We start from the raw sequence: 56,702 nt of genomic DNA, 5'->3' as shown, positions 1-56,702 counted from the left end.
TGGTCTCGGCGGCGTCCCACTGGTTCTTGTGCACGGATTCGAGCCCGGCGCGGATGTTCTCGGCCGAGAAGGCAGAGGCCGAGAGCGCCACGGTCGTTGCCGCGACCGCGAACATGCTGGCGTCGAAACCGGCGAGCTGGAAGGCGAAGAACACCACCATCAGCTTCACCAGGAAGGGGATGCGCCGGAAGATCTCGACATAAACAGTGGCGAACCAGCGCAGCGGCGCGAAGCCGACGATCCGGTCGTTGCGCAGCACCGCCAGCACGAAACCGATCAGGAATCCCAACCCGCAGCCGACGAGCGACAGCAGCGCGGTATAGGCGAAGGCCTGCCCGAGGAAGATCAGGTTGTAATAGCTGAAGAAGCGCGGGGCCTCCTCGAGGAGCGAAGCCATCAGAACACCCTGCCCATCAAAAGACTCGCCCCTTGATGCGGAAGAAGTAGCGGCCCACCGCATAGAGCGCCGCGCTCGCGACCAGGGTGAGCGCGATGTAGTAGAGCGCCGCGATCGAGAAGATCTCGAAGGAGCGGAAGGTCTGGGCGTTGATGTTGTAGGTCCGCCCGGTCAGTTCCTCGACGCCGAAGATCGCCGCGATCGAGGTCGTCATCGTCAGGATGATGTACTGGTTCGACAGGGGCGGAAACAGAACCTTGGCGATATGCGGCAGGACAACGTAGCGGATGATCTGGATGCGCGAGAAGCCCAGCGTCTCCGCCGCCTCGACCTCGGCCTTGCGGATCGACCGGAAACCGGCCCGCTGGATCTCGGTGAGATAGGCGCCCGCATTGATCGCCATGCCCAGCAGCACGGCCTGGTAGGAACCCAGCACGATGCCCCAGTCCGGCAGGGCGAAATACAGGAAGAAGATCTGCACCAGCAGCGGCGTGTTGAGGAAGAAGATCACATAGGCCTTGACCAGCCAGCGCAGCGGCCGAGGGCCGTATTCGAGAACCGAGGCGCAGACGAGCCCGATCACCCAGCCGATCACGAAGGCGATCGCCGCCAGCTGCAGCGCCAGCCACGCGCCACCGGCGAGATAGCCGAGATAGGGCGTCACCTGCCCGTATTGGAGGGTGTAGGCCATTAGGAAAGCGACCGGCTACATTGCAACACCCGCTCCGTCATTCCGGGCGAAGCGCAGCGTAGACCCGGAATCCATCGTAGAGCGTCAGCGCCCTTCGATGGATTCCGGATCGGCGCGGCTACGCCGCTTGTCCGGAATGACGGGGGTTGGGTCCCGAGGACCATCGGCTTTGGACGGCTCAGAGGCATCAGAAATACGGCGTGACGGGCACTTTCGTGTCCATCGGCTTGAGGAACCATTTCTCCCAGATCGCCTCGACCGTGCCGGCGGTGTGCAACTCGTAGAGCGCGATGTTGAGCCAGTCGCGCAGGCCATGATTGCCCTTGGCGACGCCGAAGCTCGAATAGGTGACGCCGTATTCGGGCGTCGCGACGACCTTCCACTTGATCGCCGGGAAGATCTTCAGCCGGTAGGCGACCGCATCGATGCCGTCGAAGGAGGCATCGCCCCGTCCCTGCGCCAGCGCCCGGTCGCGATCGTTGTAGTTATCGAGCAGGACGAGCTTGGCCTTGGGGAGGTTCTTTTGGATGAAGGGGATCGCGGTCGTGCCGCGCACCTGGATCAGCGTGACGCTCTCGCTGTTCAGATCGGCGAGCTTCGTGAACGGCTTCGCGTCCGTGGTGACGATCCCGTAATTCTCCGAATGGATCGGCGCGGTGAAGTCGATCACCTTGGCGCGCTCGGAGGTGCGGCTCATCGCGCCCATGACGAGGTCGACCTTGTCGGCCACGACGAAGGGAATGCGGTCGGGCGAACCGACCTGGACCAGCGTGAGCTTCACGCCGAGCTTGTCGGCCACCGCCTTGGCCAGTTCCGGCTCGAAGCCGTCGATCTCGTTCTTCTCGTTGAACAGGGCGCGCGGCGGCAGCGTCGGGTTGACGCCGACGCGAAGCTCGCCCGCCCTCAGGATCTCGTCGAGCGAGCGGGCCGAGGCCGGCGCGGTTGCGCCCATTCCGAGGCAGGCAGCGAGCAGGCAGGCGAAGCGCGACATCGTCATTCAAGCCTCCTCAGAAAGTGCGGCAGCGTTGGCATTGTATACGTTTGGCATGCAATCAGGCCACCGGCCGTCTCGCTTGTCAACGCCCGGCGCCCGCTTTCTCGACATGGGCGAGCGCCTTTTCGAGCCGGTGGTACTCCTCCGGCGGCAGCGGCGCGAAGGGCGGGCGGACGGCATCGCAGGCGAGCCGTCCCAGGATCTTCAGACAGGCCTTGAGCCGAGTCGTGGCGCGCCCGCCCGGCGCCTCGCGATAGACCGCGCAGGCCAGCGGATAGATCGCGTCATGCCAGTGTCGCGCCGCATCCCAATCGCCGGCCTGCGCCGCGCGCCAGAGCCCGACCAGCGGCGCCGGCGTCACCGCCGCGAGGCTGACCTGGCTGCCCTCGGAGCCGATCAGATAGCTTGTCAGCAGATGCTCGTCGCCGGAGCCCAGCACCGCGAGATCGGGTCGCAATCCCTTGGCGAGCCGCCGATTGGCGTCGTAGGTCGCAACCTCCCAGCTGCCCTCCTTGATGCCGCAGACGCGCGGCAGCGCGACCAGCCCGGCCAGCGTTGCGGGGTCATAGGGCATGGCCCCTGCCCCGACGGGGGCCTGGTAAAGCAGGAAGGGCAGGCTGCAACCGGCCATGGCGTGCCGGTGGTGCAGCAGCGCCGAGTCGCGGTCGCGGAACAGACCCCAGGCATTGGGCGGAAACAGCAGGATCGCGTCGGCGCCGGCCTCCTCCGCATCACCAGCATGCAGCGCAGCCTCAAGGCTGGATTCGGCGTTGACGCCGCTGGTGAGGAAGACGCCCGGCCCCAGCACCTCCCGGCAGATCGCGACGACGCGGCGCTTCTCCTCGCGGTTCAGCAGGAAGTTCTCGCCGGCATGGCCGTTGATCAGCAAGCCCTCGATGCCGTCATGCCCCGCCACCATCGCGACGTGATCGGCCAGGGCCTGCTCGTCGACGCGGAAATCCGGCGTCATCGGGCAGATCGTCGCCGCATGGATGCCGGTCAGGCGCGCGATGGCGGCGGCGACACCACTGTCAGATGCGATGACGGGGTCAGACATGCTGTGGCTGTTCATCGGTGGCTCGGCCTTCGGCGGCGGAAGGGGTGGTCTCGGCGGCGGGCGGGGCCAGCAGCCGGTCGATCGGGAAAAGCGGATCGGCGGGCTGCTGCCCGAGGATGCGCTGGGCCAGCAGCCGCGCGATGTAGGGGCCGCTGGTGTAGCCGGAATGGACGCTGCCGCAGATATAGGCGTCGGGGATGCCCGGGATGGGCCCGGCCGCAGGCAGCGCGTCGCGGGTTTCAGCCTCCAGCCCCGCCCAGGCGCGCGCCAGCCTGGCGCTGCGCAGCGCGGGGATCGCGTGGCAGGCGAGGCGCATATTGCCGACGAGGCTTTCAGGCACGATTTCCGCGCCACCGCGCGCACGGTTGCCCCTGCCCTGCCAGCCGCCGCCGATCACCACCGTGCCGTGCGGATACTGCTTGAGCGACAGCAGCCCGCTGGCGATGCCGACGACGGTGCGCATGACCGGCGCCACACGCTCGGTGACCGCGAGCTGATTCACCAGCACCTTGATGGGCAAGTCGATGCCGAGCCAGGCCGCCATCTCCTCGAGCCAGACGCCACCGGCCAGCACGATCCGCTTCGACCGAACGGGGCCCGACGCAATCTGCACCGCGAAGCCTCCGTCCTCGCGATCCACACCCGACACCGGCGTCTGCTCGCGCAGATCGACCCCGGCCTCGATCAGTGCGGCGCGATAGGCCTGGCCCGTCAGATAGGCGTTGGCGTAGCCATCGACCTTGCAATGCCCGGCGAGCAACACGCCTTCGCCGAGCCCCGGCTCGACCGCGTGCGCGGCCTGCGCCGAGATCAGCTCGATCGGCGCGCCCGCCTCGCGGCGCTTGCCGGCACGGAAGCTGAGCAGTTCGGCCTCGCGCTGCGTGAAGGCGAGCGAGAGCCCGTCGCAGACGACGACGCCGACATCATGCCCCAGCCACTCGCGCGCCGAGGCCCACATCGCATGCGCCTGAAGCGCGTAAGGGATCAGCGCCACCCGCGTCATCTGCATGGTCAGGGTGCCTGCATTCACGCCCGACGCCTCGCGGCAGAGGCTGCCGCGCTCGAACAGCACGGTCCTCATGCCGGCGCGGGCGCAAAACAGCGCCACCGTCGCGCCATGGATGCCGCCGCCGACGATGGCGAGATCGTAGGGCGCGCTCATAGCGGGGCCGGCGTCGGCACGGGGATGTCGGCATAGTCGAACTGGCCGAGCAGATCGGCCAGCGGCACCGGCCGAAGCGGCGGCCGCCCGGTCCAGTAGCCCACCGCCTCGCGCGAACCGACATGGCGGGCGAGCAGCGTCGCCGCCGTCTCGCCGCACATCCGGCCCTGGCAGGGGCCCATGCCGCAGCGGGTGAAATGCTTGAGCTGGTTGATCTCGCGCGCGCCGGCCGCGATGGCGGCCTCGATCTCGCCGCGGCGGACATCCTCGCAACGGCAGATGACGGTCTCCGGAGCGAGCGCCTCGACCATCGCCGGCCGCGCCCGCATCAGCCGGTTGATCGCTCCAGCGAAGACGAGCATCCGGTCGCGCTCGGCTTGAACAGAGGCGGCCTCGCGCTCGAAGGCGGCGGGCGTCAGCCGCCCGGCGTCATGCGCCACCGCGAGGCCCGCGAGATGGCCCGAGAGCCGCGCCGGCTCGGCGCCCGCGACGGCCGCTCCGTCACCGACCGCATAGAGCCCCGCGACAGAGCAGCGCCCGAACGCATCGCGCTCCGGCGCCCAACCGCCCGCCTCCGGCGCGTAGCGATGCGCCGCCCGCAGCAGCTTCGGTATCTCGCTGCCCGGCACCAGCCCATGGCCGATGGCGAGCGCATCCGCTTCAAAGACGCGCGAGCGGCCGCCCGTCAGCCGCCCCTCCGCATCAACAGGCGCGACCGTCACCGCCTCGCAGCCTTCCTCGCCGGACACGGAAGTGACCGTATGGCGAAACAGCACCGGCACGCGTGCGGCGCCCAGCTTCAGCGCCCATCCGAGCCCCTGCCGAAGCAGATCCGGCCGGCTCGCCATTCGGGGCAGCGCCTTCAGCCAATCGCCGGGGCCCGCGAGATCGACAACCGCGGCAACGATGCCGCCGCCGGCGACGATCTTGGCTGCGACAGCGGCGAGCAGCGGCCCGCAGCCGGCGACGACCGTGCGCCGGCCCGGCACCATACCCTGCGATTTCAGCAGGATCGTCGCGGCTGCGAGCCCGATCACGCCCGGCATCGTCCAGCCTGGAAAGGGCACCAGCCGCTCATGGGCGCCGGTCGCCGCGACCAGCCGAGGTGCGGTGAAACTCTCGTTCCCAGACGCCATCACCGCATCGACCCGAAAAGCATCCGAGATCGACCAGACGCGCGCGCCGCCACGCCACATCACGGCGGACGCCGCGACCTGGTCGCGCAGTGCATCACCCAACCGCTCGTCGGCGCCCTGGCGCTCGGGCGCGACCGAGAGGCCCGGTGGCGGGGCGCGATAGACCTGTCCACCGGGCGCCGCTGCTTCGTCGAGCAGCACGACGGACAGGCCGGACCGGCAGGCGGCCAGCGCCGCCGCAGCGCCGGCCGGGCCGGCGCCGATGACGATGAGATCGGCGTCCCGCGCCATCGACGCCGCCATCTCAGACCGAACCCCTCAGTTCGATGCGAAGTCCGTCCTCGACACCGACCTGGCATGATTGCCGCAGCACGCCATCGACCCGCACGACGCATTCCTGGCAGACGCCCATGAAGCAATAGGCACCCCGCGCCACGCCATCACGGGGGCTGTGGCGCAACCGGACGATCCCCGCTGCCATCAGCGCTGCTGCCAGCGTCTCGCCGCGATGGGCCCGCACAGGACTGCCATCGACCTCGAAGGTCACGGCCGCGCCGCGCTGGAACCCGTCCGCAATTCGCAGAGCCGTCATCTAAAAGCACACATTCCTGGTCCGCCGCCGCTTTACATGGACAGCCTAGTGTATACACTCCGTAGACAATCGGTGCAATGTGGCCGGCCGTCAAGAGCCTGGCATGGCGCAACCGAGGCGTTTCAACCGACATGTCTGAGGGGACTCATGCTCAATAAATTCGCGCTCGGCCTGGCCGCGCTGCTCGGCCTCGCCACCGCCGCCCTGCCGATGACCGCAGGCGCCCGCTCGCTCGACGAGATCCTGAAATCGGGCACGCTCAAGGTCGGCGTCAATCCGACGCTGCCGCCACTGGCCAAATTCGACGACAAGAACCAGATCGTCGGCTTCGACGTCGATTTCGCCACCGAGATCGCCAAGATGCTCGGCGTCAAGCTCGAGATCGTGCAGACGGGTTCGCCCGACCGCATTCCCTTCGTCGCCTCGGGCAAGATCGATCTCGTCATGGGCGCGATGACGCGCAATCCCGAGCGCGCCAAGGTCATCGACTTCACCGTGCCCGTGCATACCGAGGTCTTCGGCGTGCTGACGACCGAGGCCAAGCCCTACAAGGACTGGAAGGAACTCGACAATCCCAACGTCACCCTGATCCAGGTGCGCGGCACGACGCCGGTCAAGTTCATCGAGGACAACCTCAAGCAGGCCAAGGTCACGCTGCTCGACAATTATCCCGACGCGGTGCGCGCACTGGCGCAAGGGCGCGGCGATGCGATGATCGACGTGATCGACTTCGTCGGCGAGCAGATGAACCGCTTCAAGGACGTCAAGTGGAAGGTCGTCGAGACGCCGGTCGACGTTTACTACTGCAGCTTCGGCCTGGCCAAGAACGCGACCGGCCTGAAGGACTGGCTCAACGTCGCGATCTTCGAGATGCACCGCCGCGGCAAGACCGACGAATTGTGGATGAAGTGGTTCGGCATCAAGATGCTCAACCCGACCGGCTTCACGCCGTATTTCTGAGCCCGTCCTACACAAAAACGAGTCGTCATCCCGGACAAGCCGCGTCAGCGGCGCTGCTCCGGGATCCATCGTAGAGCGCAGTTCCCTACCATGGATCCCGGCGCTCCGCTTCGCTACGGCCGGGATGACGAAGCTGTTGAACCAACATGAGCCAATCGCAGACCGCCCGGGCTTAAATCGATATGCCGCCTGACCGCCCCGCCGCCCCCGGCGAGATCCAGACCGTCTGCGGCCCGCTCGCGCCCGCCGACCTCGGCCCGACACTGATGCACGAGCATCTGCTCTGCGACGTCACGCCGCCGGAGCTCGCCGCACTGGGCCTTCCCGAGGTCGAGATCACGCCCTGGAACGCAGCCGAAATCCGCTACCACTGGTGCCGGCATTACGGGAACCACATCCTCTCGGACGTGGCTGAGATGACGGAAGAAGTGCGGCTCTTCCGCGAGAGCGGCGGCCGCGCCATCGTCGAGCTGACCATCGAAGGCATCAAGCCCGACCCGCTCGGCCTGAGGGCGATCTCTCAGGCGACCGGCGTTGCGATCGTCGCCGGCTGCGGCGTCTATATCGAGAGCTTCGCCGGCTGGGCCCTGACCACCCGCTCGACCGACGACCTCGCCGCGCTGATGATCGCCAGCGTCCGCGATGGTCTTCGCGGCACCGATGTGCGCGCCGGCATCATCGGCGAGATCGGCATCAGCGACCCGCCCACTCCGGGGGAGTTGCGCGCCCTCACCGCCGCGGCCATCGCGCAGCGCGAGACCGGCGCCAGCATCAACGTCCATCCGGGCCGCGACCCGGCCTCGCCGCTGCAGGTCGTCGCGCATGTCGCAGCGGCGGGGGGCGACGTCACGCGCCTGATCATCAGCCATCTCGACCGCACCTTCGCGACGCTCGACCAGGCGCTGGCGCTGGTCGAGACGGGCGCGGTGGCGGAGTGGGATTTCTTCGGCATCGAATCCTCGCACTACCCCTTCGCGCCGATCGACCTGCCCAATGACGGCATGCGGTTGAACCTCATCGCCGGGCTTTTCGCGCGCGGGCACGGCGCGCAGGTGACGCTCTCGCAGGACATCTGCACCAAGACCCGGCTCAAGCGTCATGGCGGCCATGGCTATGGCCATCTCATCGAGAATGTGGTGCCGATGATGCGCCGCAAGGGATTCGACGAGGCGATGATCGACCAGCTTCTGACCGAGACGCCGCGCCGGCTGCTCACCCTTGTCTGAGGCCGGCGCCGAGGCCCCGCGGCGCGGCCGGCGCGACATCGTCATCGGCGCGCTGCTGATGGTCGTGGCGACCTTCTGCTTCGTCAGCCTCGATTCGATCCTCAAGGCACTGGCCGCGCGACACGACGTGCTGTTCCTGGCCTGGGGACGCAACCTGTTCCAGGTCGTCTACCTCATCGCCGCCATGCCGTTTCTCGGCGCGCGGCGCATGCTCGTGACGCGACACCCCTTCATTCAGCTCTGTCGCGGCGCGGCGCTGGTGGGCACCACCGTCTTCATCGTGCTGGCGCTGAAGACGATGCCGCTGGCGCAGACCTATGCGATCACCTTCTCGGCGCCGCTGATCGCGACCATCCTGGCGATGATCTTCCTGAAGGAGCAGCCTTCGCTGCGGCGCTGGGCCTGCATTCTGGCCGGTTTCGCCGGCGTCATGGTCGCCTTGCAGCCGACAGCGCCCGGCGCCGGCGGCTTTCTCGTCTTTCCGCTCGCCATGGCGCTGGCCAATGCCGGCTATCATGTGCTGACCCGCGCCATCGCCGGTGACGAGGCCCCGCTGGCGATGCTCTTCCATGTCGGCTTCTTCGCGCTGCTGATCACCTCGCTCGCTCTGCCCTGGTCCTGGTCGCTGATGGCGCCGTGGGAATGGGGTTTGCTGGCGGTGGGCGGCGCCTTCGGCACGCTGGCGCATCTCCTGCTGATCGAGGCCTTCCGGCGCGCACCGACCGCCGTGATCTCGCCGATGATCTATTCGCAGATCATCGCGGCCTGTCTGATCGGCTATCTCGTCTTCGGCGAGGTGCCGACGCTGGCGACGCTTCTGGGCGCAGCCATTGTCATCGCCAGCGGCGTGGCGCTGATCCGCTCGCGTGGCTGAGACGGGCGGAAACTGCCTGCCTCTTCAGGAAATATTGTCCAACGAGAAGCGCGACAGGCTCTTGATATGCGCCTGGGCGGCCTTCCGGGCGCGCTTGGCATCCTCGGCTTCGAGCGCGACGACGATCTCGAGATGCTCGACCGCGTCCTGCCCGACCCGGTCGGCGAGCCGCGCGATCTCGAACAACCGCGTGGTGACGCGCAGCGAGCGGATCATCTGGCCCATCACGGCATTGCCGCAGCCGTCGATATAAAGCCCGTGGACATTGTCGTCCGAGCGCCAATGGGCGTCGGTGTGGTAGGTCGTCGCCGCCATTAGTTCGTCGATCTCGCGATGGACCATGCCGAGCTTGGCCTGCGACAGCCGCCCGGCTGCCAGGAACGCCGCCTCGCCTTCGAGCAGTTCGCGCACCTTCAGGCTCTGCAGATATTCGCCGAGATCGACATTGCGGACCATGAAGGAGCGGTTGGCCGCCTTGACCACCAGGCCTTCGCCTTCGAGGCGCTGCAGCGCCTCGCGCAGCGGCGTCCGCGAAATGCCGAGGATCTCGGCGAGCTTGGCCTCGACGATGACCTCCCCACCCCTGAGACGACGAGCGCGCACCATATCCGACACCGCCTTGTAGGCGAGGTTGGAGAGGTTGTAGCCGCCCGTCTGCTCGGGAGCGTCGCTCGGCTCGGTCAGGGTCATGCTGTCGTCTTCGTGCTCAGGTTGCAGGACCGCTTTTGGACGAAGCGGCGCCGGCCATCAAGACCGGGCACCGCGATCATCCTCATCTGTATCGCCCCGCCGGCTCGAACCCGGTCGGCAGCTGTCCTACTGGGGCGGCCAGCGCCGATCGCTCGCGCGCGACATGGCCTCCCTGCCCCGGCTTGCCCACCAACTCGCCATCGCGCACCACGACCTGCCCGCGCAGGATCGTGGTCACCGGCCAGCCCGTCACCTCAATGCCCTCATAGGGCGTGTAGTCGCTGCCGTGATGCAGCAGGGACTGGCTGATCGTGACTTCGCGTTTGGGGTCCCAGATCGCGATGTCGGCATCCATGCCGATCGCGATCGAGCCCTTCTTCGTCAGTCCGTAGGTCTTGGCGTGGTTGGTCGAGGATAGCGCGACGAACTGGTTCAGCGTGATGCGCCCCTTGCCGACGCCTTCCGAGAACAGGATCGGCAGTCGCGTCTCGATGCCGGGAATGCCGTTGGGCACCCAGCGGAAGGAGGTCTTGCCCTTCGGGATCAACTTGCCGGCCGGGTCGTCATAGCGGAACGGGCAATGGTCTGAGGAGAAGACGTTGAAGATGCCGTTTGAAAGCCCCTCCCAGCAGGCCTGCTGGCTGGCGGTGTCGCGCGGCGGCGGCGAGCAGACATATTTCGCGCCCTCCATGTTGAGGCCGTCCATGTCTTTCTCTGTCAGCACGAGATATTGCGGGCAGGTTTCGCCATAGACCTTCAAGCCCCGCGAGCGCGCCCGCGCGATCTCCTCCATCGCCTCGCGATTCGAGACATGGACGATCATCACGGGGACATCGACGAGTTCCGCAAGCGAGATCGCGCGATGCGTCGCCTCACGCTCGACGGGAATCGGCCGCGAGGTGCCGTGGAATTTCGGCGCGATATGCCCGCCCCGTTCCAGCCGGTCGGTCAGAAAGCGGATCGCGTCGTAATTCTCGGCATGGACCATGACGAGCGCGCCGGTCTCGCGCGCCACCGACATCACCTCGAGCATTTCGCGGTCGTTCAGCGCCAGCCCGTCATAGGTCATGAAGACCTTGAAGGAGGTGTAGCCGTCCTCGATCAGCGCCGGCAGTTCCTGCCCCAGCACCTGCTCGGTCGGCTCGGAAATCACGAGATGGAAGGAGACGTCGGTAAAGCACTTGCCCTCCGCCAGCTTGTGATAATCCTTCACCGTCTCGCGCAGCGACGTGCCCTTCTCCTGCATGCAGAACGGCATCACCGTGGTGTTGCCGCCAAACGCCGCCGAGAGCGTGCCCGAGGCGAAGTCGTCGGCCATGACGATGCCGTCGCCGCTGGGCTGGGCGATATGGACATGGCTGTCGATGCCGCCCGGCAGGACGAGGTGGCCGCTGGCGTCGATCACATGCGTCGCCGCCCCGAGATCATGCCCAAGCGCGACGATGACGCCGTCGCGGATGCCGACATCGCAGGAAAACACGTCCGATGCGGTGGCGATGGTGCCATTGGTGATGATCAGGTCGTACGCCATGTCCCGTCTCCAGATTGTCGTGACGCCGCGCGGACGGCCCTGTGCAGCAATAATGTCAGGCCAGCCCGCGCACCCGCGCTGCAACCTCCAGGCCGCGATCGATCAGGAGGTTGATGTCGTTGGTCGCGATGATCATTTTCGCACCGAGATCATAGGCATGGCTGCGCAGCAGCGCCTCCCCGACCCCGATGACGCCGAAGGCCTTGCCATGCGCGGCAGCCGCGCCCGCGATTCGCGCAAACGCAGCCAGCACGGCGGGATGCTCGACGGCGCCGACATGGCCCATGTCGGCAGCGAGGTCGTTGGCCCCGATCATCAGCATGTCCACGCCCGGCACCGCGGCAATCGCCTCGGCATTGGCGACCCCGAGCGCGCTCTCGATCATCAGGACGACGACGGTGTCGGTCTCGATCTCGGCCATCATCTGCGCGGCGGGCGGCACGCGAAAGCCCAGCCGCGCCAGCGGGCTCGGCAAGGAGCGTTTGCCGGCGGGCAGGAAGCGGCATTTCTCGACGACAAGCCGGGCTTCATCCGCCGTTTCGACATGCGGCACGACCACCCCTTCGGCGCCGCAGTCCAACACGCGGGCGAGATCGGGCGCATGGGGACCACCGACCCGCACCAGACAGGGCAGCCCGGCCTCGCAGGCGGTGACGCTGATCGAGGCCGCGTCGCCGATCGCGATCGGGCCATGCTCCATATCGACGAGCAGCAGATCGAAGCCGCAGCTGCGCGCCACCGTGACGATCTCGACCGTGCGCACCACGCAGGCTGCCAGACCGACCGAGACAGCACCGGCTTCGAGGCGTTTGCGCAACGTTTCCCGCATGTTGGTCCACCCCGAAAGCCACGCCTTTCAACTCGGCTATCACATGCATGTTGCGTGCACAATGTGCACAATGCAAACGACCAGAGGGCCTAGCATGGGTTGCCGGCGCTTGGCATTTCCGAGGGCCGGAGTCCGCTGACCGAGTGCGGGCTGGACACCAGAACGATGGGTATGGTGGCTGAAGGAATGGTTCGACCGGCGCTTCATGTCACGATTCAAGGCGTAGATGACCGGGCCAAAAAACGACATGAGGTGATCGGTGTCGGCTTTAAGCAGTGACAGCCTGCATGCGATATGGGACGCAAGCAGGGCACTGCGGCCATCCCGACGGATGGTTGTGGCCAACCCCACGGCAGCCAGCAAAACCGGGCCCTGAACCCGTCGACCACTTACCGCAAGCAGAAACGACCGCGACCATGACTGTACTTGTTTCGGGCGGAGCAGGCTATATCGGCAGCCATATGGTGCTCGAACTGCTTGATCGCGGTGAGCGGGTCGTCGTGCTGGACGACCTCTCGACCGGGTTCTGGTGGGCTGTGCCGAAGGAGGCGATGCTCGTTCGAGGCGATGTTTCCGATCAGGATCTGGTCGCGCGCATCATCGCCGAGCAGGGCATCGCCGAGATCGCCCATTTCGCCGCCCGGATCGTGGTTCCGGACTCCGTCGCCGATCCCCTGGGCTATTATCTCGCCAACACGGTGAAGACACGCAGCCTGCTGGAGAGCGCGGTTCGCGGCGGCGTCTCGAAGATCATCTTTTCCTCGACGGCGGCGGTCTATGGCGAGCCCGCCATCAGCCCGGTGCCCGAAGAGATCGAGCTTGATCCGATCAACCCCTATGGCCGCTCGAAGCTGATGAGCGAATGGATGCTGGCCGATGCCGCCCGCGCCCATGGGCTGGCCTTCGTCGTGCTGCGCTATTTCAACGTTGCAGGCGCCGATCCGAAAGGCCGCTCCGGCCAGTCCTCGCCCAACGCCACCCATCTGATCAAGGTCGCGGGCCAGGCGGCGCTCGGCCAACGTCCAGGGCTCGAAGTCTTCGGAACCGACTATCCGACACCCGACGGCACCTGCATCCGCGATTATATCCACGTCACCGATCTCGCCCGCGCCCATCTGGCGGCGCTCGATCATCTGCGCGGCGGCGGCGCGAGCCTGACGCTCAACTGCGGATACGGCCGCGGGTACTCGGTCGACGAGGTCGTCGCGGTGGTGAAGCAGGTCTCGGGTGTCGATTTCCCGGTCAAGCGCTCGGGCCGCCGCGCCGGCGATCCGGCCTCGCTCGTCGCCAAAGCCGACCGCATCCGCAGCGAACTGGGCTGGACGCCGGAGCATGCCGATCTCGAGGAGATCGTCCGCCATGCCTTGGCCTGGGAAGACAGGCTGAAGACGCGAAACGCGGTGTGACGGAAGCCCGCGTCGCCGGACATGCAGTCAATGGAGCATCCGCAAGCGACATCGCCAAGCGGGCAGCCGTCTCAATATCAAAGGATCGAGAAGAAGGCTGTTGTCTCCGCCCGACCGATGCGAGGGGAGACGACCGGCCGCAGTGGCGCGCCCACGGGGAATCGAACCCCGGTTTTCGCCGTGAGAGGGCGACGTCCTAACCGCTAGACGATGGGCGCAGCGCGGCAAGGGCTGCTGTTTAGTCGGGCTTGGAGCAGCCTGCAACTGTTTTTGCGTCTGGCCGTCAAAATTCGGAAGGGTGCGCTGGCGGCGCACCCTTTCGGTCCAGAAGAGTCCGGCGCCCGAAGGCGCCGGAACGGGCCTCAAGCCGCAGCGCCGCTCAGCGCCGGGTAATCGGTGTAGCCCTTGGCGTCGCCGCCATAAAAAGTCTCGACCACCGGCGTGTTCAGCGGCGCATTCACCCGCAGCCGCTCGACCAGGTCGGGATTGGCGATGAACAGGCGCCCGAAGGCGATCGCATCGGCGCCGTCGTTCTCGATCGTCTCGATCGCCAACTCGCGGGTGAAGCCGTTATTGGCGATATAGGCGCCCTTGAAGGCCTTGCGCAGCGCCGCATAATCGAAGGGCAGATAGTCGCGCGCCTCGCGCGTCGCGCCTTCGACGACATGGATGAAGGCGATACCGGCCTCGCTCAGCTTCGCGACGAGATGGCCAAACAGCGCCTGCGGATCGGAATCGCGCGCATCATTGGCCGGGCTGACCGGCGAAATCCGGATGCCGACGCGGCCCTTGCCGAACACCTTCGACACGGCCTCGACCACCTCCAGCGCGAAGCGCACGCGGTTCTCGATCGAGCCGCCATAGGCGTCGCTGCGCGTGTTGGAATCGTCGCGCAGGAACTGGTCGATCAGATAGCCATGGGCGCCGTGCAGCTCGACACCGTCGAAGCCGGCGGCCTTGGCATTTTCGGCGGCCGTGACGAACTCGCCGATGATCGCGGGAATCTCATCGAGCGCCAGTTCGCGCGGCGGCGAGACGGCGGCAAAGCCGCTTTCGATATAGGTCTTGGTGTCGGCAACGCGTGCCGAGGGCGCCACCGGCGCCTGTCCGCCCGGCTGCAGCGAGACATGGCTGACGCGGCCGACATGCCAAAGCTGGGCGATGATGGCGCCGCCTTCAGCATGGACGGCATCGGTGATCGCCTTCCAGCCGGCGACCTGCTCATTGGTGTACATGCCCGGCGTCCAGACATAGCCCTGGCCCTGCTGCGACACCTGCGTGCCTTCGGTGATGATCAGGCCGGCACTGGCGCGCTGGCGATAATACTCGACATTCAGCGCATTGGGCGCATCATTGCCATGGGTGGCGCGGTTGCGCGTCAGCGGCGCCATGACGATGCGGTTCTTCAGGGCGATATCGCCGATCTGGATCGGCGTGAACAGGGCCGGGACGGGCGTGGCTGCATGGCTCATGGGGTGACCTTCATGGACGCGAGAGCAGAATGATGAGGGACGGCCGCCGCATCCGACGCAGACGAAAACGTTGCGCAGGACGGTGCCGTCGGTCCTTAGATAGGCGCTGCAGTGCAATATGACAGGGCCAGGGAGCCAGTGCTCCTCCATCAAGACCGGTTCATCTCTGACGCGGACGCTTTGGAGACGAAAGATCGCCACGGGCCGGCCATCGATAGGCCGATCATCTCCCAAAGCCTGCTGCAAAGGCCCTGGCAGCACGCGGCGGCGCTAGTGCGGACAAGCCTGCGCGGCGTCATCGACATCGTCTACCCGCCTTCCTGCATCGCCTGCCAGGCCGCCACCGGACAGGCCCAGGCGCTGTGTTCCCAGTGCTGGGGCGCCTTGAGCTTCATCGAGCGCCCCTATTGCGAACGGCTGGGAACGCCTTTCGCCGTCGATCTCGGCGAGGGGCTGATCTCTCCCGCCGCGATCGCCGATCCGCCGGTTTTCGCCCGGGCGCGCGCGGTCTGCCGCTTCGACGGGACGGCGCGCGAACTGGTCCATCGCCTGAAATACGGCGACCGCACCGACCTCGCCTTGGCGATGGGCCGCATGATGGCACAGGCCGGCCGCGATCTTTTGCCCGATGCCGATCTGATCGTGCCGGTGCCCCTGCACCGGACGCGTCTGTGGAGCCGCCGCTTCAACCAGGCGGGGGTGCTGGCTCAGATCCTCACGCGGCAATCGGGCGTTGCGCTGGCGCCGCTCGCGCTGTCCCGCATCAAACGGACGCGCCAGCAGGTCGGCCTGACCCGGGCGCAGCGCGCCGACAATCTCCAGGGCGCGTTCAAGGTTCATCCCGCCGCGAGGCCCGACGTCGAAGGACGTCGCATCCTGTTGGTCGACGATGTGCTCACCACCGGCTCGACCGCCAATGCCGCTGCCCGTGCCTTGCTGCGCGCGGGCGCGAGCGCCATCGACGTCCTCACCTTCGCGCGGGTGGTCACCGACGGATCGTGACGGTCGCGGCTCATCACGCGTGTGGACCGTGACGAATGGGTGACGAGACACTACATTGGTGGCACCGCAACATGATGGATGCCGCCATGACTGCTGAAACAAAGACTGCTGAGACAAAGCCTGCTGAAACGAAGAGTGCTGAAAAGGCGCCTGCCGTCACGATCTACACCACCGCCTGGTGCCCCTATTGCAAGGCGGCGAAATCGCTGCTGACCCGGAAGGGCGTCGCCTTCGACGAGATCGACGTGGACGGCAAGCCCGAACTGCGCCACGCCATGACGGCGCGCGCGGGCGGCAAAACCTCGGTGCCTCAGATCTTCATCGGCGAGAAGCATGTCGGCGGCTCCGACGACATCCATGCGCTCGATGCCCGCGGCGAACTCGACAAGCTCCTGGCCGCATGAACGACGGCCCGCCCCATGATCAGCCGCCGGGTGGGAGCCGCCCGCGGCGAACTGGAACGACATGATCAAATACGCGCTCATCTGCGACGCCGCCCACGATTTTGAAAGCTGGTTTGCGACCTCGGCCAGCTTCGACGAGCAGGCCAGGCGCGGCTTTGTGTCCTGCCCTGTCTGCAACAGCATCCGCGTCGAGCGGGCCATCATGGCCCCCAATGTCGCACGCAGCGACAGGGGGGCGCGGCTGGTCAATCGAGAGGCTGCACCGGCTGAGCCCGTCGCGACCGCGCCCGAGACTGCACCGGTCGCGCTCATGGGCGAAAAGGAGATCGCCTTCCGTGAAATGGTCGCGGCGCTGCACGCCCATGTCACGGCCAATGCCGAGCATGTCGGCAAGCGCTTCGCCGACGAGGCGCTGAAGATCCATCACGGCGAAAGCGATAGCCGCCCGATCTATGGTGAGGCCTCGCGCGATGATGCCCGGATGCTGCATGAGGAGGGCGTGGACTTCCTGCCGCTGCCGCGCCTGCCGGGCACGGGAAACTAGGAGCCGCCATGATCCAATTGAGCAGCGGACCCCTCACCATCACGGTCGCCCAACTGGGCGCCGAACTGCAGTCTGTCACAGATGCACAGGGCCGCGACTGGCTCTGGAACGGCGATCCGGCGATCTGGGCCGGGCGCTCGCCCCTGCTTTTCCCGGTCATCGGCAAGCATCCGGGCGGCCAGGTGCTGATCGATGGCGAACGTTATCCGATCAAGAGCCACGGTGTCGCCCGCACCAGCCCGTTCCAGCTCACCGCGCAGGACGACATCTCCTGCACGCTGCGGCTGAGCGACAATGACGAGACGCGGCAGGCCTATCCCTTCGCCTTCGCGCTCGACATGACCTATCGGCTGGAGGGCGCGGCCCTCACCCTGACCGCCCGTATCGCCAATACCGGCGACACGCCCATGCCTTTCTGCTTCGGCTACCACCCGGCCTTCCTCTGGCCGCTGCCCGAGGGCGATGGCCTGCCGCATCGCATCCGCCTCCGCAATGGCGCAAGCCCGTCGCATCTGCGGCTCGGCGCGGACGGGCAGCGCGCGCCCGACATCCACCCCTCCGCCTTCGTCGATGGCGTGCTGACGCTCGACCACACCTTGTTTGTCGACGATGCCCTGATCATCGCTGAAGGCGCCGGCCACCACATCTGGTATGGCGCCGACGGTCTGCCGGGGATCGCGGTGGATTTCCCCGACATGCCGCATCTCGGCATCTGGACCAAACCGAACGGGCCCTTCATCTGCATCGAGCCCTGGCACGGCCTACCCTCGCCGCCGGATCCCGATGAACCGCTCGACCGGCGAACGGGCGTGATCCTGCTCGCACCGGGAGCCGCCACGGAACTGCTGATGACGCTGACCTTCGGCGTGCCCTGGCGCGGCTGAGCCCCCCGCGCGCTCATCCCAAGGTCGCAAGCGACTTCAGCCACCCTCTGGCGTTATCCTCGACGCAGTGCAACATTGAGATTGCTCTGAAAAGAGGGTGGAACGGCATGAACGCGATCGACCCCGCCGGCAGCACATCCGCGCCCCGCGACAAGCCTGCGCCGCGCGACAAGCCCTGGATTTTCAGGACCTATGCGGGCCATTCCGACGCCTCGGAATCCAACAAGCTCTACCGCAACAACCTCGCCAAGGGGCAGACCGGCCTGTCGGTCGCCTTCGACCTGCCCACGCAGACCGGCTACGACCCCGACCATGTCCTGGCGCGCGGCGAGGTCGGCAAGGTCGGCGTGCCCGTGAGCCATCTCGGCGACATGCGGGCGCTCTTCGCCGACATCCCGCTCGCGCAGATGAACACCTCGATGACGATCAACGCGACGGCGGCCTGGCTGCTCTCGCTCTACATCGCGGTCGCCGACGAGCAGGGCGCCGATCGCAAGGCGCTGCAGGGCACGACCCAGAACGACCTCGTCAAGGAATACCTCTCGCGAGGGACTTACGTCTTCCCGCCGCGCCCCTCGATGGCGCTGACCACCGACATCGTCGTGTTCACCGCGCGCGAACTGCCGAAATGGAACCCGACCAATGTCTGTTCCTACCATCTGCAGGAGGCGGGCGCCTCGCCGGTCCAGGAACTCTCCTTTGCGCTGGCAACCGCCATCGCCCTGCTGGATTCGATCCGGGCGCGGCCCGAGGTCTCGGCGGAACAGTTTCCCGAGGTGGTCGGGCGCATCTCCTTCTTCGTCAATGCGGGCATGCGCTTCGTCACCGAGCTCTGCAAGATGCGGGCTTTCGTCGAGCTCTGGGACGAGATCACGCTCGGCCGCTACGGCGTCGCCGACGAGGCGATGCGCCGCTTCCGCTACGGCGTGCAGGTCAATTCGCTGGGGCTGACCGAGCCGCAGCCCGAAAACAACGTCTACCGCATCCTGATCGAGATGCTGGCGGTGACGCTCTCCAAAAAGGCCCGCGCCCGCGCCGTGCAACTCCCCGCCTGGAACGAGGCGCTCGGCCTGCCGCGCCCTTTCGACCAGCAATGGTCGCTACGCATGCAGCAGGTGCTGGCCTATGAGACCGACCTGCTCGAATTCGGCGACATCTTCGATGGTTCGACCGTGATCGACGCCAAGGTCGCCGACCTCAAGGCGGCAGCGCTCGAGGAACTGGCGAAGATCGACGATATGGGCGGCGCACTCGCCGCCATCGAGACCGGCTACATGAAGCAGGCTCTGGTCGAGAACGGCGCCCGCCGGATCGAGGCGATCGAGCGCGGCGAGCAGATCGTCATCGGCGTCAACAAATTCACCAACAGCGAGCCCTCCCCGCTTTCGGCCGGCGAGGGCAATGTCGTCACCGTCTCCGATTCCGTCGAGCTGGAGGCGATTGGCCGGCTCAAGGCCTGGCGCTCGGCCCGCGACGCCAAGGCTGCGGAAGCCGCACTCGCCGAACTCGCATCGGCCGCGAAGGAGGCCCGCAACGTCATGCCGGCCTCGATCGCCTGCGCCAAGGCCGGCGTCACCACGGGCGAATGGGCGCAAACCCTGCGTGAGATCTTCGGCGAATACCGCGCCCCGACCGGCGTCGACACGACCAAGCTCGGCGACAATGCCGACCTCGCCACGGTGAAGGCCGCCGTCGCGCGCGCCACCGAAACGCTCGGCCGCGTGCCCCGCTTCCTCGTCGGCAAGCCTGGGCTTGATGGCCATTCCAACGGCGCCGAGCAGATCGCGGTGCGCGCCCGCGATGCAGGCATGGCGGTGAGCTATGGCGGCATCCGCCAGACGCCCGAGGAGATCGTCGCCCAGGCGCAGGAATGCCAAGCCGACATCATCGGGCTCTCGATCCTCTCGGGCTCGCATCTGCCGCTGGTGCGCGATGTCACCGCCCGCCTGCGCGTCGCCGGCATGACCATCCCCGTCGTGGTCGGCGGCATCATCCCGCCCGACGACGAAAACGCCCTGCGCAACATGGGCGTCGCCGCGGTCTACACGCCGAAGAATTTCGAACTGGACGGCATCATCGCCGATGTCGCGGGGCTCGCGGCCAAGGGAAGGTCGTAGAGCGTTGTGGCGGCATGTAGAAACGCGCGTCATCCTGGGCGACCGGAGGTCGTCCCGGGATATATCATAGGGCACCGACCGAGCCCTATGATGGATCCCGGAGTTGCGCGGCTTCGCCGCTGCTCCAGGATGACGTGGGTGACCAAGCAACATCGTCACGCTTTGGCAACGCAGGCCGTGATCGGGGCTTGCCTAGCGTCAGGGTGACAGGGCGGCCGCGCCTGCCTATTTTGCCGCCCCCATTGCCGGATACCCCGCTTGATCCTTCCCGAATTGCGCGACCACCAGGCGCTGCGCGACGCCTTCCGTTGGCAGATCCCGCCGCGCTACAACATCGCCGCCGACATGTGCGACCGCTGGGCTGCGCTTGACCCAGACCGTCCCGCGATCATCGAAGTTTCGCTCGATTGGCAGGTGACCCCTGTCAGCTTCGGCCATCTGCGCGAGGCGTCGAACCGGCTGGCGAACGCACTGCACTCCCGAGGCGTTGTATCCGGTGACCGCATCGCCATCCTGCTGCCGCAGGGCCGCTGCGTGCTCACCGCCCATCTCGCCGCCTCCAAGCTTGGCGCCATCGCGGTGCCGCTGGCGGCGCTCTTCGGCGTCGATGCGCTGGCTTACCGGTTGGCCGATTCCGGCGCGAAGGTGCTGGTGACGGATGCGTCCGGCCTCGCCAAGGTCAGCCAGATCACGGAGCCCTTGCCCGAGCTGGAACTGCTGATCTCGACCGATGGGGCCGACCACCATGCACTCGGCTGGGACGCCCTGCTCGCCGACGCCAACCCCGATTTCACCCCCGTCGGCACCGCCCCTGACGACCCGGCGCTGATGATCTACACCTCCGGCACCACCGGAAACCCCAAGGGCGCGCTCCATGGCCACCGCGTGCTGCCGGGCCATCTGCCGGGCGTGCAGATGCCGCACGAGTTCATGCCGCAGCCGGGCGACCTCGCCTGGACGCCGGCCGACTGGGCCTGGGCCGGCGGCCTGCTCAACATGCTGCTGCCGGCGCTGCATTTCGGCGTCGCCGTGGTGGCACGCCCGGTGATACGCTTTGAGCCGGAAGAGGCCTTCCGCCTGATGGCCGATCTCGGCATCCGCAATGCCTTCGTCCCGCCGACCGCGCTACGCATGCTGCGCAGCGTCGAGCGCCCGCGCGAGCGTTTCGCCCTGAACCTGCGCACGGTCGCGGCCGCGGGCGAGGCACTGGGCGCGCAGACGCTGGCCTGGGGCCACGAGGCACTCGGCCTCACCATCAACGAGGCCTATGGCCAGACCGAATGCAATCTCGTGCTGGCATCCTGCGCCGCCATCGGGGTCAGCCGGCCGGGCTTCATCGGCAAGGCAGTGCCTGGCCATGAGGTCGCGGTCATCCGGCCCGATGGTTCGATCTGTGACGCGCACGAGCAGGGCGAGATCGCGGTGCGACGACCCGATCCCGTGATGTTCCTCGGCTATTGGCGCAATCCGCAGGCGACCGCAGACAAATTCATCGGCGACTGGATGAAGACGGGCGACCAGGCGGTGCAGGACGAAGACGGCTATGTCCGTTTCGTCGGCCGAGACGACGACGTCATCACCTCTTCGGGCTACCGCATCGGCCCCGGCGAGATCGAGGACTGCCTGCTGCGGCACGAGGCGGTGGCGCTCGCCGCCGTCATCGGCAAGCCCGACGCTTTGCGCACCGAGATCGTCAAGGCGTTTGTGGTGCTGAAAGCAGGGCGCATGGGCACGCCCGAACTCGCCGCCGAGCTTCAGGCCTTCGTGCGGCGGCGGCTCTCGGCCCATGAATATCCGCGCGAGATCGCCTTTCGCGAGGAGTTGCCGATGACGACCACCGGCAAGATCATCAGGCGGCTCCTGCGCGCGGAGGCTTGAGCCGCGAACCGGCCAGCCGGACCAGCGAACGCCGCCAGGCATCGCGGGCCCGCCCCGCGAGATCGCGCGGGACCATGGCCTCTCCTCGCGAGAGATGCAGGTCGCCTATCGAGCGATGGGCTTCACCGGCGACGCCGCCCTCCGGCAGCAGGATCGCACGGTTCGGCGCTGTCCGCCGCATCAGCGCGAGCAGGACGGCCAGGGGCTGCAGGGTCGCATGGGTCTCGTCCTGTGCGCCGAGGTAAAGCCAGGCGCGCGGACCCCGGCCGATCATGATCGCGCCCGCGATCGCGTCGTCGCCGAGCATCAGGAGCGATATCCGGCATTGCCGGGCACGGCCGAGACCGCGCGTCATCGCCCGCAGGAAACCGACCTCGCGTGTATCCTGCAAGGTGGCGCGACCGGCCTGGGCCAGCCGGCCCGATGCCTCCATGGCGAGGATGATTTCGGCAGCGTCGCGCAGGCCCCCTTGCGTCCGCGGTTCGGCAAGCGTCAGCTTGGCATATCCGGACAGCGTCGCCCGGAACGCCGCGATCGCGTCTGACGAGGGGACGCCGGTACCGAAGCCCTGCCTGGGCTTGAACCTTGCGACAACGCCCTCGCTGCCGGGGCGATTGCACAGGGCCACGGCCAGCGGGCCATCGCCATCGATCGCGCGCAAAACGAGACCGTGACCGTCAAGCAGCCGCTGGCGGCGCGGATCGAGCACGGCCGCGATCACCGCACCGGCCCGCTCCCGGTCGAGCAGCGGTGCGCCATTCAGGATGCGGCGGTCACCGAAGCCGACGAGTGCATCGGGCAGGAAGAGGCCCTGTCGCGGGAAGACCGGGATGAGGCCGAGAAGCCGCCGCTGCGGCCCGGCTGTCGCGCCCTGCCAGGCGAGGATGGCGACCACGTCCCGAAAGGCGACGAGGTGATGGGCCGCCGCCAGCGCGAAGCCCGGTTCGAAGAACGGGTTTGGCTCCAGCGCCCGGCCCGCGAGATGGCTCCACGCGTCGATGATCTCGGCACAGGCCGAAAGCGGCCTGACTTCCAGCGTGACCGGCGCATCGGGCCGATAGGCTGGCGCATAGCCCGACCCGCGCGTGGCGCCGACGGACGGACCCCCCTTCAAAGCCATGACCTGATTCATGCGACCCCAGCCTTTCACCGCGCTGGACCGATCCGGCGCGAGGCTGTGCCAATTTGGGCGAGCCGAAGCGTCAGGACGGGCCGATCACGCCATGGCTTCAAGATCGGGGCCAGAACGGACGGTTCGGGCGGGCCGGTTCAGCCGGGTGTTGCCGCGCGGTCTGCGACGGTGGCCGCCTGCCCCAGAAAGGCCTCCCAGAGCCGCTCGATCACGCTTTCCTCGATGTCCTTGACGATGAGCACCAGGCGCGAGCGCCGGTCGCCATCGGGCCAGGCGTCGAGGATCACCGGAGCATGCAAGATCTGCTGCACGGCATGCAGCAGCAGCGGCCGGTCGGGATGCTCCGCGACCTGCACCAACCCCTTCATGCGCAGGAGCCTTGGCCCATGCACCGAGCGCAGCAGCGTCCAGAACAGGTCCACGGTCGCCTGCTGGATCGGCACATCCGCCGTCAGCGCGAAGGCCCGAATGCTGGCGTCATGGCGGTTGATGTCGTGGTGGGCGTGACCATGCGCATGATCGCCGTGGGTATGGTGATCACCGTGGTGATCGTGGCCATGGTCATGATGTCCCTGGCCGCTCGGCAGCGTCTCGCGGGCAAGCCATTGGCCGATCTCGCCTGGACGCTGCGCCAGATCGTAGAGCCCGGCGCCGAAGAGCGAATGGGCCGCAGCCTCCGCCCCCAGCACGGCCACGCCCGGGTTGAGAAGGGCCAGCCGCTGCCGCAGCGGCGCTAGCTCGGCGAGGCTTCCCACCAGATCGGTCTTGGTCAGCACGAGCCGGTCGGCCGCCACGACCTGCTTGCGCGCCTCCTCATGGGCATCGAGCGTCGCCATGGCATTGACCGCATCGACCAAAGTGACCACGCCGTCGAGCCGGAAGCGCAGCGCCAGATAGGGGTGGTTGATCAGCACATTGAGGATCGGCGCGGGATCGGCCAGGCCCGTGGTCTCGATCACGACACGGCTGAACGGGGTGATCCGGCCATTGTCGCGCCGGCGCAGCAGATCCTCCATCGTGACGATCAGGTCGTCACGGATCGTGCAGCACAGGCAGCCTGAATCGAGCAGGATCATGCCGTCCTCGACGCCCTCGATCAGCAGATGGTCGAGACCGATCTCGCCGAACTCGTTGACGATCACCACCGTCTGCGCGAGCGCCGGGTCCTTGAGCAGGCGGTTGAGCAGGGTCGTCTTGCCGGCGCCGAGAAACCCCGTCAGCAAGGTCAGCGGCAGCGGTTCCGGCCAGGTCGGCGGATTCGTCATGGTCGTCACGCTGTGCCTCTGGCGATCGCGTCAGGCCGGCGCGGGGGAGCGCCGCATCTGTTCTAATGTTACATTAATCACCAGCACGGCGACGACAAGGGCGCAGCCGGCATATTGCAGCGGAGCCAGTCGCTCGCCGAGCACCAAGGCCGCGATCAGCACGGCGCAGACCGGTTCCGCGCAGAAGGCAAGCCCAGCCGCCCCCGGCGAGATCCGCGTCAGCGCGATCACCTGCAGCAGGAAGCCCAGCAGATAGCCGCCGATCGTGATCGCGGCCGCGATCGGCGCCAGCGCGAAGGCCGTGGGCGGCAGGAAGCCGCCGGTGATGGCGAGAATGACGGCCGTCACCGGTAGGATCAGCAGATGCGACCAGAGCAGCCTTGCAGCCAACGGCGTGCGGCCAAGGGCGGAAGCAGCGAAGAACTGCGTCGCAGCTCCAAGGCTGGCACCGAGCGCCAAGAGCAGCCCGCGCGGATCGAGCCCATGCAGATCGGGCCCCACCACCATGGCGACACCGACAAAGGCCGCGCAGGCCGCCGCCAGTCGCGCAGGCTGGAATCGCGTCCGCGTCACGAGGGGCTCGGCCAGGACGATCAGGACCGGGTAGGTGAAGAACACCACGGCCGCCACCGTCACGGGCAGGAAGGCGACCGAGGACAGATAGGCCGAGCCGACCAACGCGCTCGTCAGCCCAAACAAAAGCAGCGCGCGCCGCTCGGCGCGGGGTACGGCGAGCGAACTCCGCCAGATCGCCACGGCGGCGCCGACCAGCGCCAGCATGATGAAGACACGGTAGAACACCAGCAGCGGGCCGCTCAGCCCGGCCTGTCCGGCAATCTGCGCGCTCACGATATTGGTGCCATAGGCGCCCGCCGAAGCGAGCGCCATCAGCATGCCCTGCCGTCTGGCAGAAAGGCCGGGATCGGCAGTCAAGCGCTTACGCTCAGGCGTCGTCGTTGGGCTTCGACTTGGCCTTTGTCTTGACCTGCGGCTTGGCCGGCGCCGGCTTGGCTTGAGCCGCCTTGCCAGCAGCGGCCTTGCCGGGAGCCGTTCTGGCGGCCGCCGCCGCCGGCACGGCCTTGCCCGCAGGCTTCACCAGCAAAGGCTTGGCAGGGGGGCGCGGCAGGGGCTTGATCCCGGAAGCAGCGCCCGCGCGCAGGCTGGCCGGGGCCGCAGCACCGGGCTGGATCGCACCCTGCAGGCGCAGCGGACCTCCCTGGGTCGAGAGTTCAGCCGGCTCCGGCGCGCTCGGCGCAAAGGCAGTTGCCCCCGGAATGCCGCCATTGCTGGAGAAGGTGCGCCCGCGATCGGCAAACACCCCCCCGCTTTGGCTGCCGACCAGGCCGGCTGCGACCGGAGCGCCGGGCGCGATGACCGGGGCGCCGCGCGCGACGCGGCTGTCGGCCCCGCCCGAGGCATTGGCGGCTAGCGGTGCCGAGGCCGATCCGGGCGTGCGTCCGAAGGCGACCGGAACCGGAATTGTCTCGGCGCGCGGACCCAGCGAGATGCGACCCGAGGGCGAGCGCGCCAGAACAGGCGAGTTGAAGGCGGTCGGGCCCGAGGCGGTCGCGAAGCGGCCGCCATCATCGGCATTACCGCCAATGCCGGAGGCTTGCGCCGCGATCGGCCCCGAGCTGTCGGCATCGTCGGCGAGCGCAACGCCGCCGCCCCGGCGCTGGACATCGCCGCAGATGCTTGTGGCGCGTCCGCCCTGCGAGGGCAGCGCCGCCACGGTGTAGCCGGCGCCGCCCCATTTCGAGAAGCCGTCATCCAGCAACTGCGCGGCCTTGATCGTGCGCTCGGTCCCCGACAACGCACCGAGCACGACCGCGATCAGCGTCCGCCCGCCCCGCGTCGCGGTGGCCACGACATTGAAACCAGAAGCGCAGACATAGCCGGTCTTCATGCCGCCAATGCCGGCATAGCGGCCGACCAGCCCGTTGGTGTTGTTCAGGACCTGCTTGCCGAGCTGCACCGCCGGCGTGTTCCAATAGTCGGAATAGTCAGGAAATTCGCGCATCAGGGCGAGTGCGAGGATCGCGAGATCGCGCGCGCTTGTCTGCTGGTCGGGATGGTGCCAGCCATTGGGATTGGCGAAGTAGCTGTCGCGCATGCCCAGCCGCTGGGCTTCCGCGTTCATCAATCCGACGAAACTCTCGACATCGCCGCCAACGCCTTCGGCGATGACATAGGCGATGTCATTGGCCGATTTCACCATCATGATGCGCAGTGCGTTATCGAGGGTGATCTCCTGACCGGCCTTGATATAGACCTTGACGCGGGGCTGGGCGGCCGCCCGCTTTGAGGCCGGGATCGCGGTCTCAAGGCCGATCCGCCCGTCCCGCACCGCCTTCAGCGCCAGATAGGCCGTCATCATCTTGGTCGTGGAGGCCGGATGCCAGGGCAGGCCGGCATTCTCGCTCGAAAGAACCGCGCCGCTGGCGGCATCGACCACGAGGCTGGTGCCGGCGGAGGCAGGCCCGGCCAAAGCGAGACCGAAAACGAAAGCGGCGCCAAGGCGCGAGACGGGCATCGGGCAAAAGAGCATCGGGCGGTCTTGAACCTGTCTGGACGGGGGTTGAAGGCTTGGCGGTTCAACGCGACGCGTGCGGCATTTTCGAGACGGCCGGCCATTTACGCCCGCCCGTGGCTGCATACCTACCTCCAGCTGAGCGATTTGCCTAGTCGGGGGCAAGGGTCCACAACGCCGGGAGCGCCCCCCGACCGACCGGATTTCGCCGCGTGAGCCTCGCCCTCCTCTGGATCCCCGCGACCATCGCGGCCTCGCTGCTGCAGACCGCGCGAAACCTGACCCAGCGCTCCCTGACGGACATCATCGGTGTCGTTGGCGCGACGCAGGTACGCTTCCTCTTTGGGCTACCCTTCGCCCTGATCTTTCTTGCGATCGTCTGTCTGGCGGCCGGAAGCGGACCGCCCCCGATCGGGGCCAATGCGCTGGGCCTGACGATCGCCGGCGCGCTGGCCCAGATCGCCGCAACCGCGCTGATGCTGGCAGCGATGCGCGAGCGCTCCTTCGCCGTCACCACCGCCTACACCAAGACGGAGCCCGTGCAGGTCGCGATCTTCGGTGCGATTCTCCTGGGCGACGCGCTGACGCCGGCCAAATTCGCGGCGATCCTCATCGCCACCGCCGGCGTCGTGCTGGTCTCCTGGAAGCCGGGCGAAAAGCTGACTCGCGCCGGCCTGCGTCCGGCGCTGATGGGCGTCGGCGCCGGCGCTTTCTTCGCCTTCTCGGCAATCGGCTTTCGCGGCGCGATCCAGGCCCTGCCGGAGGCCGGCTTCTTCATGCGCGCGACGACGATCCTGGCGCTGGGCCTCTTTCTGCAGACGCTGGTCCTGACGCTTTACATGCTTGCCGCCAACCGCCCGGCGCTGGTCTCGAGCCTGCGCAACTGGCGCAAATCGCTCTCGGCCGGCTTTCTCGGCGCCGCAGCCTCGCAATGCTGGTTCATCGGCTTCTCGCTGACCAGCGCCGCCAATGTCCGCACGCTCGGCCTGATCGAGGTGCCGCTGGCACAGATCGCCTCGCGCCGCATCTTCGCCGAGGGCACCAGCCGGCGTGAATTGCTGGGAATGGCGATGATCGTCGGCGGCGTCGGCCTGCTGCTGCTGACGGCGCTCTGACCGCTCCGGTCCGCATCATGGTCCCTCTTTCCATGCACGCCCGGAATGCATGACTGCCTGCTTGCAGGGGCAGGCCTGCAAGCGCAATTAGAGGTCAAAGTCGGACAACGTCGAAATCGATATGGGAGAAATGCCATGAGCGCTGCGATCGTCGGTTGGGCCCATACGCCGTTCGGCAAGCAGGATGCGGAGACGATCGAGAGCCTGATCGTCCGAGTCACCACTGACGCGCTGATCGACGCCGGCATCACGGCCGACCAGGTCGACGAGATCGTGCTCGGCCATTTCAATGCCGGTTTCTCGGCCCAGGACTTCACCGCCTCGCTCGTGCTCCAGGCCGATCCGGCGCTGCGCTTCAAGCCCGCCACCCGCGTCGAGAACGCCTGCGCCACCGGCTCGGCCGCCGTCCAGCAGGGCGTGCGCGCCATCAAGGCTGGCGCGGCCAAGATCGTCCTCGTGGTCGGCGTCGAGCAGATGACGACGACGCCCGGTCCCGAGATCGGCAAGAACCTCCTCAAGGCCTCCTACCTCCCCGAGGAGGGCCATACACAGGGTGGTTTCGCCGGCGTGTTCGGCGGCATCGCTGCCGCCTATTTCCAGCGCCATGGCGACCAGTCGGACGCACTCGCCATGATCGCTGCCAAGAACCACAAGAACGGCGTCGACAACCCTTACGCCCAGATGCGCAAGGATCTCGGCTATGCCTTCTGCCGCGAGGAGAGCGAGAAGAATCCTTACGTCGCGGGCCCGCTGAAGCGCACCGACTGCTCGCTGGTCTCCGACGGCGCTGCCGCGATCGTGCTCGCCGACGAGGAAACCGCGTTGACCATGCGCCGTGCTGTGGGCTTCCGCGGCATGGCCCATGTCCAGGATTTCCTGCCGGTCTCGAAGCGCGACATCCTGAAATTCGAGGGCGGTGCTCTGGCCTGGCAGCAGGCGCTTTCGCTGGCCGGCGTGACGCTCGACGATCTCTCCTTCGTCGAGACGCATGACTGCTTCACCATCGCCGAGCTGCTCGAATACGAGGCCATGGGCCTGACGGGGGAAGGCGACGGCGCGCGCGCCATCAAGGAAGGCTGGACGCAGAAGGACGGCAAGCTGCCGGTCAACCTGTCGGGCGGCCTCAAGGCCAAGGGTCACCCGATCGGCGCCACCGGCGTCTCGATGCATGTGCTCAGCGCCATGCAGCTCGTCGGCGAGGCGCCCGAGGGCATGCAACTCAAGGACGCCCGCCTCGGCGGCATCTTCAACATGGGCGGCTCCGCGGTTGCGAATTATGTCTCGGTGCTCGAGCGGATCAAGTGATCGGCTCGCCGTCCAGCCTGCCGACCGGTTGATCTGCCTGTGCTGATTTTCTGTGCGCTGCTGCCGGCCTATTTCCTGTCGATCTTCTACCGTTCGTTCCTGAGCGTCATCGCTGGGCCGGTGATGACTGACCTCGCGATCGGCCCGCGCGAGTTCGGGCTGCTCGGCGCGGCCTGGTTCACGACCTTCGCCCTGGCGCAATTCCCGATCGGCTGGGCGCTCGACCGGCTCGGCCCGCGGCGCACGGTGGCCGCCGCCATGGCCATCGGCACGGCCGGCGCCTTCCTCTTCGCCTATGCCAACGGCGCGCTCAGCGGCACGCTGGCCATGGCGCTGATCGGCATCGGATGCGCGCCGATCTTCATGGCAAGCCTGTTCCTCTTCGCGCGCACCGCAGAGCCCGCGCGCTTCGCCTTCCTGACCTCGGTCTTCATCGGACTGGGTTCGCTCGGCAATCTGGTCGGAGCCGCACCGCTCGCCATCGCCTCCGCGCATTATGGCTGGCGTCCCTCGATGCTGGCGATGGCCGGCTGCTTCCTGGTCGCCACAGCCCTCGCCGGTCTGCTGATCCGCGATCCGCCGCGCGCGGAAAGCGCATCCGGCAAGGCAGAGGGCCTCATCGCAGGCCTGTTCAGCATCCTGAAGCTGCGCCCGCTCTGGCTGCTCGCCCCGATCACGCTGACCGGCTATGCCATCCTGGCGACCGCCCGCGGGCTCTGGGTCGCGCCGTTCATGGCCGATGTGCATGGCTTCGATGCGGTGGCCGCCGGCAATGCCGCGACCGCCATGGCGCTCACCATGGTCGCGGGGGCCTTCTTCTATGGCGGGCTGGAGAAATGGGTTGGGCGGATCAAACCACTCGTGCTCTGGGGCACGCTCGGCACCGCGGCGACCTTCGCGCTGCTCGCAGGTTTTGGCGCCTCATCCGCACCCTTGGCGATCCTGCTGTTTGCGCTGATCGGCGCGATCGGTTTCACCTATGCCATCCTGATGGCGCATGCGCGGCTGTTCTTCCCCTCGCATCTGCTCGGGCGCGGCATGACGGCGGTGAACTTCCTCTTCATCGCCGGTGCCGCGTTGGCGCAGTCCGGCTCCGGCTGGTTCATCGCCGGCCAGCGCGCCGCGGGCCTCGACGCGGCATCGACCTTCGCTCATCTGCACTGGATCTTCGCCGCGCTTTTGCTGGCGTCGGCAGCGATCTACGCCTTCACACCGGAGCGGCCGAAGGCGTAGCGATCACCTGCAAGCTTGCGATGACGAACCCCGAGTATTACCTTGATCCATACTGGTAATACGGAGGTCACAATGGCGACGACAGTCACCAGCAAGGGGCAGGTCACCATTCCGAAGCCCATCCGCGATCGCCTTGGCATCGTGCCCGGGAGCGCCGTCGATTTCCGGATGGATACGGGCGGCAACGTCGTCCTGCTGAAGGCGGATGGTTCTCGGCCAAAAAATCGGTTCGATGCAGTCCGTGGGATTCTGGCGTCAAGTCCCAGCACCGACGAAATCATGGCGCTTCTACGCGGTGACGATTAAGTGACTTTGATCGACACCAACGTCCTGCTCGATCTTTTCACAGACGACCCGAACTGGTCAGCTCGGTCAGCAGCCCAACTCGACAGGTTGGCTCTGGTCGGGCAGCTGTTGCTGAACGAAATCGTCTACGCTGAACTGTCGGTGAGTTTCGCAACGCCCGATGCCGTCGACGAAGCGCTTGCTCGTATCGACATCAAATTGACGCCCACACCTCGCGGAGCATTGTTTCTCGCCGGCAAGGCCTACCGCCGTTATCGATCATCGGGAGGAACGCGGACCGGTGTTCTGTCGGACTTCTTGATAGGCGCTCATGCTGCGGCGGCAGGACTTCCGCTCCTGACCCGCGACGCCAGGCGCTACCGCACCTATTTCCCCACTGTCGAACTGATCACGCCCTGAAGCGGCGAGCGGCCTCCCTCAGCCCTCCCCCGGCGCCCTGGCCGCGATCGCCAGCGCATGGACGCCATCCGCGAGTTCCTGCGCCAGCGCCGCATTGACGAGGCGGTGACGCTCCAAGCGGCTCTTGCTGGCAAACGCCGCCGCCACGATCTCGACCCTGAAATGTGTCTCGCCACCCTCGCGCCAGCCACCATGACCCTGATGCTGGTGCGACTCGTCGATCACGTTCAGCCGCTGCGGCGCAAGCGCCAGTTCCAGCTTGTTGGTGATCCGTTCAGCCATTCCGGTCATGATCGCGACACCGTTCTCGATGATTTGCGTCCCCAGGGCCGTCTTCTGACCGGCCCTGTCATACCCGGCCTGCGGCTACATGCTGCATCGCCCTTGCCGGTTCCGATCCCGCGTCTCATAACCATTCGATCATGAACTTCAACTCACGCCTGTTTGACCGCATCAGGATCGGCCCTTCCGAGGCGGAAGAGGTCAAGGAATCCGACGCGCCGCTCTGCAACCATCCGGGTTGCAAGCGGCCCGGCGAATTCCGCGCGCCGCAGGGCCGTGGCCGCGAGGGCAAATTCTTCCTGTTCTGCATGGAGCATGTGAAGGCCTACAACGCGACCTACAATTATTTCGCAGGGATGAACGACGAGGCCCTGGCCGAATACGCCAAGGACGCCGCCATCGGCCACCGGCCGACCTGGAAGCTCGGCGTGAATTCCAAGGCGGCGCGGATGGCGCAGCGCAATCGCACCACCAACGGCGAGCAGGAGGATGTCCAGGACGCCTTCAACATCTTCGGGACGAGGCGCACGCAGACGGCCGCCCAGCCGGAGCCGCGCGTCGGCGTCGTCGCGCGCAAGGCACTGGAGGCACTGGGGCTCGACGAGAACGCCGATTCCGTCGCGATCAAAGCCCGCTACAAGGAACTGGTGAAGCGCTTCCACCCGGATGCCAATGGCGGCGACCGATCGCGCGAGGGCACGCTGCAGGAAATCCTCAAAGCCTATCAGCAGCTCAAATCGACGGGCATGGTCTGAACCGGCCCTGCCGGATCAGACGTTGCCGAGTTGCGAGCGCTTGGCCCAGCCGGTCATCCGGTTCTCGACGGCATCGACGATCGCCACGAGGAACACCCCGAGCACCGCCAGCACGATCAGCGCCGCGAAGATCAGCGGCACGTTGAAATCGGCCGAGGCGCGGGTGATCAGGTTGCCCAGCCCGAGATTGGACGCGTTCTGCTCGCCGATCACCGAGCCGACATAGGCCAGCGTGATCGAGACCTTTAGCGCCCCGAACAGATAGGGCAGCGAACGCGGAATGCCGACCTTGGTCATGATGTCCATGCGGCTGGCGCCGAGCGCCTTGAGCACATCCTCGGTTTCGGGCTCGATCGTCGCCAGCCCCGTCGCGACATTGACGACGATCGGGAAGAACGAGATCACGAAGGCGGTGAGCACCGGAGGCAGCCAGCCCACGCCGAACCAGATCACCAGGATCGGCACCACCGCGACCTTCGGGATCGAGTTGAAGCCGACCAGCAGAGGGTTCAGCCCCGCATAGGCGAGCTTCGACGAGCCGACGAGCAAACCCAGCGCAAGCCCGAAGGCGATCGAAAGCGCGAAGCCCAGCGAGGTCATCCACAGCGTGTGGAAGGCGTTGGTGTAGAGCGGCTTCTGATACTGGACCAGCGCCCCCCACACCGCCGAGGGCGGCGGCAGGATGAAGGTCGAAATCGAGAAGACACGACAGGCCGCTTCCCAGATCAGGAAAAAGCCGATCGTGAAGAGGTAGGGTGCTAGCTTGAGCCAGGTCGAGCGCTTCATGCCACCGCCCTCGCCTCGCGGATATGACCGCGCAGCTCATGGACGATTGCCGCGAATTCCGGCGTGTAGGTGATGTCGAGATCGCGCGGGCGGGCAAAGCCGATCTCGCGCTCGGCGATGATCCGGCCGGGCCGCGCCGACATGCAGAACACCCGGTCGGCCAGGAACACCGCCTCGCGCAGGTCATGCGTGACCAGGATCACGGTGACGCCGCGCTGCGCATGCAGATCGCGGATCACGCACCAGAGTTCCTCGCGAGTGAAAGCGTCCAGCGCCCCGAACGGCTCATCCAGCATCAATAGCTTCGGCTCGTGGATCAGCGAGCGGCACAGCGAAGCCCGCTGCTGCATGCCGCCCGAAAGCTGCCAGGGAAACTTCGAGCCCATGCCCTTGAGGCCCACGGTCTCAAGCAGCATCTCGGCGCGCGCGACATATTCGGCCTTGTTCGCGCGCAGGCGCGAGCGGTGGGGCTGGACGATCTCGAGCGGCAGCAGCAGGTTCTGCAGCGTCGTGCGCCAAGGCAGCATGACCGGGTTCTGAAAGGCCATGCCGGTGATCTTGATCGGCTCGGAAACCTCGCGCCCATCGACGATCACGGTGCCGGATTTCGGCCGCTGCAACCCGGTGGCGAGCTTCATCATGGTCGATTTGCCGCAACCGGATGGGCCCACGATCGCGGCAAACTCGCCCTCGCGCACCTTCAGCGACAGACCCTCGACGGCCGGAGGGCCATCGCCGCCGCCATAGACATGCGTGACATCGTGAAGTTCGACGAAGGCGGTCAATCCGGCTCTTTCCAAGCGCGGTCATCCCGGGCGGAGCGAAGCGCAGACCCGGGATCCATGCCGGAACGGTCAGGCATGGATCCCGGATCGGCGCCGCTGACGCGGCTTGTCCGGGATGACCGTTGAGGATCGGTCTAGTGGAAACTCAGAACACCCGCTCGGCCGAGGCCGGCAGGAATGCGTCGGTGAAGGCGTCGCCCGCCTTGGCCTTGTCCTTGAAGGTGAAGGTCAGGGCGATCTGGTCGAGCGCACGGTCCCAGCGCGCCTTGTCGATGCCGCCGAAGCCATTGGTCTTCACCCAGGGGGTCATCACGTTCTGGGCGAGCGTCATCCTCAGGCGCTCCAGTTCGACCTCGACCTTGGCGACGTCGTTGCGCTTGATCACGAGCTGCGCGCCGAGTTCCGGATTGGCCACGGTATCCTTGACGCTCTTGGTGATGGCCCGCAGCAGGCCGCGCACGGCCTCGGGCTTCTCGGCGGCAAATTTCGGCGAGACCATGATGACGTTGCCATACAGTTCGACGCCATAATCAGACATCAGCATCACCACGATGTCGTCGACGGGCACGCCGCGCGACTTCAGATTGATGAAGGAGGAGTTGGCGAAGCCGAACACGGCATCGACCTCGCCCGAGGCCAGCATCGGCTCGCGCACGGGGAAGCCGACATTCTCCAGCCGCATCTTGCTGTCGTCGAGCTTGTTGACGGCCTTGAAGATCGGCCACTGCGCGAAGGCGGCGTCAGCGGCCGGGGCTCCGAACTTCTTGCCTTCGAGCGACTTCACATCCGCCGTGACGCCGCGGCTCTTGCGCCCGACGATCGAGAAAGGCGGCTTGTCATAGACCATCATCACCGCCTTGAGGTCGATGGTCGGATTCTCGTCGCGGAAGCGGATCAGCGAATTCACATCGCCGAACCCGACATCATAGGTCCCCGACGCGACGCGCGGGATTGCCTCACGCGAGCCATTGCCGGTGTCGATGGTGACGTCGAGCCCCTCGGCTTTGAAATAGCCCTTCTCGATCGCCATCAGGAACAGCGCGGCCGGTCCCTCGAAGCGCCAGTCCAGCGTGAAGCGAACCGGCGTCTGCGCCTGTGCGGACGGAGCGAGCCCAAAGAGCGCCGCCGCGAACCCGGCGGCGAGAACGAGCTGCCGCGCGGTCGAACGCAGGCATCCGAGGACAGGCGGGCGGATCGGGGCGGGCATCGATGTCTCCTTTGGAAATGGCGATCTTTGTCTGGTCCGCAGCGATAGCAAGCTTCATGCCGCTTGGCTGTGCACACTGACGCAGCGAGGGCCACGGTCAAGCCGCAATCGGGTCGGAAGCCGGCTCTCCCACATATTCGTGTGCGGAAGCGCGCGCAGGCCCCTTGTCAAATGAGGGCGTCGATCCCACGTCGCTCGCGGTGGTAACCGGGCCCCTCTGGCGGAGCACGTCTGGATGACGTGGCCGCGATGTCGGAACCGCCTTCGACATCAACGCAAACCATAGGCGCCCGGACATGGATATTCTGCTTGCCGACTGGCTCGGCAAGCCGCTCTGGATGTGGAGCGGCTTTCTTGCGATCGTTTTCGCCCTTCTCGCTTTTGACCTTGGCCTGCTGAATCGCGGGCAACGCGAGATCGGCATTGCCCGCAGCCTCAGGCTGTCGGCCTTCTATATCGGCTTTTCCTGTCTCTATGGCGCCGCCGTCTGGTGGGCCTACGAGGCCGGCCATCTCGTCACCACCGACGGCACCCATGCCGGCGTCACCTTCTTCACCGGCTTCTTCATCGAGAAGGCCTTGTCGATCGACAACGTCTTCGTCATCTCGCTGATCTTCAGCTTCTTCGCGATTCCGCCGCGCTATCAGTACCGGGCGCTGGTCTGGGGCATCATCGCGGTGATCATCCTGCGCGGCCTGATGATCGGCATCGGCGCCGCGCTGGTGCAGGAATATGACTGGATCCTGTTCCTCTTCGGCGCCTTCCTGATCGCCACCGGCATCAAGATGCTGGTCGTGCCGGAGGCCGAGCCGGACATGTCCAAGAACAAGCTCATCGTCTTCTTCAAGAAGCGGATGCGCGTCACCGACGCCCTGCATGGCGAGCGCTTCTTCGTCAGGTTGCCGGACGCCGTCACCGGGAAGACCCTGCTCTACGCGACGCCGCTGTTCCTGGCACTGGTGGTGATCAATCTCGCCGACCTGGTCTTCGCGGTCGACTCGGTGCCGGCGATCTTCGCCATCACCACCGACCCCTTCATCGTCTTCACCGCCAACATCATGGCGATCCTGGGCCTGCGCGCGCTTTATTTCGCGCTCTCGGCGATGGTGCATCGCTTTGAGTACCTGAAGACGGCGCTGGCGCTTGTCCTGGTGTTCATCGGCGGCAAGATCTTCTGGAACCAGATCTTCGGCAAGGTCGATCCCGCGATCTCGCTGGGCATCACCCTGGCCCTGATCCTCGGCGGCGTCATCTTCTCGCTGTGGAAGACACGCGACGCGGCCGCCCGCACGGTGGAGTGACATCCAGCCGGCGGCGCGCTGTCACAAAGGCAGCGCGCCGTCGGTCTTGACCTCCTCCATCACCGCATAGGTGCGCGTCTCGCGCACCGCCGGCAGCGCCAGCAGAACCTCGCCGAGGAAGCGGCGATAGGCATTCATGTCGGCGACGCGGGTCTTGACCAGATAATCGAAGCCGCCCGCCACCATATGACACTCCAGCACCTCGGGCGCGCGCTTCACGGCTGCGGCGAAACGCTCGAAGGCATCGGGCGTCGTCTTGTCGAGATAGACCTCGACGAAGACGAGCAGGTTCAGGCCGAGCTTCAGCGGATCGAGCGTCGCCCGATAGCCGGTGATGTAGCCCTCGCGCGTCAGGCGCTTCAGCCGCTCGCCGACTGCGGTGGGCGAAAGACCGACCTTGTCGGCCAATTCGACGCCGGCGATGCGGCCATCCGCTTGCAGCAGGCCAAGGATACGCCGGTCGGTTCGATCGAGCACGGGATTATTCTCTGTCGGAGCACGTCATAGCAGGACGATATACGGCCTGACGACCGAATTTGCCAATTGATCTGCACCGTCTAAGGCCCGATGCTTCAGATCATCCCGTCGTCCTGTCTTCGGAGCCGTTTTCATGGCCGCGCCTGTCCCGACGCCTCCCGCCTTTCGCGCTCCCTTCGCCGAGGATGACGGTGCGATCGCGACGCGTTTGCTCGAGGGTGCGCGCCGCGAGCCTGCCGCGAAGGCCCGCATCGATGCGCAAGCAACCAGCCTGATCGAGGCCATCCGCAGCCGCAAGGTCGGGCTGGGCGGGATCGAGGAACTGCTGCGGGAATATTCGCTCTCCACCCGCGAGGGGCTTGCCTTGATGGTGCTGGCTGAGGCGCTGCTGCGCGTGCCCGATGCCGCCACCGCCGACCGGCTGATCGAGGACAAGCTCGGCCAGGGCGATTTCGCCCATCACGAATCGAAATCCGACGCCTTCCTGGTTTCGGCCTCGGCCTGGGCGCTGGGAATCACCGCCCGCGTCATCCAGCCCGGCGAGACTCCGACCAGCATCATCGGCGGGCTGGCCAAGCGGCTCGGCGTGCCGACGGTGCGCACGGCGACGCGCCAGGCAATGCGCGTCATGGGCAACCATTTCGTGCTCGGCCAGACGATTCAAGAGGCGCTGAAACGCGCCGGGTCCAAGAGCGGCAAGCTCTATCGCTACTCCTTCGACATGCTGGGCGAAGGCGCCCGCACGCAAGCCGACGCCGACCGCTATTTCGCATCCTACGCAGCCGCGATCGACGCCATCGGCCGCTCGGCCGGCAACGCGCCCCTGCCCGACCGGCCGGGCATTTCGGTCAAGCTCTCGGCGCTGCATCAGCGCTACGACGCGACCAACCATAAGCGGGTGCTTGCGGAACTCGTGCCTAAAGTCGTCAAGCTCGCCCAGCAGGCCAAGTCCTACGACCTCAATTTCACCATCGACGCCGAGGAGGCCGACCGGCTCGAACTCTCGCTCGACATCATCGATGCCGTTATCGCCGATCCTTCGCTGGCCGATTGGGACGGCTTCGGTCTGGCGATCCAGGCCTATCAGAAGCGCGCATCGGCGGTGATCGCCCATATCGGCGCACTCGCCGAGGCGCATGGCCGGCGCATGATGGTGCGCCTCGTCAAGGGCGCCTATTGGGACACCGAGTTGAAGCGCGCCCAGGAGCGCGGCCTGCCCGACTATCCGGTGTTCACCCGCAAGGCGATGACGGACCTCAACTACGAGGCCTGCGCCGCGCAGCTTCTGGCCCTGCGCCCGCGCATCATCCCGCAATTCGCCACCCACAACGCCCAGACGGTGGCGACGGTGGCCGAAATGGCAGGAAGCGCGGAGGGCTTCGAGTTCCAGCGGCTGCACGGCATGGGCGAGGCGCTCTACGAAAAGCTGCTGGCCGACCCCGCCGGCTTCGCCTGCCGCACCTATGCGCCCGTCGGCGGCCATCAGGATCTGCTCGCCTATCTCGTGCGCCGCCTGCTCGAAAACGGCGCCAATTCCTCCTTCGTCAGCATCTCGGGCGATCCCGACGTGCCCGTCGCCCAGTTGCTGGTGCCTCCAGCCGACATCATCGGCAATGCCGGCGCGGCGCGGCACCGCCGGATCCCGCTCCCAGCCGATCTCTTCGGGCCAGCGCGAAAGAACTCCGCCGGTGTCGAACTCGGCCATGCCGAAAGCCTCGACAGCCTGCTTGCGGAGATCGCCGCCGCATCGGGCAAGCCCTTTCCCGAGTCCGGCCCGATCATCGATGGCAAGGCGACAGGCGGCACCGCGCGCGATGTCCGTTCGCCGATCGACAACCAGGTCATCGGCCGCGTCCATGAAGCCGATGCCGCGCTGGCCGAGCGCGCGATGCGGGCGGCGAAGGCGGGCTTCCAGGCCTGGAACGCGACGCCCGCCCGCACCCGCGCCGCCGCACTGCGCAAGGCGGCCGATCTGATGGAGGGTCGCCGCGGTCTGCTGCTGGCTCTGCTACAGGCCGAAGCCGGCAAAACGCTGGACGACGCGATCTCCGAGGTTCGCGAGGCCGTCGATTTCTGCCGCTACTACGCCGCCGAGGCCGAGGCGAAGTTCGCTGTGCCGACCGCCCTGCCCGGCCCGACCGGCGAGGACAACCGCCTCGTCCTGCGCGGGCGCGGGCCGTTCCTGTGCATCGCGCCCTGGAATTTCCCGCTCGCGATCTTCGCCGGCCAGATCACGGCCGCGCTCGTGGCGGGCAACAGCGTCGTCGCCAAGCCGGCGCCGCAGACCCCGTTGATCGCGGCTGAGGCCATCCGCCTGCTGCACGAGGCCGGCGTCCCGACGTCAGCCCTGCATCTCGTGCCGGGCGACGGCACGCTGGGTGCTGCCCTTGTCGCGCATAAGGACGTCGCCGGCGTCGCCTTCACTGGCTCGACCACGACCGCACGCGCGATCAACCGCGCGCTTGCGGCCAAGGACGGGCCGATCGTGCCCCTGATTGCCGAGACCGGCGGCCTCAACGCCATGATTGTCGATGCCACCGCGCTCGCCGAACAGGTGGCGGACGACGTCGTGATGTCGGCCTTCCGCTCGGCCGGGCAGCGCTGCTCGGCTTTGCGCCTGCTCGTGGTCCAGGAGGACGTCGCCGACAAGATGCTCGAGATGATCACCGGCGCCGCCCGCGAGCTGAAGCTGGGCGATCCCCGCGCAATCGACACCCATATCGGCCCTGTCATCGACGCCGCCGCCAAGCATCGCCTCGATGGTCATATCGACACGATGCGCCGGCTTGGCCGCCTGACCTGGGCCGGTGAGACCCCGGCTCTCGGCGGCACCTTCGTCGCGCCGCATGTGGTTGCGCTGAACAGCATCGGGGAACTGGCGAGTGAGCATTTCGGCCCGATCCTGCATGTCGTGCGCTGGAAGGCCGGCGAGCTCGCCAAGGTCATCCACGACATCGAGGCCACCGGCTATGGCCTGACGCTGGGCGTGCATTCGCGCATCGAGACGACGGTCGAGGAGGTGACGCGCAAGCTCTCGGCCGGCAACATCTATGTCAATCGCAACATCATCGGCGCGGTCGTCGGCCAGCAGCCCTTCGGCGGCCACGGCCTCTCCGGCACCGGCCCCAAGGCCGGCGGCCCCAATTACCTGATGCGGTTTGCCACCGAACAGACGGTCACGATCAACACGGCGGCTGCGGGCGGCAATGCGAGCCTGATCGCAATGGGGGAGTAATCGCGATGATGGCAGGGTGATCGGCCGTCATTGCGAGCGCAGCGAAGCAATCCAGGACGGTTGGGTTTGCGCTCTGGATTGCTTCGCTGCGCTCGCAATGACGAGCAGGCGAGGTCGGCATTCGAAAATGCAAAAAGGGCCGCCTGCGCGACCCTTCCTTCATCCATCTGCTTTGCAGACACCTTCTCCCCGAGCGGAGAAGGCAGCACCGCCTCACGCCGCCTTGCGGCTATCGAACACGTGCTTGAACTCGCGCAGCTGCACGAGGGCCTCGTGCAGGCGCCGCTTCTCGTCTTCGTCCTGCGAGCCGGTCAGTTTGGTCTCGGCGGTCAGGATCTCCTGATCGAGCACGGCGGCGTTGACGTCCTCGAGGAAGCGGCCCTGCTCAGCCAGGATCGTCGTGGCGCCGGCATTGATCTCGATCAGCCCGCCATTGACGAAGAATTCCTTGCCGTTGTCGCTGGTTGCCTGAACCAGGACGATGCCCGCCTTCAGCGTCGCAACCATCGGCGCATGGCCGGCCAGCACCGTGATTTCACCCTCGACGGCGGGAACGATGACGCTGACGACATCGCCCGAGAACAGGATACGCTCGGGCGAGACGAGTTCGAACTTGAAGGTAGCCATCGGTACTCTCTCCCGGGCTCGTCATGGTCGGGCTCGACCCGACCATCTCGAAAACCAGTGTGCTTTCGTCCAGAGATTCTCGGGCCAAGCCCGAGAATGACGCTGCTTACGCCGCTTCCGCCGCCAGGCGCTGGGCCTTCTCGATGGCTTCGTCGATCGAGCCCACCATGTAGAAGGCGGCTTCCGGCAGGTGATCGTACTTGCCCTCGACCAGGCCCTTGAAGCCCTTGATGGTGTCTTCCAGCGCGACGAGCTTGCCCGGCGAGCCGGTAAAGATTTCGGCGACGAAGAAGGGCTGCGACAGGAAGCGCTCGATCTTGCGGGCGCGGGCGACGGCCAGCTTGTCCTCTTCCGAGAGCTCGTCCATGCCCAGGATCGCGATGATGTCCTGAAGGGCCTTGTAGCGCTGGAGGATCTGCTGGACCTGGCGGGCGATGTTGTAATGCTCGTCGCCGACAATCGCGGCCGACAGCATGCGCGAGGTCGAGTCAAGCGGGTCCACCGCCGGGTAGATGCCCTTTTCCGCGATCGAACGCGACAGCACGGTCGTGGCGTCAAGGTGAGCAAACGAGGCGGCGGGCGCCGGATCGGTCAAATCGTCGGCGGGCACATAGATCGCCTGCACCGAGGTGATCGAACCCTTGGTGGTGGTGGTGATGCGCTCCTGCAGATTGCCCATGTCGGTCGCCAGCGTCGGCTGATAGCCCACCGCCGACGGAATGCGGCCGAGCAGCGCCGACACTTCCGAGCCGGCCTGCGTGAAGCGGAAGATGTTGTCGACGAAGAACAGCACGTCCTGGCCCTTGTCGCGGAAGTCTTCAGCGACGGTGAGGCCCGACAGGGCGACGCGCATGCGCGCACCCGGGGGCTCGTTCATCTGGCCGTAGACGAGGGCGCATTTGGAGCCGTCGCCGCCGCCCTTCTTGTTCACGCCCGACTCGATCATCTCGTGATAGAGATCGTTGCCCTCGCGGGTGCGCTCGCCGACACCGGCGAACACCGAATAGCCGCCATGGGCCTTCGCGACGTTGTTGATCAGCTCCATGATCAGCACGGTCTTGCCGACGCCGGCGCCGCCGAACAGGCCGATCTTGCCGCCCTTGGCGTAAGGCGCCAGCAGGTCCACGACCTTGATGCCGGTGACCAGGATCTGCGCGTCGGTCGCCTGCTCGGCATAGGAAGGCGCGGGCTGGTGGATGCCGCGGGTCGCGGTCGTCATGATCGGGCCGGCCTCGTCGATCGGCTCGCCGATGACGTTCATGATGCGGCCGAGGCACTCGTCGCCGACCGGCACCATGATCGGCGAGCCGGTGTCGGTCACCGACTGGCCGCGCACCAGACCTTCGGTCGAATCCATGGCGATGGTGCGGACCGTGTTCTCGCCGAGATGCTGCGCGACCTCGAGAACCAGGCGGTTGCCGAGATTGGTGGTCTCGAGCGCGTTCAGGATCTCGGGCAGCACGCCGTCGAACTGGACGTCGACGACGGCGCCGATGACCTGCGCGATGCGGCCGGTGCCGGTGTTGGCGGGCTTCTCGTCGGCGGCGATCTTCTTCGTAGCGGCTTTGGCCATGGTGATAACCTCGGATTCGCGTTCAGCGTGTCGGGCAGCCGGCGCACCGGCCTAAAATAGGCGGTTAGAGCGCTTCCGCGCCGGAGATGATCTCGATCAGTTCCTTGGTGATCATCGCCTGGCGCGAGCGGTTGTAGAGTTGCGTCTGCTTCTTGATCATTTCGCCAGCGTTGCGCGTGGCGGAGTCCATCGCCGACATCCGCGCGCCCTGCTCGGACGCGGCGTTCTCGAGGATCGCGCGCAGCACCTGAACCGTGAGGTTGCGCGGCAGCAGCGTCTCCAGGATCTCGCTTTCGCCCGGCTCGTATTCGTACACGGCTTCGGTCTTGGGCGCCCCGGTCGGAATCTCGGCGGGAATGATGCGCTGCGCTGTCGGGATCTGCGAGATCACCGATTTGAACTTGGAGAAGAACAGCGTCGCCACGTCGAATTCGCCATTGGCGAAACGAGCCAGAATGTTCTGGGCGATGCCCTCGGCATTGACGAAGCCGACCTGCTTGAAGGCGCGCAGATCGATCAGTTCGATGATGTCCTTCTCGAACTGGCGGCGCAGGATGTCGTAACCCTTCTTGCCGACACAGATGATCTTGACCGTCTTGCCCTGCGCCTTCAGCGCATTCGCCTTGTCGCGGGCAAGCCGCGCGATCGACGAGTTGAAGGCGCCGCACAGGCCGCGCTCGGCCGTGCAGACCACCAGCAGATGCACCTTGTCGGAGCCTGTGCCGCCGATCAGCCGCGGCGCGCTCGATCCGCTGACGCCCGACGCCAGATTGGCCAGCACCGTCTCCATGCGCTCGGCATAGGGACGCGCTGCCTCGGCCGCGGCCTGCGCCCGGCGCAGCTTGGCAGCCGCGACCATCTGCATGGCCTTGGTGATCTTCTGCGTCGCCTTCACGGAAGCGATGCGGTTTCGTAGGTCCTTAAGGGACGGCATCCGGTCTTGATCCCCTACCCGTCAGTGCGAGCGCAGCGACGAAGCAATCCAGAAGGTCTGCGCGGCGAGGCTGGATTGCCTCGCTGCGCCCAGCGCGTGAGATCAGGCGAACGACTTGGCGTAGTCGGTCACGATCTGTTTCAGCTTCGCGGCGTTCGCGTCCGAAAGATCCTTGGTCGAGCCGATCTCGTTGAGCAGGTCGACATGCTTGCCGCGCACCAGCGCCAGCAGCCCGTCCTCGAAGGCGCGGACCTTGTTCACCGGCAGGGCGTCGAGATAGCCGTTCACGCCGGCATAGATCACCACGACCTGCTCTTCCATCTTCAGCGGCGAGAACTGCGGCTGCTTCAGGAGTTCGGTCAGGCGGGCGCCGCGGTTGAGCAGGCGCTGCGTGACCGCGTCGAGATCCGAGCCGAACTGCGCGAAGGCAGCCATCTCGCGGTACTGCGCGAGTTCGCCCTTGATCTTGCCGGCGACCTTCTTCGTCGCCTTGGTCTGCGCGGCCGAGCCGACGCGCGACACCGAGAGGCCGACGTTCACCGCCGGGCGGATGCCCTGGTAGAACAGATCGGTCTCGAGGAAGATCTGGCCGTCGGTGATCGAGATCACATTGGTCGGGATATAGGCGGACACGTCGTTCGCCTGCGTCTCGATGACCGGGAGCGCCGTCAGCGAGCCGAGGCCGGCGTCCTCACCCATCTTCGCCGCGCGCTCGAGTAGGCGGGAGTGGAGATAGAACACGTCGCCGGGATAGGCTTCGCGGCCGGGCGGGCGGCGCAGCAGGAGCGACATCTGGCGGTAGGCGACGGCCTGCTTGGACAAGTCGTCATAAATGATGACCGCATGCATGCCGTTGTCGCGGAAATACTCGCCCATGGCGCAGCCGGCGAAGGGCGCCAGGAACTGCATCGGCGCCGCGTCCGAGGCGGTGGCCGCGATCACGATCGAGTATTCCAGCGCGCCGCGCTCTTCGAGCACCTTCACGAACTGGGCGACAGTCGAGCGCTTCTGGCCGATCGCGACATAGACGCAGTAGAGCTTCTGGCTCTCGTCGCCGGTCTCGTTATTGGCCTTCTGGTTCAGGATCGTGTCGAGCGCCACGGCGGTCTTGCCGGTCTGGCGGTCGCCGATGATCAGCTCGCGCTGGCCGCGGCCAATCGGGATCAGGGCGTCGATCGCCTTGAGGCCGGTCGCCATCGGCTCATGCACCGACTTGCGCGGAATGATGCCTGGCGCCTTGACGTCGACGCGCGAGCGCTGGGTCGCCTTGATCGGGCCCTTGCCGTCGATCGGGTTGCCGAGCGCGTCGACGACGCGGCCGAGCAGCTCCTTGCCGACCGGCACGTCGACGATCGCGCCGGTGCGCTTGACCGTCTGGCCTTCCTTGATCTCGCGGTCGGAACCAAAGATCACGACGCCGACATTGTCGCTCTCGAGGTTGAGCGCCATGCCGCGCACGCCGCTCTCGAACTCGACCATCTCACCGGCCTGGACCTTGTCGAGGCCATAGACACGGGCGATGCCGTCGCCGACGGACAGAACCTGGCCGACCTCGGTGACGGAGGCCTCGGATCCAAAGTTCGCGATCTGCGCCTTCAGGATCGCGGAGATTTCAGCGGGGCGGATTTCCATCAGCCGACCTCTTTCATGGCAAGACGAATTGAATTGAGCTTGGTTTTCAGCGAGGCGTCGACCATGCGGGAGCCCATCTTGACGACAAGCCCGCCGATCAGCGCCGGATCGACCTTGATTTCGACATCGACATCCTTGCCCGCGACAGCGGCGAGCGCGGCACGGATCTCGTCGACGCGCTTCTGCGCAGGCGCCTCGGCGAGCGTGACCTGCGCGCTGACGATGCCCTTGGCCTGCGCGACGAGCGCCTTGTAGCCGGTGATCATGCCCGGCAGAGCGAACAGGCGGCGCTTGCTGGCGACGAGGCCGATGAAATTGGCGGCGATGCCGGAGATCTTGGCGGCAGCGAGCACCGCCTTGATCGCGCCGGTCTGCTCCTCGGCGGAGAAGGCCGGGCTGCCGACCAGACGGCGCAGATCCTCGCTCTCGGCGAGCATCGCGGAAAAGCTGTCGAGATCGGCGGAAACGGCATCGACGGCGTTGGCATCTCCCGCCAACTCGAACAGGGCCGTGGCGTAGCGACCGGCTACGCCCGAAACCAGTGATCCTTGTGATCCGCCTTCAGCCACGCGTCACATCTCTCGTTTCATAGGACCGCTCCCGGCGACCTTCCTGCGAAGGTGGAGTGCGATGTCCTGGCGCTGCGGTGTATCACGGACGAGAACCCGGCAAGACGGCTCCGCGACCTAAATGTGGCGGTGCACTAGCATGCGGTTTTGGGGCGCGCAATCCGTTGATGGCGATCGGCGCCGCCGTTTTGCCGGGACAGCCCGGCATTTGGCGCATACAGCCGGTTTTCGCGCCGAACCACATATTTCACAGAAAACTCTGCGGATCGACATCGACCGCGACCCGCACCGAGCCCTTGGGCTTGCCGCCGCGCTTGAGCCAGGCGCGCAGATAGTCCTGCAGGTTCACATCCCGCTCGGTCTTGACGATCAGGCGCATGCGGTGGCGGCCGCGCAGCACGGCCAGCGGCGCCTCTGCCGGCCCCAGCACGCTAACCCCCTCGGGGGCGTCGGCGCAGCGCGCCAGCGCCCTCGCATGGCTCTCAGCCTCCGCTTGGGTGCTGGCCGAGACGATCAACCCGGCCAGCCGGCCGAAGGGCGGCAGGCCGGCAGCCTCGCGCGACGCGGCTTCCGCGGCATAAAACCGCTCCGGATCGCCCGAGACCAAAGCCTTGAGCACGGGATGCGTCGGATCATGCGTCTGCAGCAGGGCCCGCCCCGGCTTTTCGCCCCGCCCGGCCCGGCCGGTGACCTGGCGCAGCACCTGGAAGGTGCGCTCGGCGGCACGCGGATCGCCCGAGGTCAGCCCGAGATCGGCGTCGATCACGCCCACCAGCGTCATACCCGGAAAATTATGGCCCTTGGCGACGAGCTGCGTGCCGATGACGATGTCGAACGCGCCCGACGCCACCGCCATCAGCTCGGTCTTCAGCCGCTCCGTGCCCCCGGGAAAATCGCTCGACAGGACGATGCCGCGCGCCTGCGGAAACAGCGTCGCGACCTCCTCCGCCAGCCGCTCGACGCCGGGCCCGCAGGCGCTCAGGCTGTCCTGCGCATGGCATTGCGGGCATTCGTTGGGCCGCCGCTCGACATGGCCGCAATGATGGCAGACCAGCGCCCGCCGAAAGCGGTGATCGACCAGCCAGGCCGAGCAGTTGGGGCACTGGAAGCGGTGCCCGCAATCGCGGCAGAGCGTCAGCGGCGCGTAGCCGCGCCGGTTGAGAAACAGCAGCGATTGTTCGCCCGCCTCGAGATTGACCGCGATGGCCTTTGCCAGCGTCTCCGAGATCCAGCGCCCGCGCGGCGGCTTGTCCTGCCTCAGATCGACGAGGGCCAGCGTCGGCAGGGTGCGCCCACCAAAACGCTCGGGCAGCTTGAGGTGGGTGTAGCGTCCGCGCTCGGCATTGACGCGGGTTTCCAGCGAGGGCGTCGCCGAGGTCAGGATCACCGGCGCGTTCTCGATGCGCCCTCGCACCACCGCCATGTCGCGGGCGTGATAGGCGACGCCGTCCTCCTGCTTGTAGGCGGCCTCATGCTCCTCATCGACGACGATCAGGCCGAGGTCTTGATAAGGCAGGAACAGCGCCGAGCGTGCGCCCGCCACCACCTTCGCCTCGCCGCTGGCAATCGCCGCCTGCAGGCGCTCGCGCTTGCGGCCCGTCACCGCCGAATGCCACAGGCCGGGCCGGACGCCGAAGCGCGCCTCGAAACGGTCGATGAACTGAGCCGTCAGCGCAATCTCCGGCATCAGGATCAAACTCTGGCGCCCGAGCCGGACGGCTTCCGCCACCGCCTCGAAATAGACCTCCGTCTTGCCCGAGCCGGTGACGCCTTCGAGCAGCGTCACGACGTAGTTCGCCGCCTTGACCGAGGCGACGAGCGCGGCGGCCGCCGCCGCCTGATCCTCCGACAGCTTCGGCTGTGCATGGTCGGGGTCGGGCAGCGCAGCGACAGCCTCGCGCGGCAGCGGCTCGACCGCGAAGGTGCCGGCATCGACGAGGGAATCGATCACCGCGCTGCTGACCGAGGCCGCCTCCGCCAGCGCGCTCTTGGCCATGAGGAGCCCGCCTTCGGCCGCAGCGATGGCCCGGGCGCGCGCCGGGGTCAGGCGAGCGGGCGGCGGCCCGACAAGACGAACGCCAAGCTTCGGACGCTCCGGCGCATCATCCGGCGGGCGGCGCAGGGCCAGCGCCAGCACCGAGCCCTTGGCCGCCAGCGTGTACCAGGCGACCCAGTCAACGAGCTTCATCAACGCCGCATCGAGAGGCGGCATGTCGAGCTTGCCGGTGACGTGCTTGAGATTGCCGCCGCCGCCCGTGCCGGCTGCCCAGACCACGCCGACGGTCTGGCGCGGCCCGAGCGGTACCTGCACGACATCGCCCGGTGCCAGGACCAGGTCCGGCGGCACGGCATAGCTGTAGGCCTGGTCGAGCGCGAGCGGGATCAGCACCTCGACAGTGCGGCTCTCGACGGGGCTGTTTTGCGCTTCGCTCATGGTCCGGGTTTCTCGCAAACGCGCCGATTGCCCAAAAGCGCGCGGCAGGAGCGGAGTGGCACCGCATTTAATGAAAAATCAAACTGAGTCCGCCAGCATGGAGTTTGCGGGCCCTGGCCTCTGCGGGCGGAGGACGGTCATGACAGCGGAACGACAGGTCACCCTCGATGGAATCAGGGGGCTCGCCGCCACGGCCGTTCTGGTATCGCATTACCTCGCCGAGATCCCGGACGGCTTCCGGGTCTTTGGCTTCGGGGCGATCGCGGTCGACGTGTTCTTCGTCCTGTCGGGTTTCCTCATCGGCCGGCTGATCCTGACCCGGCGCGAATCGCCGAATTTCTTTCGGACATTCTATATCCGCCGCTTGCTGCGCACGGTTCCCTCCTACCTCATCGTGGTGGTCATCGTCCTGGCACTCGCCGCGGCCCTGCCGCAATGGGCCGGCGACGCGGGCGGCGTTCCGGCCTGGAGCTATCTCAGCTTCACGCAGAACTTCTTCTTCGCCGCCAAGGAGACCGAGGGGCTGCACTGGCTCTCGCCGACCTGGACCCTGGCCGTCGAGGAGCAGTTCTATCTCTTCGCGCCGGCCGCGCTCGTTTTCACCCCGCGGCGTTACGTGGTCCCCGTCGCGGCCGCCGTCTTCGCCGCGGCGCTGGCCTACCGGGTTCACATGTCGGCGTCCGGCGCCGCGCCCTTTGCCTACCTGCCGCTTCTGCTAGCGCGGGCCGACACACTGGCGGCCGGCATCATCGCCAGCGTGCTGTGGTTCGAGATCGTCGGAACCAAGCGCTATGATCGCATCCTCGAGGCGACGCCGCTGGTGTGCCTGGTCGTCATCCTCGGCTATGGCGCGCTCGCGCCGGACACCAATTGGCAGGCGACGGTCTCTCACAGCGTGTTTGCCATCGCTGGGGCCGCGTTCATCCTGCGCGCCGCCGTATCGCCCGCCGCCGTGCCCTGGCTGGAGGCGCGCTGGCTGCGCTTCATGGGCGACAACTCCTATTCGATCTACCTGATCCACATGCCGGTCGCAGGTCTCGTCCATCACGCGATGACGGGTTCGGGACCCGGGATCACGACACCGCTGCAATGGGCCGCCACGCTGATCGCGACCGCCGTGACAATCCTGCTCGGCCGGGGCCTGACCCGGCTGGTCGAAGAGCCACTGACGGCCTTTGGTCGCACCTTCGTCTGGGCGAAGGTCGAGGCGCAGCCGGTCAAGGCTCACTGAACGGGCACCGGAAACTGCGGCGGCACGATGCGGGGTGAAGGCGCCTGATGGTGGCCTCCGGTCGGCGGAGGCCACCGAACCGCAAAGCTTGACCCAAGCCATGACGGCATGGTCCTGCGGGTCAGAAACCCAGTTGGCTGGATGATCATGACGCATTTCCTTCGCCCGGTCGGGCTTGTTGCCTTGGCCAGCCTGATCTGCGCGACGGGGCCGGGCCTTGCCCAGAGGTCGGCTGCGCCCGAGGACTGGCCGGCGGTCAAATGCGAGCGCTACACCAAGGCCTATGCGGACGCGCTGACGAAGCTCGGGCGCAAGGGGCTCAGTCAGCCTTTCCTCGATGCCCACGAGGCCTTCCTGGCCTCCGGCTGCAGCATCAAGGGCGAGGTCTGCCCGCGCAGCAAGGAGGAGCTGGACCTCGCCAATGTCATGGTCATCATGGGCATGAACCAGGGCATGGCCAGCACCTTCATGCCATTCGCCTGCCGCAGGTCTTGAGGGGGTAGTCCCGGCCTCGGTTCGCAGGGCGTTAACGTCCCGGCGTCATGCTCGGGCTCGACCCGAGCATGACGAAACCAATCGATGACCGATTTCGACGCCCTGACCCGCGAGTGGCTGAACCATCTCGCCCATGAGCGGCGGCTCTCGCCCAAGACGCTGGAAGCCTATGGCCGGGACATCAGACAGTTCGTGGCTTTCCTTGGCGACCATCTCGGCGGCGCGCCCGCGCTTGCCGACATCGCCGCGCTGAAGCCCGCCGATCTGCGCGCCTTCCTCGGCCGTCGTCGCCGCGACGGTGTCGGCAACCGCACGCTGATGCGCCAGCTTGCCGCGCTGCGCTCGCTCGCGCGCTTCGGCGAGCGCAGCGGCAGGTTCACCGCCGCTGCCTTTGCGGCGACGCGCGGCCCACGCATCGGCAAATCCCTGCCGCGCCCGCTGGAAGCCAGCGCGGCAAAAGCCGTGACACAGGCCGACACCCGCGCCGGCGAGGCCCGCGACCAGTGGATCCTTGCGCGCGACGCCGCCGTGCTCGCGCTGCTCTATGGCTGCGGCCTGCGCATCTCGGAGGCATTATCCCTGACCCGTGCTCAGGCGCCCCTCCAGGCCGGCGATACGCTCACTGTCCTCGGCAAGGGCAACAAGACCCGCATGGTGCCGGTGCTGCCGGTCGTGGGCACCGCCATTGCCGATTACATCGCGCTCTGCCCCTGGCGATTGCCGCCGGAGGGTCCGCTGTTCCTCGGCGCCAAGGGCGGCCCCTTGTCGCCGCGCATCATCCAGTTCGCGGTCGAAGGCCTGCGCGGCGCGCTCGGCCTGCCCGAATCGGCGACACCGCACTCCCTGCGGCATTCCTTCGCGACCCATCTGCTGGGTCGCGGTGGCGATCTGCGCGCCATCCAGGAACTGCTGGGCCACGCCTCGCTCTCGACGACGCAGGTCTACACCCGCATCGATTCGACCCGCCTGATGGCGGCCTATGACGCCGCCCATCCCCGCGCACAGCGCGTCTGAGCCACCCGGTCTCAGCCGGGCGGCAGCGGCCACGGCACTTCGCCGCCGCGCATCACCTCCCACGCCCGCGCCATCCGCAGCACGCCGAGATCATCGAAGCGCCGGCCGGTGATCTGCAGGCCGATCGGCAGTCCTGCCCCTGTCAGCCCGGCATGGACCGAGATTGACGGCTGGTCCGACATATTGGCCGGCAGCGTGAAGACGATGTGCTCGAAGGGGCGGTTGGGATTGCCGAGCGGCGAGGCCATTTCGGCGGGATAGCTCGGCACCGGAGCGACCGGCGAGAGCACGAAGTCGAACGGCGCGCTCTGCTTCAGCGCCGCATCCTTGATCGCCAGCATCTGGCTCATGCCGCGATAGACGCGTTCGCCCGAGAGCCCATCGCCGCGCTTGGCCCAGGCGAAAATGTAGGGCAGCACCTTGGCCTGTTTCTCCGGCGGCAGCGCGCCGATCTCGGCCCAGGCGCGCTGGCTCCAGAAATCATCGAGCCCGTCCAGCATCTCCCGCGTCAGGAAGGCTGGCGCTTCCTCGACAATCGCGCCCGCAGCCGCGAAAGCCCTGGCGGCCGCCTCGATCGCGGCCTTCGTCTCCAGCTCGACGGGAATGCCGATGCCGGGATCGAGCTGGAGGCCCAGCCTCAACCCCTTCACGTCGAGATCGAGCGACAGCCAGTCGATCTCCTGCGGCGGCAGGCTCATGCCGTCGCGCGCGTCAGGCTTCGAGATCTCGCGCATCATCAGCGCCGTGTCAGTGACGGTGCGGGTCATCGGCCCGGCGACGCGGCCATAATAGCTCGGATCGATCGGCACCCGGCCGAAACTCGGTTTCAGGCCGACCAGCCCGCACCAGCCGGCCGGCAGGCGGATTGAGCCACCGATATCCGTGCCGACATGCAAGGGGCCGTAGCCGGCCGCCCCCGCCGCCCCCGCGCCGGCCGACGAGCCGCCCGGGTTCTTCGAGACGTCCCAGGGGTTGCGCGCCAGCTCATGGAAGCTCGACAGGCCCGAGGACAGCATGCCATAATCGGGCATCGTCGTCTTGGCGAGCCTGACGAAACCCGCCTCGTTCAGCCGCGCCGCGACCGGCGCATCCTCCGCCATCGGGATCAGATCGCGCGCCGCGGTGCCGACCGGCATCGGCGTGCCCTTCGTGGCGATGTTCTCCTTGATCGTGCCGGGCACACCGTCGAGCGGAAGCGCTTCGCCCCTCATCCAGCGCGCCTCGGAGGCCTTCGCCGCCGCGCGGGCGACCTCGGGCTGATAGGCATAGAGCGCCTTGATCTGAGGCTCCCAGGCCTCGATCCGGGCGATGACAGCCTCCACCACCTCGACGGGCGACAAAGTCTTGCTGCGATAGGCCTCGAGCAGTTCGACGGCACTGAGATCGGCGGGGTTGGGCATCGGCATCGTCCTCGTCAGGCGGGTGCGGCGCGGGCCCTGGTCGAGGGCATGCATCATCGAAGCCGGCATGGCCGCGCGACGCAAGCCAGGCCAACTCCCGCCGCGCCACAAGGCGAAGCAAGCTCCGCGCCGAGGCGCCGCGTTCAGGCGAAGTAATCCGGATATTGCTCCTGCAGATGCACCAGATCGGGCAGCAGCGTCCCCAGATGCTGGCGCATCGCCACCTCGGCGCCGGGGCCATCCTGCCTTTGCAGCGCGTCGACGATCGACAGATGCTCGCGGATCACCATCGCCATGCGGCCGGGAACGGGCAGGGTCATGCGTCGGCAGCGGTCGATCTGGCTCTTGGCGGCATGTGCGATTTTCCAGATGCCGGGATAGCCGGCGATCCCCGCCAGCGTTTCGTGGAAGGCCTCGTCGGCGAGGTGGAAGCCTTCCTGGTCACCGGCCTCCAACGCCTCATGCTGCCGCGCGATCAGGGCGTCGAGCTTTGCGATGGCCTGCTCCGTCGCGGTCCGCGCGACGAGTTCGACCGTCGCGCATTCCAGCGCCTGCCGGATGAAGACCGCCTCGGGGATCGCCTCGGTGGGAATTCGCGCCACGAAGGTCCCCGCCTGCGGGAAGATCTCGACGAGCCCCTCCTCCTTCAGCCGGATCAACGCTTCCCGGACCGGAGTGCGGCTGGTGCCGAAACGCGCGGTCAGCTCCCTTTCAATGAGCGCCGCGCCAGGCACGATCTCCATCGCCAGGATCGCACGCCGCAACTCGTCCTGAACCATGGAGGCTGCCGTCGAACGGCCGGACGGCACACCTCCCGCGGGCTGGCGGCGGCGCTCGCGTCGCGGCCCGTCATCGCCGGCATCTTGCGGGATCGTGATCTGCGACATCACCTTGCCTCGACTCCACCAGCCGCTCCCGTGCTGCCGGATCACGACAGTCGCCAGCAGGGCATCTGCTCCCTTTGGCCGATAGCATGCCTCTCTCAGACCAACTAGTATATTAGTATATTGACCATCCTTCGCGGCAGTGACTATGGTCCCGTCGCGCCGACAAGAGTGCCGTTTCGATGCTGCTTCACGATGATCGCCTGTTTCCCGCCGACCCCGTGACGCGCGGCATCGCGCGCCGGCTCTACGCCACGATTCGCGACCTGCCGATCATCTCGCCGCATGGCCATACCGACCCGCGCTGGTTCGCCGAAGACCAGCCCTTCAGCGATCCGGCCACGCTGCTGGTCAAGCCGGACCACTACATCTTCCGCATGCTCTATTCGCAGGGCGTTCGGCTCGAACAGCTCGGCATCCCCCGCAAGGACGGTGCCCCGGTCGAGGCCGATCCGCGCGCGATCTGGACGCTCTTCGCCAGCCATTGGCATCTCTTCCGGGGCACGCCGACGCGGCTCTGGCTCGAGCATGCGCTGTCGAACGTCTTCGGCATCAACGAGCGGCTTTCGCCAGACAATGCCGACAGGCTCTACGACAAGATCGCGGAAAAGCTGGAGCAGCCGGAACTGCGCCCCCGCGCGCTGTTCGAGCAGTTCAAGATCGAGGCGATCTCGACCACCGAAGGCGCGCTCGACGACCTCAAATGGCACGACATGATCAAGGCCTCGGGTTGGAGCGGCAAGGTCGTCACCGCCTATCGCCCCGACAGCGTCGTCGACCCCGAATTCGAGGGTTTTGCGACCAATCTCGACCAGTTCGGCGCGCTCACCGGCGAGGATGCCCATAGCTGGACCGGCTATCTGGCCGCCCACCGCCAGCGCCGCGACTATTTCCGCCAGCGCGGCGCGACCTCCTCCGACCACGGCCACGCCACCGCCCGCACCGCCAACCTCTCAAAGGCCGACGCCGAGGCGCTCTTCGCCAAGGTCGTCGCTGGCTCAGTCTCGGCCGAGGAAGCCGATCTCTTCCGCGGCCAGATGCTGACCGAGATGGCGAAGATGAGCCTCGATGACGGGCTCGTCCTGCAGATCCATCCCGGCTCCTCGCGCAACCACAATGCCTTCCTGTTCGAGCATTTCGGCCGCGACATGGGCGCCGACATCCCCCGCCAGACCGATTACGTCACCGCTTTGAAGCCGCTGCTCGACGCGGTCGGCAATGAGCCTGACCTGACCGTCATCGCCTTCACCCTCGACGAGACCAGCTATTCGCGCGAACTCGCGCCGCTGGCAGGGCATTACCCGGCGTTGAAGCTCGGACCCGGCTGGTGGTTCCTCGATGCGCCCGAAGCGATGCTGCGCTTCCGCGAGCTGACCACCGAAACGGCCGGCTTCTACAACACCGTCGGCTTCAACGACGACACCCGCGCCTATCTCTCGATCCCCGCGCGCCATGACGTCGCCCGCCGCTGCGACTGCACCTATCTGGCCAAACTCGTCGCCGAGCACCGTCTCGACGAGGACGAGGCTGCCGAGGTCGCCCATGACCTCGCCTACCGACTGGCCAAGGAGGCTTATCGCCTATGACCGCCCCCAAGATCGACGAACGCCAGGCCTCGCACCCGCGCGACGTCAAGGGCTACGACACCGACGCGCTTCGCGAGGATTTCCTGATCGAGCGCGTCTTCGCCCCGGGCGAGATCACGCTGACCTACAGCCATTACGACCGCATGATCGTCGGCGGCGCGATGCCGGCGGCTGCGCCGCTGACGCTTGCCCCCTTCGCGCCGACCGGCACGCCCTTCTTTCTCGCCAGGCGCGAACTCGGAATCATCAATCTCGGCGGCGCCGGTAGCGTCACCGTCGATGGCACGGTCTTCGAGCTGCCGAACCTAGACGCGCTCTATGTCGGCCTCGGCGCGAAGGACGTCTCCTTCGCCAGCGCGGACGCCGCCAACCCGGCCAAGTTCTACCTGACCAGCGCGCCGGCCCATCGCGAGGCGCCCCATCAGCTCATCCGCCAGGCTGACGCCAACACGCTGCATCTCGGCTCGCCCGAGACCTCCAACAAGCGCACCATCCGGCAATACATCATGCCCAACACCACCGGCACCAACCAGCTGGTGATGGGCATGACGGCGCTGGAGCCCGGCTCGGTCTGGAACTCGATGCCCTGCCACACCCATACGCGGCGGATGGAAGCCTATCTCTATTTCAACCTCGATCCCGCCCACCGCGTCTTCCACTTCATGGGCGAGCCGACCCAGACCCGCCATTTGCTGGTGGCCAACGAGCAGGCGGTGATCTCGCCGAACTGGTCGATCCATTGCGGCTGCGGCACCTCCAACTACGCCTTCGTCTGGGCCATGGCCGGCGACAATGTCGAGTTCACCGACATGGACGCCGCCCCCGTGGACATGTTGCGCTGATGGCCTCGCCCTTCGACCTCACCGGCCGCAACGCCCTGGTGACCGGCGCGAACACCGGCATCGGTCAGGGCATCGCGCTGGCGCTGGCTGAAGCGGGAGCGACCGTCGTCGCGGCCGGGCGATCCGACATGGGCGAGACGCTGGCGCTGATCGCAAATGCCGGCGGCACGGGCCACGCGCTGAAGGTCGATCTGCAGGAACAGGGCGTCGCGCCGGGCGTGATCGCGCAGGCTGCCGAACTGTCCGGCCCGCTCGACATCCTGATCAACAATGCCGGCATCATCCGCCGGGCGGACGCGCTCGAGTTCAGCGAAAGCGACTGGGACGAGGTCATGAACGTCAACCTCAAGGCGACGTTCTTCTTGGCCCAGGCCTTCGCGAAATCGGCCGTCGAGGCCGGACGCAGCGCCCGCATCGTCAACATCGCCTCGTTGCTCTCCTTCCAGGGCGGCATCCGCGTCGCCTCCTACACCGCCAGCAAGAGCGGGCTCGCCGGCCTGACGAAGCTTTTGGCCTGCGAATGGGCGGCCAAGGGCATCAATGTGAACGCCATCGCGCCGGGCTATATCGAGAGCAACAACACGGAAGCCCTGCGCGCCGACCCCGACCGCAACGGCGCCATCCTCGCCCGCATTCCGGCCGGTCGCTGGGGCAAGCCCTCGGACATAGGCGGCGCGGCCGTGTTCCTCGCAAGCGACGCCGCTGCCTACATGCACGGCGCCATCATCCCCGTCGACGGAGGCTGGCTCGCCCGATGACCGAACGTCTCAATTCCTTCTTCCAGCACGACTCCGATCTCGCCTGGGAGCCGACCGAGCCCGGCGTCAGGCGCAAAATCATGGCCTATGGCGAGGATCTGATGGTCGTGCGCGTGGTCTTCGAGGCCGGCGCGGTCGGAAAAGCCCACCAGCACCCGCACCGCCAGGCTTCTTACGTCGAGAGCGGCGTCTTCGACGTCACCATCGACGGGAAGACCGAGCGCCTTGTCACTGGCGACACCTTCTTCGTGCCGGCCGACCTCGTCCATGGTGTCACCGCCGTCGAAGCCGGACAGCTCATCGATTCCTTCACGCCGATGCGGAGTGAATTTCTCTAGACGAGACCGCCCTGCCGGCCACTGCCGGCAGGGCTCCCATCACGGGACAAGAACGACCGGAAAAACCCGGCGCCACCACCAAACGGGAGAGAACCTGCCATGCTCACCAAACGCACATTCGCCGCCCTTGCGGGCGCCGCCATCTTCGCCCTCGTCGCCGGCACCGCCAGCGCCCAGAACGTCACCCTGCGCTCGACGGACATTCACCCCGATGGCTATCCGACCATCGAGGCGGTCAAGCATATGAGCAAGCTGCTCGAGGAGCGCAGCAAGGGCCGCATCAAGATCAATGTCTTCCACTCGGCCCAGCTCGGCCAGGAGAAGGACACGATCGAGCAGACCCGCTTTGGCGTCATCGACATGAACCGCATCAACATGGCGCCGTTCAACAATCTGATCCCGGCAACCAATGTGCCGTCGCTGCCC

Annotated in this window: 54 protein-coding genes and 1 tRNA gene (2 of these 55 cut by a window edge); 26 read left to right on the top strand and 29 right to left on the bottom strand. The window is 66.9% G+C overall.

Annotation, left to right across the window (positions count from 1 at the left end):
- From IP69_RS12830 to IP69_RS12800, 7 genes are all read right to left on the bottom strand, one after another.
- Positions 1-397, bottom strand: partial view of an amino acid ABC transporter permease gene (locus IP69_RS12830; protein ID WP_082359272.1) — the 5' portion only. The gene continues 290 nt to the left of window position 1, outside the view; only the first 397 of its 687 coding nucleotides appear in the window; the start codon lies at positions 395-397; the stop codon falls past the left edge of the window.
- A gap of 16 nt (positions 398-413) precedes the next feature.
- On the bottom strand, positions 414-1,088 hold the full coding sequence (locus tag IP69_RS12825) for an amino acid ABC transporter permease (RefSeq protein ID WP_054143212.1): 675 nt from the start codon (positions 1,086-1,088) through the stop codon (positions 414-416).
- Positions 1,089-1,275: 187 nt separating this feature from the next.
- Positions 1,276-2,085, bottom strand: a complete 810-nt coding sequence (locus tag IP69_RS12820) for a transporter substrate-binding domain-containing protein (protein WP_054143211.1) — start codon at positions 2,083-2,085, stop codon at positions 1,276-1,278.
- 79 nt (positions 2,086-2,164) lie between these two features.
- Positions 2,165-3,139 (bottom strand): dihydrodipicolinate synthase family protein, encoded by a 975-nt coding sequence (locus IP69_RS12815; RefSeq protein WP_054143210.1) that lies wholly within the window; start codon positions 3,137-3,139, stop codon positions 2,165-2,167.
- Positions 3,132-4,301 carry an FAD-dependent oxidoreductase gene (locus IP69_RS12810; protein ID WP_054143209.1) on the bottom strand — a complete coding sequence of 390 codons (1,170 nt, stop codon included), beginning with the start codon at positions 4,299-4,301 and terminating at the stop codon, positions 3,132-3,134. Before IP69_RS12810 ends, IP69_RS12815 begins: the two co-directional genes overlap by 8 nt.
- Positions 4,298-5,728 (bottom strand): NAD(P)/FAD-dependent oxidoreductase, encoded by a 1,431-nt coding sequence (locus IP69_RS12805; protein WP_156323436.1) that lies wholly within the window; start codon positions 5,726-5,728, stop codon positions 4,298-4,300. Before IP69_RS12805 ends, IP69_RS12810 begins: the two co-directional genes overlap by 4 nt.
- A gap of 13 nt (positions 5,729-5,741) precedes the next feature.
- Positions 5,742-6,029, bottom strand: coding sequence for a (2Fe-2S)-binding protein (locus IP69_RS12800; RefSeq protein WP_054143207.1), 288 nt, complete (start codon positions 6,027-6,029; stop codon positions 5,742-5,744).
- A gap of 147 nt (positions 6,030-6,176) precedes the next feature.
- Between IP69_RS12800 and IP69_RS12795 the strand changes: the two genes are divergently transcribed.
- The 3 genes from IP69_RS12795 (at position 6,177) to IP69_RS12785 (ending at position 9,089) form a co-directional block, all read left to right on the top strand.
- Complete coding sequence (locus IP69_RS12795; RefSeq protein ID WP_054143206.1) at positions 6,177-6,989, top strand: transporter substrate-binding domain-containing protein; 813 nt, start codon at positions 6,177-6,179, stop codon at positions 6,987-6,989.
- 182 nt (positions 6,990-7,171) lie between these two features.
- Complete coding sequence (locus IP69_RS12790; RefSeq protein WP_054143205.1) at positions 7,172-8,215, top strand: hypothetical protein; 1,044 nt, start codon at positions 7,172-7,174, stop codon at positions 8,213-8,215.
- Positions 8,208-9,089 (top strand): DMT family transporter, encoded by an 882-nt coding sequence (locus IP69_RS12785; RefSeq protein ID WP_054143204.1) that lies wholly within the window; start codon positions 8,208-8,210, stop codon positions 9,087-9,089. The genes IP69_RS12790 and IP69_RS12785 overlap by 8 nt, the downstream gene beginning before the upstream one ends.
- A gap of 24 nt (positions 9,090-9,113) precedes the next feature.
- Here the strand turns inward: IP69_RS12785 and IP69_RS12780 are convergent, their stop codons facing one another.
- The 3 genes from IP69_RS12780 to IP69_RS12770 all read right to left on the bottom strand — a co-directional run bounded on the left by IP69_RS12780 (position 9,114) and on the right by IP69_RS12770 (position 12,139).
- Entirely contained in the window at positions 9,114-9,779 is a 666-nt protein-coding gene (locus IP69_RS12780) for a GntR family transcriptional regulator (RefSeq protein ID WP_054143203.1), read from the bottom strand.
- Positions 9,780-9,861: 82 nt separating this feature from the next.
- Complete coding sequence (hydA, locus tag IP69_RS12775; protein WP_282568241.1) at positions 9,862-11,325, bottom strand: dihydropyrimidinase; 1,464 nt, start codon at positions 11,323-11,325, stop codon at positions 9,862-9,864.
- A 40-nt stretch (positions 11,326-11,365) separates the two neighbouring features.
- On the bottom strand, positions 11,366-12,139 hold the full coding sequence (locus tag IP69_RS12770) for an aldolase/citrate lyase family protein (protein ID WP_197279841.1): 774 nt from the start codon (positions 12,137-12,139) through the stop codon (positions 11,366-11,368).
- Positions 12,140-12,555: 416 nt separating this feature from the next.
- On the opposite strand from IP69_RS12770, the gene galE reads away from it, so the two are divergent.
- Positions 12,556-13,545 (top strand): UDP-glucose 4-epimerase GalE, encoded by a 990-nt coding sequence (gene galE, locus IP69_RS12765; RefSeq protein ID WP_054143201.1) that lies wholly within the window; start codon positions 12,556-12,558, stop codon positions 13,543-13,545.
- A 143-nt stretch (positions 13,546-13,688) separates the two neighbouring features.
- Here the strand turns inward: galE and IP69_RS12760 are convergent.
- Positions 13,689-13,763 (bottom strand) — tRNA-Glu (locus IP69_RS12760).
- 144 nt (positions 13,764-13,907) lie between these two features.
- Positions 13,908-15,017, bottom strand: a complete 1,110-nt coding sequence (locus tag IP69_RS12755; protein WP_054143200.1) for an alkene reductase — start codon at positions 15,015-15,017, stop codon at positions 13,908-13,910.
- Between the two features lie 273 nt (positions 15,018-15,290).
- Between IP69_RS12755 and IP69_RS12750 the strand changes: the two genes are divergently transcribed.
- The 6 genes from IP69_RS12750 (at position 15,291) to IP69_RS12725 (ending at position 21,846) form a co-directional block, all read left to right on the top strand.
- On the top strand, positions 15,291-16,019 hold the full coding sequence (locus IP69_RS12750; RefSeq protein ID WP_248306819.1) for a ComF family protein: 729 nt from the start codon (positions 15,291-15,293) through the stop codon (positions 16,017-16,019).
- An 86-nt stretch (positions 16,020-16,105) separates the two neighbouring features.
- Positions 16,106-16,423, top strand: coding sequence for a glutaredoxin 3 (grxC, locus tag IP69_RS12745; protein WP_082359287.1), 318 nt, complete (start codon positions 16,106-16,108; stop codon positions 16,421-16,423).
- Between the two features lie 61 nt (positions 16,424-16,484).
- Complete coding sequence (locus IP69_RS12740) at positions 16,485-16,967, top strand: DUF1178 family protein (protein ID WP_054143199.1); 483 nt, start codon at positions 16,485-16,487, stop codon at positions 16,965-16,967.
- Positions 16,968-16,975: 8 nt separating this feature from the next.
- Entirely contained in the window at positions 16,976-17,851 is an 876-nt protein-coding gene (locus IP69_RS12735) for an aldose 1-epimerase family protein (RefSeq protein WP_082359270.1), read from the top strand.
- A 107-nt stretch (positions 17,852-17,958) separates the two neighbouring features.
- Positions 17,959-19,968, top strand: coding sequence for a protein meaA (locus tag IP69_RS12730; protein WP_054143197.1), 2,010 nt, complete (start codon positions 17,959-17,961; stop codon positions 19,966-19,968).
- A gap of 261 nt (positions 19,969-20,229) precedes the next feature.
- A complete protein-coding gene (locus IP69_RS12725) occupies positions 20,230-21,846 on the top strand; it encodes an AMP-binding protein (protein ID WP_054143292.1) in 1,617 nt (538 codons plus the stop codon).
- On the opposite strand, the gene IP69_RS12720 is transcribed toward IP69_RS12725, so the two are convergent.
- The 4 genes from IP69_RS12720 to IP69_RS12705 all read right to left on the bottom strand — a co-directional run bounded on the left by IP69_RS12720 (position 21,818) and on the right by IP69_RS12705 (position 26,791).
- A complete protein-coding gene (locus IP69_RS12720; RefSeq protein WP_156323435.1) occupies positions 21,818-22,966 on the bottom strand; it encodes a GNAT family N-acetyltransferase in 1,149 nt (382 codons plus the stop codon). The genes IP69_RS12725 and IP69_RS12720 overlap by 29 nt on opposite strands.
- A 149-nt stretch (positions 22,967-23,115) precedes the next feature.
- Positions 23,116-24,243: a GTP-binding protein gene (locus tag IP69_RS12715; protein ID WP_054143195.1), complete on the bottom strand. Its 1,128-nt coding sequence runs from the start codon at positions 24,241-24,243 to the stop codon at positions 23,116-23,118.
- Positions 24,244-24,273: 30 nt separating this feature from the next.
- Positions 24,274-25,176 carry a DMT family transporter gene (locus tag IP69_RS12710; protein ID WP_156323434.1) on the bottom strand — a complete coding sequence of 301 codons (903 nt, stop codon included), beginning with the start codon at positions 25,174-25,176 and terminating at the stop codon, positions 24,274-24,276.
- Positions 25,177-25,186: 10 nt separating this feature from the next.
- The gene (locus IP69_RS12705) at positions 25,187-26,791 is read right to left on the bottom strand and encodes a serine hydrolase (RefSeq protein WP_054143193.1); all 1,605 of its coding nucleotides are present in this window, start codon (positions 26,789-26,791) and stop codon (positions 25,187-25,189) included.
- A 194-nt stretch (positions 26,792-26,985) separates the two neighbouring features.
- Here IP69_RS12705 and IP69_RS12700 point away from each other — a divergent pair, with 194 nt between their 5' ends.
- The 5 genes from IP69_RS12700 to IP69_RS12680 all read left to right on the top strand — a co-directional run bounded on the left by IP69_RS12700 (position 26,986) and on the right by IP69_RS12680 (position 31,131).
- Positions 26,986-27,888 carry a DMT family transporter gene (locus IP69_RS12700; RefSeq protein ID WP_054143192.1) on the top strand — a complete coding sequence of 301 codons (903 nt, stop codon included), beginning with the start codon at positions 26,986-26,988 and terminating at the stop codon, positions 27,886-27,888.
- Positions 27,889-28,023: 135 nt separating this feature from the next.
- Complete coding sequence (locus tag IP69_RS12695) at positions 28,024-29,193, top strand: acetyl-CoA acetyltransferase (RefSeq protein ID WP_054143191.1); 1,170 nt, start codon at positions 28,024-28,026, stop codon at positions 29,191-29,193.
- A 39-nt stretch (positions 29,194-29,232) separates the two neighbouring features.
- The gene (locus IP69_RS12690; protein ID WP_054143190.1) at positions 29,233-30,426 is read left to right on the top strand and encodes an MFS transporter; all 1,194 of its coding nucleotides are present in this window, start codon (positions 29,233-29,235) and stop codon (positions 30,424-30,426) included.
- A 72-nt stretch (positions 30,427-30,498) separates the two neighbouring features.
- Positions 30,499-30,732 (top strand): AbrB/MazE/SpoVT family DNA-binding domain-containing protein, encoded by a 234-nt coding sequence (locus IP69_RS12685; RefSeq protein ID WP_054143189.1) that lies wholly within the window; start codon positions 30,499-30,501, stop codon positions 30,730-30,732.
- The gene (locus IP69_RS12680) at positions 30,733-31,131 is read left to right on the top strand and encodes a type II toxin-antitoxin system VapC family toxin (RefSeq protein WP_054143188.1); all 399 of its coding nucleotides are present in this window, start codon (positions 30,733-30,735) and stop codon (positions 31,129-31,131) included.
- Between the two features lie 18 nt (positions 31,132-31,149).
- On the opposite strand, the gene IP69_RS12675 is transcribed toward IP69_RS12680, so the two are convergent.
- The gene (locus IP69_RS12675; RefSeq protein WP_197279840.1) at positions 31,150-31,413 is read right to left on the bottom strand and encodes a BolA family protein; all 264 of its coding nucleotides are present in this window, start codon (positions 31,411-31,413) and stop codon (positions 31,150-31,152) included.
- 140 nt (positions 31,414-31,553) lie between these two features.
- Here IP69_RS12675 and IP69_RS12670 point away from each other — a divergent pair, with 140 nt between their 5' ends.
- On the top strand, positions 31,554-32,168 hold the full coding sequence (locus tag IP69_RS12670; RefSeq protein WP_054143186.1) for a DnaJ domain-containing protein: 615 nt from the start codon (positions 31,554-31,556) through the stop codon (positions 32,166-32,168).
- Positions 32,169-32,183: 15 nt separating this feature from the next.
- On the opposite strand, the gene IP69_RS12665 is transcribed toward IP69_RS12670, so the two are convergent.
- The 3 genes from IP69_RS12665 to IP69_RS12655 all read right to left on the bottom strand — a co-directional run bounded on the left by IP69_RS12665 (position 32,184) and on the right by IP69_RS12655 (position 34,946).
- Positions 32,184-32,954, bottom strand: a complete 771-nt coding sequence (locus IP69_RS12665; RefSeq protein ID WP_054143185.1) for an ABC transporter permease — start codon at positions 32,952-32,954, stop codon at positions 32,184-32,186.
- Positions 32,951-33,739: an ABC transporter ATP-binding protein gene (locus IP69_RS12660; protein ID WP_054143184.1), complete on the bottom strand. Its 789-nt coding sequence runs from the start codon at positions 33,737-33,739 to the stop codon at positions 32,951-32,953. The genes IP69_RS12665 and IP69_RS12660 overlap by 4 nt, the downstream gene beginning before the upstream one ends.
- A 145-nt stretch (positions 33,740-33,884) precedes the next feature.
- Entirely contained in the window at positions 33,885-34,946 is a 1,062-nt protein-coding gene (locus IP69_RS12655) for an ABC transporter substrate-binding protein (protein ID WP_054143183.1), read from the bottom strand.
- Between the two features lie 296 nt (positions 34,947-35,242).
- Here IP69_RS12655 and IP69_RS12650 point away from each other — a divergent pair, with 296 nt between their 5' ends.
- Entirely contained in the window at positions 35,243-36,247 is a 1,005-nt protein-coding gene (locus IP69_RS12650) for a TerC family protein (protein ID WP_054143182.1), read from the top strand.
- Between the two features lie 21 nt (positions 36,248-36,268).
- On the opposite strand, the gene IP69_RS12645 is transcribed toward IP69_RS12650, so the two are convergent.
- Positions 36,269-36,724 (bottom strand): Lrp/AsnC ligand binding domain-containing protein, encoded by a 456-nt coding sequence (locus IP69_RS12645; RefSeq protein ID WP_054143181.1) that lies wholly within the window; start codon positions 36,722-36,724, stop codon positions 36,269-36,271.
- Positions 36,725-36,857: 133 nt separating this feature from the next.
- Here IP69_RS12645 and putA point away from each other — a divergent pair, with 133 nt between their 5' ends.
- Positions 36,858-39,959, top strand: coding sequence for a bifunctional proline dehydrogenase/L-glutamate gamma-semialdehyde dehydrogenase PutA (putA, locus tag IP69_RS12640; protein WP_054143180.1), 3,102 nt, complete (start codon positions 36,858-36,860; stop codon positions 39,957-39,959).
- A 213-nt stretch (positions 39,960-40,172) separates the two neighbouring features.
- Here the strand turns inward: putA and IP69_RS12635 are convergent, their stop codons facing one another.
- From IP69_RS12635 to IP69_RS12610, 6 genes are all read right to left on the bottom strand, one after another.
- Complete coding sequence (locus IP69_RS12635) at positions 40,173-40,586, bottom strand: F0F1 ATP synthase subunit epsilon (protein WP_054143179.1); 414 nt, start codon at positions 40,584-40,586, stop codon at positions 40,173-40,175.
- 106 nt (positions 40,587-40,692) lie between these two features.
- Positions 40,693-42,159 (bottom strand): F0F1 ATP synthase subunit beta, encoded by a 1,467-nt coding sequence (gene atpD / locus IP69_RS12630; protein ID WP_054143178.1) that lies wholly within the window; start codon positions 42,157-42,159, stop codon positions 40,693-40,695.
- Between the two features lie 64 nt (positions 42,160-42,223).
- Positions 42,224-43,093 (bottom strand): F0F1 ATP synthase subunit gamma, encoded by an 870-nt coding sequence (locus IP69_RS12625; protein WP_054143177.1) that lies wholly within the window; start codon positions 43,091-43,093, stop codon positions 42,224-42,226.
- Positions 43,094-43,195: 102 nt separating this feature from the next.
- Positions 43,196-44,725: a F0F1 ATP synthase subunit alpha gene (gene atpA / locus IP69_RS12620; RefSeq protein WP_054143176.1), complete on the bottom strand. Its 1,530-nt coding sequence runs from the start codon at positions 44,723-44,725 to the stop codon at positions 43,196-43,198.
- Positions 44,725-45,294: a F0F1 ATP synthase subunit delta gene (locus IP69_RS12615; RefSeq protein WP_054143175.1), complete on the bottom strand. Its 570-nt coding sequence runs from the start codon at positions 45,292-45,294 to the stop codon at positions 44,725-44,727. The genes atpA and IP69_RS12615 overlap by 1 nt, the downstream gene beginning before the upstream one ends.
- A 247-nt stretch (positions 45,295-45,541) precedes the next feature.
- Positions 45,542-47,728 carry a primosomal protein N' gene (locus IP69_RS12610; RefSeq protein WP_054143174.1) on the bottom strand — a complete coding sequence of 729 codons (2,187 nt, stop codon included), beginning with the start codon at positions 47,726-47,728 and terminating at the stop codon, positions 45,542-45,544.
- 139 nt (positions 47,729-47,867) lie between these two features.
- Here IP69_RS12610 and IP69_RS12605 point away from each other — a divergent pair, with 139 nt between their 5' ends.
- From IP69_RS12605 to IP69_RS12595, 3 genes are all read left to right on the top strand, one after another.
- Positions 47,868-48,959: an acyltransferase gene (locus IP69_RS12605; protein ID WP_197279839.1), complete on the top strand. Its 1,092-nt coding sequence runs from the start codon at positions 47,868-47,870 to the stop codon at positions 48,957-48,959.
- Between the two features lie 147 nt (positions 48,960-49,106).
- Entirely contained in the window at positions 49,107-49,454 is a 348-nt protein-coding gene (locus IP69_RS12600; protein WP_156323433.1) for a hypothetical protein, read from the top strand.
- 84 nt (positions 49,455-49,538) lie between these two features.
- Complete coding sequence (locus IP69_RS12595) at positions 49,539-50,468, top strand: tyrosine recombinase XerC (protein ID WP_054143171.1); 930 nt, start codon at positions 49,539-49,541, stop codon at positions 50,466-50,468.
- 11 nt (positions 50,469-50,479) lie between these two features.
- Here the strand turns inward: IP69_RS12595 and IP69_RS12590 are convergent, their stop codons facing one another.
- A complete protein-coding gene (locus IP69_RS12590; RefSeq protein WP_054143291.1) occupies positions 50,480-51,868 on the bottom strand; it encodes an amidase in 1,389 nt (462 codons plus the stop codon).
- 143 nt (positions 51,869-52,011) lie between these two features.
- Positions 52,012-52,755, bottom strand: a complete 744-nt coding sequence (locus IP69_RS12585; RefSeq protein WP_082359266.1) for a GntR family transcriptional regulator — start codon at positions 52,753-52,755, stop codon at positions 52,012-52,014.
- Between the two features lie 179 nt (positions 52,756-52,934).
- On the opposite strand from IP69_RS12585, the gene uxaC reads away from it, so the two are divergent.
- The 5 genes from uxaC to IP69_RS12560 form a co-directional block, all read left to right on the top strand.
- A complete protein-coding gene (uxaC, locus tag IP69_RS12580) occupies positions 52,935-54,338 on the top strand; it encodes a glucuronate isomerase (protein WP_054143170.1) in 1,404 nt (467 codons plus the stop codon).
- A complete protein-coding gene (kduI, locus tag IP69_RS12575; protein ID WP_054143169.1) occupies positions 54,335-55,180 on the top strand; it encodes a 5-dehydro-4-deoxy-D-glucuronate isomerase in 846 nt (281 codons plus the stop codon). The genes uxaC and kduI overlap by 4 nt, the downstream gene beginning before the upstream one ends.
- Positions 55,180-55,938 carry a 2-dehydro-3-deoxy-D-gluconate 5-dehydrogenase KduD gene (gene kduD, locus IP69_RS12570; protein WP_054143168.1) on the top strand — a complete coding sequence of 253 codons (759 nt, stop codon included), beginning with the start codon at positions 55,180-55,182 and terminating at the stop codon, positions 55,936-55,938. The genes kduI and kduD overlap by 1 nt, the downstream gene beginning before the upstream one ends.
- Positions 55,935-56,276 carry a cupin domain-containing protein gene (locus tag IP69_RS12565; protein ID WP_054143167.1) on the top strand — a complete coding sequence of 114 codons (342 nt, stop codon included), beginning with the start codon at positions 55,935-55,937 and terminating at the stop codon, positions 56,274-56,276. Before kduD ends, IP69_RS12565 begins: the two co-directional genes overlap by 4 nt.
- A 99-nt stretch (positions 56,277-56,375) precedes the next feature.
- A protein-coding gene (locus IP69_RS12560; RefSeq protein ID WP_054143166.1) for a TRAP transporter substrate-binding protein crosses the window boundary here: on the top strand, positions 56,376-56,702 show its 5' portion. Its footprint extends 657 nt past the window's final position; 327 of the gene's 984 nt are visible here — the first part of the coding sequence; the start codon lies at positions 56,376-56,378; its stop codon lies off the right edge, out of view.

It is taken from the genome of Allobosea sp. AAP35 (assembly GCF_001295925.1).
Taxonomy (GTDB): domain Bacteria; phylum Pseudomonadota; class Alphaproteobacteria; order Rhizobiales; family Beijerinckiaceae; genus Allobosea.
The sequence above is the reverse complement of the archived record's forward strand: the minus strand, read 5'-3'. Positions and strand labels throughout refer to the sequence as shown.

Bases quoted from the DNA above. Each gene is read 5' to 3' on its own strand.
- IP69_RS12590 (WP_054143291.1), bottom strand. From the start codon at position 51,868: ATGCCCAACCCCGCCGATCTCAGTGCCGTCGAACTGCTCGAGGCCTAT.
- IP69_RS12805 (WP_156323436.1), bottom strand. From the start codon at position 5,728: ATGGCGCGGGACGCCGATCTCATCGTCATCGGCGCCGGCCCGGCCGGC.
- IP69_RS12565 (WP_054143167.1), top strand. From the start codon at position 55,935: ATGACCGAACGTCTCAATTCCTTCTTCCAGCACGACTCCGATCTCGCC.
- IP69_RS12665 (WP_054143185.1), bottom strand. From the start codon at position 32,954: ATGAAGCGCTCGACCTGGCTCAAGCTAGCACCCTACCTCTTCACGATC.
- IP69_RS12780 (WP_054143203.1), bottom strand. From the start codon at position 9,779: ATGACCCTGACCGAGCCGAGCGACGCTCCCGAGCAGACGGGCGGCTAC.
- IP69_RS12675 (WP_197279840.1), bottom strand. From the start codon at position 31,413: ATGGCTGAACGGATCACCAACAAGCTGGAACTGGCGCTTGCGCCGCAG.
- IP69_RS12625 (WP_054143177.1), bottom strand. From the start codon at position 43,093: ATGCCGTCCCTTAAGGACCTACGAAACCGCATCGCTTCCGTGAAGGCG.
- IP69_RS12770 (WP_197279841.1), bottom strand. From the start codon at position 12,139: ATGCGGGAAACGTTGCGCAAACGCCTCGAAGCCGGTGCTGTCTCGGTC.
- IP69_RS12740 (WP_054143199.1), top strand. From the start codon at position 16,485: ATGATCAAATACGCGCTCATCTGCGACGCCGCCCACGATTTTGAAAGC.
- IP69_RS12735 (WP_082359270.1), top strand. From the start codon at position 16,976: ATGATCCAATTGAGCAGCGGACCCCTCACCATCACGGTCGCCCAACTG.
- IP69_RS12600 (WP_156323433.1), top strand. From the start codon at position 49,107: ATGACGCATTTCCTTCGCCCGGTCGGGCTTGTTGCCTTGGCCAGCCTG.
- IP69_RS12720 (WP_156323435.1), bottom strand. From the start codon at position 22,966: ATGGCTTTGAAGGGGGGTCCGTCCGTCGGCGCCACGCGCGGGTCGGGC.
- IP69_RS12755 (WP_054143200.1), bottom strand. From the start codon at position 15,017: ATGAGCCATGCAGCCACGCCCGTCCCGGCCCTGTTCACGCCGATCCAG.
- IP69_RS12715 (WP_054143195.1), bottom strand. From the start codon at position 24,243: ATGACGAATCCGCCGACCTGGCCGGAACCGCTGCCGCTGACCTTGCTG.
- IP69_RS12695 (WP_054143191.1), top strand. From the start codon at position 28,024: ATGAGCGCTGCGATCGTCGGTTGGGCCCATACGCCGTTCGGCAAGCAG.
- IP69_RS12800 (WP_054143207.1), bottom strand. From the start codon at position 6,029: ATGACGGCTCTGCGAATTGCGGACGGGTTCCAGCGCGGCGCGGCCGTG.
- IP69_RS12655 (WP_054143183.1), bottom strand. From the start codon at position 34,946: ATGCCCGCCCCGATCCGCCCGCCTGTCCTCGGATGCCTGCGTTCGACC.
- IP69_RS12820 (WP_054143211.1), bottom strand. From the start codon at position 2,085: ATGACGATGTCGCGCTTCGCCTGCCTGCTCGCTGCCTGCCTCGGAATG.
- IP69_RS12585 (WP_082359266.1), bottom strand. From the start codon at position 52,755: ATGTCGCAGATCACGATCCCGCAAGATGCCGGCGATGACGGGCCGCGA.
- uxaC (WP_054143170.1), top strand. From the start codon at position 52,935: ATGCTGCTTCACGATGATCGCCTGTTTCCCGCCGACCCCGTGACGCGC.
- kduI (WP_054143169.1), top strand. From the start codon at position 54,335: ATGACCGCCCCCAAGATCGACGAACGCCAGGCCTCGCACCCGCGCGAC.
- IP69_RS12670 (WP_054143186.1), top strand. From the start codon at position 31,554: ATGAACTTCAACTCACGCCTGTTTGACCGCATCAGGATCGGCCCTTCC.
- IP69_RS12815 (WP_054143210.1), bottom strand. From the start codon at position 3,139: ATGTCTGACCCCGTCATCGCATCTGACAGTGGTGTCGCCGCCGCCATC.
- IP69_RS12605 (WP_197279839.1), top strand. From the start codon at position 47,868: ATGACAGCGGAACGACAGGTCACCCTCGATGGAATCAGGGGGCTCGCC.
- kduD (WP_054143168.1), top strand. From the start codon at position 55,180: ATGGCCTCGCCCTTCGACCTCACCGGCCGCAACGCCCTGGTGACCGGC.
- IP69_RS12650 (WP_054143182.1), top strand. From the start codon at position 35,243: ATGGATATTCTGCTTGCCGACTGGCTCGGCAAGCCGCTCTGGATGTGG.
- IP69_RS12635 (WP_054143179.1), bottom strand. From the start codon at position 40,586: ATGGCTACCTTCAAGTTCGAACTCGTCTCGCCCGAGCGTATCCTGTTC.
- IP69_RS12685 (WP_054143189.1), top strand. From the start codon at position 30,499: ATGGCGACGACAGTCACCAGCAAGGGGCAGGTCACCATTCCGAAGCCC.
- IP69_RS12705 (WP_054143193.1), bottom strand. From the start codon at position 26,791: ATGCTCTTTTGCCCGATGCCCGTCTCGCGCCTTGGCGCCGCTTTCGTT.
- IP69_RS12595 (WP_054143171.1), top strand. From the start codon at position 49,539: ATGACCGATTTCGACGCCCTGACCCGCGAGTGGCTGAACCATCTCGCC.
- IP69_RS12610 (WP_054143174.1), bottom strand. From the start codon at position 47,728: ATGAGCGAAGCGCAAAACAGCCCCGTCGAGAGCCGCACTGTCGAGGTG.
- IP69_RS12825 (WP_054143212.1), bottom strand. From the start codon at position 1,088: ATGGCCTACACCCTCCAATACGGGCAGGTGACGCCCTATCTCGGCTAT.
- atpA (WP_054143176.1), bottom strand. From the start codon at position 44,725: ATGGAAATCCGCCCCGCTGAAATCTCCGCGATCCTGAAGGCGCAGATC.
- IP69_RS12810 (WP_054143209.1), bottom strand. From the start codon at position 4,301: ATGAGCGCGCCCTACGATCTCGCCATCGTCGGCGGCGGCATCCATGGC.
- atpD (WP_054143178.1), bottom strand. From the start codon at position 42,159: ATGGCCAAAGCCGCTACGAAGAAGATCGCCGCCGACGAGAAGCCCGCC.
- putA (WP_054143180.1), top strand. From the start codon at position 36,858: ATGGCCGCGCCTGTCCCGACGCCTCCCGCCTTTCGCGCTCCCTTCGCC.
- galE (WP_054143201.1), top strand. From the start codon at position 12,556: ATGACTGTACTTGTTTCGGGCGGAGCAGGCTATATCGGCAGCCATATG.
- IP69_RS12795 (WP_054143206.1), top strand. From the start codon at position 6,177: ATGCTCAATAAATTCGCGCTCGGCCTGGCCGCGCTGCTCGGCCTCGCC.
- grxC (WP_082359287.1), top strand. From the start codon at position 16,106: ATGACTGCTGAAACAAAGACTGCTGAGACAAAGCCTGCTGAAACGAAG.
- IP69_RS12790 (WP_054143205.1), top strand. From the start codon at position 7,172: ATGCCGCCTGACCGCCCCGCCGCCCCCGGCGAGATCCAGACCGTCTGC.
- IP69_RS12730 (WP_054143197.1), top strand. From the start codon at position 17,959: ATGAACGCGATCGACCCCGCCGGCAGCACATCCGCGCCCCGCGACAAG.